The 43,678-nt window shown below is 70.3% G+C and carries 43 protein-coding genes (1 of these 43 cut by a window edge); 12 read left to right on the forward strand and 31 right to left on the reverse strand.

The genetic code is table 11. The features are described from left to right. Window positions 1–1,380, reverse strand: partial view of a cytochrome b gene (locus AC1Q7O_RS21225; RefSeq protein WP_492660422.1) — the 5' portion only. It extends 27 nt beyond the left edge of the window; the window shows 1,380 of its 1,407 coding nt (coding positions 1–1,380); its start codon is at window positions 1,378–1,380; its stop codon lies beyond the left edge, outside the window. Window positions 1,381–1,401: 21 nt separating this feature from the next. After that, window positions 1,402–1,998: a ubiquinol-cytochrome c reductase iron-sulfur subunit gene (petA, locus tag AC1Q7O_RS21230; protein ID WP_492660423.1), complete on the reverse strand. Its 597-nt coding sequence runs from the start codon at window positions 1,996–1,998 to the stop codon at window positions 1,402–1,404. A 177-nt stretch (window positions 1,999–2,175) separates the two neighbouring features. Here petA and mscL point away from each other — a divergent pair, with 177 nt between their 5' ends. Both mscL and AC1Q7O_RS21240 read left to right on the forward strand, forming a co-directional pair. Continuing rightward, window positions 2,176–2,595 (forward strand): large conductance mechanosensitive channel protein MscL, encoded by a 420-nt coding sequence (mscL, locus tag AC1Q7O_RS21235; protein WP_492660424.1) that lies wholly within the window; start codon window positions 2,176–2,178, stop codon window positions 2,593–2,595. 132 nt (window positions 2,596–2,727) lie between these two features. Next, window positions 2,728–5,136 carry a DUF1631 family protein gene (locus AC1Q7O_RS21240; protein ID WP_492660425.1) on the forward strand — a complete coding sequence of 803 codons (2,409 nt, stop codon included), beginning with the start codon at window positions 2,728–2,730 and terminating at the stop codon, window positions 5,134–5,136. A 164-nt stretch (window positions 5,137–5,300) separates the two neighbouring features. On the opposite strand, the gene pdxA is transcribed toward AC1Q7O_RS21240, so the two are convergent. Next, a complete protein-coding gene (gene pdxA, locus AC1Q7O_RS21245) occupies window positions 5,301–6,302 on the reverse strand; it encodes a 4-hydroxythreonine-4-phosphate dehydrogenase PdxA (RefSeq protein WP_492660426.1) in 1,002 nt (333 codons plus the stop codon). 74 nt (window positions 6,303–6,376) lie between these two features. Between pdxA and AC1Q7O_RS21250 the strand changes: the two genes are divergently transcribed. After that, entirely contained in the window at window positions 6,377–8,125 is a 1,749-nt protein-coding gene (locus tag AC1Q7O_RS21250) for a DUF885 domain-containing protein (protein WP_492660427.1), read from the forward strand. Next, window positions 8,122–9,030: a M14 family metallopeptidase gene (locus tag AC1Q7O_RS21255; protein WP_492660428.1), complete on the forward strand. Its 909-nt coding sequence runs from the start codon at window positions 8,122–8,124 to the stop codon at window positions 9,028–9,030. The genes AC1Q7O_RS21250 and AC1Q7O_RS21255 overlap by 4 nt, the downstream gene beginning before the upstream one ends. Here AC1Q7O_RS21255 and AC1Q7O_RS21260 read toward each other — a convergent pair. Continuing rightward, window positions 9,027–9,773 carry a Nif3-like dinuclear metal center hexameric protein gene (locus tag AC1Q7O_RS21260; RefSeq protein WP_492660429.1) on the reverse strand — a complete coding sequence of 249 codons (747 nt, stop codon included), beginning with the start codon at window positions 9,771–9,773 and terminating at the stop codon, window positions 9,027–9,029. The genes AC1Q7O_RS21255 and AC1Q7O_RS21260 overlap by 4 nt on opposite strands. Before the next feature lie 11 nt (window positions 9,774–9,784). Between AC1Q7O_RS21260 and AC1Q7O_RS21265 the strand changes: the two genes are divergently transcribed. Further along, window positions 9,785–10,966, forward strand: a complete 1,182-nt coding sequence (locus AC1Q7O_RS21265) for a S1C family serine protease (protein WP_492660430.1) — start codon at window positions 9,785–9,787, stop codon at window positions 10,964–10,966. On the opposite strand, the gene tatC is transcribed toward AC1Q7O_RS21265, so the two are convergent. The 13 genes from tatC to AC1Q7O_RS21330 all read right to left on the reverse strand — a co-directional run bounded on the left by tatC (window position 10,942) and on the right by AC1Q7O_RS21330 (window position 18,224). Next, on the reverse strand, window positions 10,942–11,748 hold the full coding sequence (tatC, locus tag AC1Q7O_RS21270) for a twin-arginine translocase subunit TatC (RefSeq protein ID WP_492660431.1): 807 nt from the start codon (window positions 11,746–11,748) through the stop codon (window positions 10,942–10,944). The two genes, AC1Q7O_RS21265 and tatC, sit on opposite strands and share 25 nt — an antisense overlap. Then, entirely contained in the window at window positions 11,748–12,224 is a 477-nt protein-coding gene (gene tatB, locus AC1Q7O_RS21275) for a Sec-independent protein translocase protein TatB (RefSeq protein WP_492660432.1), read from the reverse strand. The genes tatC and tatB overlap by 1 nt, the downstream gene beginning before the upstream one ends. A 9-nt stretch (window positions 12,225–12,233) precedes the next feature. Continuing rightward, window positions 12,234–12,470, reverse strand: a complete 237-nt coding sequence (gene tatA / locus AC1Q7O_RS21280) for a Sec-independent protein translocase subunit TatA (RefSeq protein ID WP_492660433.1) — start codon at window positions 12,468–12,470, stop codon at window positions 12,234–12,236. A 49-nt stretch (window positions 12,471–12,519) separates the two neighbouring features. Then, window positions 12,520–12,867, reverse strand: coding sequence for a histidine triad nucleotide-binding protein (locus AC1Q7O_RS21285; protein ID WP_492660434.1), 348 nt, complete (start codon window positions 12,865–12,867; stop codon window positions 12,520–12,522). Then, window positions 12,867–13,190, reverse strand: a complete 324-nt coding sequence (locus AC1Q7O_RS21290; protein WP_492660435.1) for a phosphoribosyl-ATP diphosphatase — start codon at window positions 13,188–13,190, stop codon at window positions 12,867–12,869. The genes AC1Q7O_RS21285 and AC1Q7O_RS21290 overlap by 1 nt, the downstream gene beginning before the upstream one ends. Continuing rightward, the gene (hisI, locus tag AC1Q7O_RS21295) at window positions 13,183–13,572 is read right to left on the reverse strand and encodes a phosphoribosyl-AMP cyclohydrolase (RefSeq protein WP_492660436.1); all 390 of its coding nucleotides are present in this window, start codon (window positions 13,570–13,572) and stop codon (window positions 13,183–13,185) included. The genes AC1Q7O_RS21290 and hisI overlap by 8 nt, the downstream gene beginning before the upstream one ends. Window positions 13,573–13,576: 4 nt before the next feature. Continuing rightward, window positions 13,577–14,023 carry an NUDIX domain-containing protein gene (locus AC1Q7O_RS21300; protein ID WP_492660437.1) on the reverse strand — a complete coding sequence of 149 codons (447 nt, stop codon included), beginning with the start codon at window positions 14,021–14,023 and terminating at the stop codon, window positions 13,577–13,579. Next, window positions 14,016–14,951 carry an ATP-binding protein gene (locus AC1Q7O_RS21305; RefSeq protein ID WP_492660438.1) on the reverse strand — a complete coding sequence of 312 codons (936 nt, stop codon included), beginning with the start codon at window positions 14,949–14,951 and terminating at the stop codon, window positions 14,016–14,018. Before AC1Q7O_RS21305 ends, AC1Q7O_RS21300 begins: the two co-directional genes overlap by 8 nt. 24 nt (window positions 14,952–14,975) lie before the next feature. After that, window positions 14,976–15,602, reverse strand: coding sequence for a nucleoid occlusion factor SlmA (gene slmA / locus AC1Q7O_RS21310; protein ID WP_492660439.1), 627 nt, complete (start codon window positions 15,600–15,602; stop codon window positions 14,976–14,978). Between the two features lie 10 nt (window positions 15,603–15,612). After that, window positions 15,613–16,299, reverse strand: a complete 687-nt coding sequence (locus tag AC1Q7O_RS21315) for a response regulator (protein WP_492660440.1) — start codon at window positions 16,297–16,299, stop codon at window positions 15,613–15,615. A 76-nt stretch (window positions 16,300–16,375) separates the two neighbouring features. Beyond that, window positions 16,376–17,050 carry a pyrimidine 5'-nucleotidase gene (locus AC1Q7O_RS21320; protein ID WP_492660441.1) on the reverse strand — a complete coding sequence of 225 codons (675 nt, stop codon included), beginning with the start codon at window positions 17,048–17,050 and terminating at the stop codon, window positions 16,376–16,378. After that, the gene (gene argB / locus AC1Q7O_RS21325) at window positions 17,050–17,955 is read right to left on the reverse strand and encodes an acetylglutamate kinase (protein ID WP_492660442.1); all 906 of its coding nucleotides are present in this window, start codon (window positions 17,953–17,955) and stop codon (window positions 17,050–17,052) included. Before argB ends, AC1Q7O_RS21320 begins: the two co-directional genes overlap by 1 nt. Window positions 17,956–17,999: 44 nt before the next feature. Beyond that, entirely contained in the window at window positions 18,000–18,224 is a 225-nt protein-coding gene (locus AC1Q7O_RS21330; protein WP_492660443.1) for a hypothetical protein, read from the reverse strand. Window positions 18,225–18,290: 66 nt separating this feature from the next. On the opposite strand from AC1Q7O_RS21330, the gene dtd reads away from it, so the two are divergent. Both dtd and AC1Q7O_RS21340 read left to right on the forward strand, forming a co-directional pair. Then, window positions 18,291–18,731: a D-aminoacyl-tRNA deacylase gene (gene dtd, locus AC1Q7O_RS21335; RefSeq protein WP_492660444.1), complete on the forward strand. Its 441-nt coding sequence runs from the start codon at window positions 18,291–18,293 to the stop codon at window positions 18,729–18,731. Window positions 18,732–18,737: 6 nt separating this feature from the next. Then, window positions 18,738–20,606, forward strand: coding sequence for a sensor histidine kinase (locus tag AC1Q7O_RS21340; protein ID WP_492660445.1), 1,869 nt, complete (start codon window positions 18,738–18,740; stop codon window positions 20,604–20,606). Here AC1Q7O_RS21340 and AC1Q7O_RS21345 read toward each other — a convergent pair whose 3' ends face one another. Further along, entirely contained in the window at window positions 20,607–21,260 is a 654-nt protein-coding gene (locus tag AC1Q7O_RS21345; protein WP_492660446.1) for a response regulator, read from the reverse strand. A gap of 126 nt (window positions 21,261–21,386) precedes the next feature. Here AC1Q7O_RS21345 and AC1Q7O_RS21350 point away from each other — a divergent pair, with 126 nt between their 5' ends. After that, complete coding sequence (locus AC1Q7O_RS21350) at window positions 21,387–22,484, forward strand: hypothetical protein (RefSeq protein ID WP_492660447.1); 1,098 nt, start codon at window positions 21,387–21,389, stop codon at window positions 22,482–22,484. Here AC1Q7O_RS21350 and AC1Q7O_RS21355 read toward each other — a convergent pair. The 10 genes from AC1Q7O_RS21355 to AC1Q7O_RS21400 all read right to left on the reverse strand — a co-directional run bounded on the left by AC1Q7O_RS21355 (window position 22,432) and on the right by AC1Q7O_RS21400 (window position 39,253). Next, window positions 22,432–25,707 carry a hypothetical protein gene (locus tag AC1Q7O_RS21355; protein ID WP_492660448.1) on the reverse strand — a complete coding sequence of 1,092 codons (3,276 nt, stop codon included), beginning with the start codon at window positions 25,705–25,707 and terminating at the stop codon, window positions 22,432–22,434. The two genes, AC1Q7O_RS21350 and AC1Q7O_RS21355, sit on opposite strands and share 53 nt — an antisense overlap. Beyond that, window positions 25,704–26,447: a carboxylesterase family protein gene (locus AC1Q7O_RS21360; protein WP_492660449.1), complete on the reverse strand. Its 744-nt coding sequence runs from the start codon at window positions 26,445–26,447 to the stop codon at window positions 25,704–25,706. The genes AC1Q7O_RS21355 and AC1Q7O_RS21360 overlap by 4 nt, the downstream gene beginning before the upstream one ends. After that, window positions 26,444–29,407, reverse strand: a complete 2,964-nt coding sequence (locus tag AC1Q7O_RS21365) for a glucosidase family protein (protein ID WP_492660450.1) — start codon at window positions 29,405–29,407, stop codon at window positions 26,444–26,446. Before AC1Q7O_RS21365 ends, AC1Q7O_RS21360 begins: the two co-directional genes overlap by 4 nt. 67 nt (window positions 29,408–29,474) lie before the next feature. Then, window positions 29,475–30,281 carry a carbohydrate ABC transporter permease gene (locus AC1Q7O_RS21370; protein ID WP_492660451.1) on the reverse strand — a complete coding sequence of 269 codons (807 nt, stop codon included), beginning with the start codon at window positions 30,279–30,281 and terminating at the stop codon, window positions 29,475–29,477. Beyond that, window positions 30,278–31,174: a carbohydrate ABC transporter permease gene (locus AC1Q7O_RS21375; RefSeq protein WP_492660452.1), complete on the reverse strand. Its 897-nt coding sequence runs from the start codon at window positions 31,172–31,174 to the stop codon at window positions 30,278–30,280. Before AC1Q7O_RS21375 ends, AC1Q7O_RS21370 begins: the two co-directional genes overlap by 4 nt. After that, window positions 31,171–32,442, reverse strand: a complete 1,272-nt coding sequence (locus AC1Q7O_RS21380) for a sugar ABC transporter substrate-binding protein (protein ID WP_492660453.1) — start codon at window positions 32,440–32,442, stop codon at window positions 31,171–31,173. Before AC1Q7O_RS21380 ends, AC1Q7O_RS21375 begins: the two co-directional genes overlap by 4 nt. Next, the gene (locus AC1Q7O_RS21385; RefSeq protein WP_492660454.1) at window positions 32,442–33,857 is read right to left on the reverse strand and encodes a glucoamylase family protein; all 1,416 of its coding nucleotides are present in this window, start codon (window positions 33,855–33,857) and stop codon (window positions 32,442–32,444) included. Before AC1Q7O_RS21385 ends, AC1Q7O_RS21380 begins: the two co-directional genes overlap by 1 nt. 56 nt (window positions 33,858–33,913) lie before the next feature. After that, a complete protein-coding gene (locus tag AC1Q7O_RS21390) occupies window positions 33,914–36,850 on the reverse strand; it encodes a TonB-dependent receptor domain-containing protein (protein ID WP_492660455.1) in 2,937 nt (978 codons plus the stop codon). Between the two features lie 41 nt (window positions 36,851–36,891). Continuing rightward, window positions 36,892–37,902 carry a LacI family DNA-binding transcriptional regulator gene (locus AC1Q7O_RS21395; protein ID WP_492660456.1) on the reverse strand — a complete coding sequence of 337 codons (1,011 nt, stop codon included), beginning with the start codon at window positions 37,900–37,902 and terminating at the stop codon, window positions 36,892–36,894. Window positions 37,903–37,909: 7 nt separating this feature from the next. Further along, the gene (locus tag AC1Q7O_RS21400) at window positions 37,910–39,253 is read right to left on the reverse strand and encodes a GH1 family beta-glucosidase (protein ID WP_492660457.1); all 1,344 of its coding nucleotides are present in this window, start codon (window positions 39,251–39,253) and stop codon (window positions 37,910–37,912) included. 250 nt (window positions 39,254–39,503) lie between these two features. Here AC1Q7O_RS21400 and AC1Q7O_RS21405 point away from each other — a divergent pair, with 250 nt between their 5' ends. Further along, a complete protein-coding gene (locus AC1Q7O_RS21405) occupies window positions 39,504–39,992 on the forward strand; it encodes a VOC family protein (protein WP_492660458.1) in 489 nt (162 codons plus the stop codon). 292 nt (window positions 39,993–40,284) lie between these two features. Here the strand turns inward: AC1Q7O_RS21405 and AC1Q7O_RS21410 are convergent, their stop codons facing one another. Further along, window positions 40,285–40,554, reverse strand: a complete 270-nt coding sequence (locus tag AC1Q7O_RS21410; protein WP_492660459.1) for a hypothetical protein — start codon at window positions 40,552–40,554, stop codon at window positions 40,285–40,287. Between the two features lie 192 nt (window positions 40,555–40,746). Between AC1Q7O_RS21410 and AC1Q7O_RS21415 the strand changes: the two genes are divergently transcribed. After that, entirely contained in the window at window positions 40,747–40,992 is a 246-nt protein-coding gene (locus AC1Q7O_RS21415) for a hypothetical protein (RefSeq protein WP_492660460.1), read from the forward strand. A 28-nt stretch (window positions 40,993–41,020) separates the two neighbouring features. Further along, window positions 41,021–41,422: a hypothetical protein gene (locus tag AC1Q7O_RS21420; protein WP_492660461.1), complete on the forward strand. Its 402-nt coding sequence runs from the start codon at window positions 41,021–41,023 to the stop codon at window positions 41,420–41,422. Here AC1Q7O_RS21420 and AC1Q7O_RS21425 read toward each other — a convergent pair. Both AC1Q7O_RS21425 and AC1Q7O_RS21430 read right to left on the reverse strand, forming a co-directional pair. Next, window positions 41,407–41,748 carry a PDDEXK family nuclease gene (locus AC1Q7O_RS21425; protein WP_492660462.1) on the reverse strand — a complete coding sequence of 114 codons (342 nt, stop codon included), beginning with the start codon at window positions 41,746–41,748 and terminating at the stop codon, window positions 41,407–41,409. The genes AC1Q7O_RS21420 and AC1Q7O_RS21425 overlap by 16 nt on opposite strands. Window positions 41,749–42,478: 730 nt before the next feature. Continuing rightward, a complete protein-coding gene (locus tag AC1Q7O_RS21430; protein ID WP_492660463.1) occupies window positions 42,479–42,691 on the reverse strand; it encodes a hypothetical protein in 213 nt (70 codons plus the stop codon). Between the two features lie 309 nt (window positions 42,692–43,000). Between AC1Q7O_RS21430 and AC1Q7O_RS21435 the strand changes: the two genes are divergently transcribed. Further along, the gene (locus tag AC1Q7O_RS21435) at window positions 43,001–43,642 is read left to right on the forward strand and encodes a S1/P1 nuclease (protein ID WP_492660464.1); all 642 of its coding nucleotides are present in this window, start codon (window positions 43,001–43,003) and stop codon (window positions 43,640–43,642) included. Window positions 43,643–43,678: the final 36 nt, after the last annotated feature.

Raw genomic sequence — 43,678 nt, forward strand, 5'->3', positions numbered from 1 at the left:
GGGCACGGGCTTGGGCGTACCCAGGCGGCTCCACCACGGCATCAGCAGGAAGAAGCCGAAGTAGAACAACGTACCGGCCTGAGCCACCAGAGTACCCGCGTCGCTGGGCGGCTGGATGCCCAGGTAGCCCAGGATCAAGAACAGCACGACGAAGACGGCGTAGACGTACTTGTGCCAGTCGGGGCGGTAGCGGATGGACTTGACCGGGCTGTGGTCCAGCCAGGGCAGGAAGAACAGGATGATGACCGCGCCACCCATGACGACCACGCCCCAGAACTTGGCGTCGAAGATCTTGAGCAGGAAGATCAGCACCGCTGCCGCCACCAGCAGCGCCACCTTGGCACCGCCGCCGAACTTGCCCTTCAGGAAGCTCACCACGGCCGCCAGGCCGATGACGCCGCACAGCACGTTGACCATCACGTCGGTCGTCGCGCGCAGCATCGAGTAGAACGGCGTGAAGTACCAGACCGGGGCGATGTGCGCCGGCGTCTTCAGCGGGTCGGCCGGGATGAAGTTGTTGTACTCCAGGAAGTAGCCGCCCAGTTCCGGCGCGAAGAACACGATGGACGTGAACACCATCAGGAACAGGCAGACGCCGTAGATGTCGTGCACCGTGTAGAACGGGTGGAAGGGCACGCCGTCCAGCGGCTTGCCGTTGGCGTCCTTGGGGCCCTTCTTGATCTCGACGCCGTCGGGGTTGTTGGAGCCGACATCGTGCAGCGCCAGCAGGTGGGCCACCACCAGGCCCAGCAGCACCAGCGGCACGGCGATGACGTGGAAGCTGAAGAAGCGGTTCAGCGTGGCGTCACCGACGACGTAGTCGCCGCGGATCATCAGCGCCAGATCGCCACCAACGAACGGCACGGCGGCGAACAGGTTCACGATGACCTGGGCGCCCCAGTACGACATCTGGCCCCAGGGCAGCAGATAGCCCATGAAGGCCTCCGCCATCAGGCACAGGAAGATCGCACAGCCGAAGATCCAGACCAGTTCGCGCGGCTTGCGGTAGCTGCCGTAGATCAGGCCGCGGAACATGTGCAGGTAGACGACCACGAAGAAGGCCGATGCACCGGTGGAGTGCATGTAGCGGATCAGCCAGCCCCAGGGCACGTCGCGCATGATGTACTCGACCGACGCGAAGGCCAGGCCCGCGTCGGGCTTGTAGTGCATCACCAGGAAGATGCCGGTGACGATCTGGATCACCAGCACCAGCAGCGCCAGCGAGCCGAAGATGTACCACCAGTTGAAGTTCTTCGGCGCGTAGTACTCCGACATGTGGACCTTGTAGGCGTCGAACGCGGTCGGGAACCGGTTCTCCAGCCAGGTCATGGTCTTCACGCCGACCGAGGCGCCAGCGGGCGCTTCCTTGAATTCAGCCATGTGTCGTCCCGGATGTTCTAGTTAGGCCTTCTTGTCCTCGCCGATCAGCAGCTTGGCGTCGGAGAGGTACATGTGGGGGGGCACTTCGAGGTTGTCGGGCGCCGGCTTGTTCTTGAAGACGCGGCCGGCCATGTCGAAGGTCGAGCCGTGGCAGGGGCACAGGAAGCCGCCCGTCCAGTCGTCCGGCAGCGAGGGCTGCGGGCCGGCGGCGAACTTGTCGCTGGGCGAGCAGCCCAGGTGGGAGCAGATGCCCACGGCGACAAAGAACTCGGGCTTGATCGAGCGGTAGCCGTTCTTGGCGTACTCGGGCGTCGGGTAGGCCTTGCGATCAGAGTTGGGGTCGGCCAGCTGGCCATCGATCTTCTTCAGGGCTTCCAGCTGCTCCGGCGTGCGGCGGACGATCCAGACCGGCTTGCCGCGCCATTCCACCGTGAGCTTCTCGCCGGGCTTGATGCCGGAGATGTCCACCTCGACCGGGGCACCGGCAGCCTTGGCGCGTTCGCTGGGCGCGAAGGTGCTGACGAATGGCACGGCCGTCGCGACGCCACCCACGGCACCCGCACAACCGGTTGCGATCAACCAGGTCCGCTTGCCTTGGTCCACTTGCTGGTCACTCATGAGGGTCCTCTAAAGAGACTTCTGATCAGGGGCAGCCGGGGATTCTAGCGGACGAGAATTCGCGCTCCGGGCCTGCGACACTGGGGAAAGAACGCAGGTTTACCCGCCTTCTGACCCCGTCGGGTTGGCGCCAAGATGCTGCCAAGACCCTTCTTTGATCCCTATCAGGAGTTCTGCATGAGTTTCTTCTCCGAATTCAAGGAGTTCGCCGTCAAAGGCAATGTCATCGACCTGGCAGTCGGTGTGATCATCGGCGGCGCCTTCGGCAAGATCGTCGACTCCCTGGTCGGCGACGTCATCATGCCGGTCGTCAGCAAGATCTTCGGCGGGCTGGACTTCAGCAACTATTTCATCCCGCTGGCCGGCCAGACGGCCGCGACGCTGGCCGAGGCCAAGAAGGAAGGCGCGGTGCTGGCCTACGGCAGCTTCCTGACCGTGTCGCTGAACTTCATCATCCTGGCCTTCGTCATCTTCCTGATGATCAAGCAGATCAACCGCCTCAAGCGCAGCGAGCCGGCGCCCGCCCCGGCCGAGCCGCCGCCCACGCCGGAAGACATCCAGCTGCTGCGCGAAATCCGCGACTCGCTGAAGCGCTGAACCCGCTTCCGGCACCCTCACCCGGTAAGCAATGGTTACCGGGCTTTCTTTTGCAACGGATTTGGCGGCCTGCTGAAAACCCGACCCTGTCGCAGGCGCGATACTTTCGGCGCAGCTTGTGCCATTTTGTAGATGAACGCGCCCGAGATACGCCTGAATCCGCACCTCGAAGCTTCGCTGACCCGCATCCGTCTGGCGGGTGAGCAGGCGGCGGAGCGCTGCGCGGAAGGTCTGGGGCTGTCGGCGCTGTCGGCAGGCCAGGTCAAGCGGCGCGATGCGCTGCTGGCGGCCCAGTTCGTCTTCCGCCAGCAACAGGGCACGTTCTCGCAGCGATTCCTGCAGAGCCTGCGCCGCCAGGTGTCGGCCGAGCAGTCCGACACCAGGCCCGCCGCCGCCCCCACGGCCAAGAAGGACTGGGGCGAGCTGTCGCTGATGGACGACGACCAGGTCAACAACCTCGTCGCCGCCGACCGCATCGGGCTGGCCATCGGCCACCACAGCGAGTGGGAGCTGCGCGAGGTGGAGTCCTACATCTCGGGCATCCAGGTCGGCGAGCGCAATCCGCTGCGGCCCGAGCTGATCGGCCAGGCTCTGCTGGATGCCGTGCAGGCCATCACCGACGACCCGCTGACGCGCCAGACGCTGACCGACGAGCTGACCCGCTCGCTGGCGCAGGAAATGCGCGGCTGCTATGCCGACATCGCCGAGTTGCTGCGCTCTCGCGGGCTGCGGCCGCAGAACCTGCGCGTGCGCGCAACGCCCGATGCCGTCTCGCGCCACGGTTCGCTGAGCGGCACCAGCCAGATGGGTGACCTGGACAGCAGCCACGGCGGCATGTCCACGCGCGGCGGCGGCTATGGCGGCTCGGGCCACGGCGGGCTGGGCCAGGCGGGCGGCCGCAGTGGCTTCGGCGGCGGTGGCGGCTTTGGCGGCGGCAACGGGTTCGGCGGCCGGGGCGGCGCGGGCGGTGGCGGCATCGGCCGCGTCGACCCGCAGATGATGGACCTGCTGCGCCGCCTGGCCCAGGCGCCGGCCCCCTACGACAGCTACGACAGCGGCCATTCCAGCCGCATGGGGCTGGACACGCTGTCCGGCGAGCCCAGCGCCTGGGGGCAGATGCCGCTGCCGACCAACCTGATCCACCTGCACCGGGACGAGCTGCGCCAGGCCGCCACCGGGCGGCTGGACCACATGGTCATCGACGTCGTCAGCAGCCTGTTCGACCAGATCCTGTCCGACCCCAAGGTACCGCCGCAGATGGCGCGCCTGCTCGCCCGGCTGCAGCTGCCGGTGCTGCGCGTGGCGCTGGGCGACGAAACCTTCTTCTCGTCGCGCCGCCACCCGGTGCGCCAATTCGTCAACCGCATGGCGTCTCTGGCCTGTGCGTTCGACGACTTCGGTGAGGACCCCGGCCGCTCCTTCCTGGCCCATGTGCGCGACATCGTGCAGGAAGTGGCCCAGGGCGACTTCGACCGCATGGACGTCTACACGTCCAAGCTGGACGACCTGGAATCCTTCATCACCGAGCAGGCCCGCGTCACGCTGAAGGCCTCGGGCGATGCAGCCGCCGTCGTCGAGCGCCGCGAGACCGACCTGCGCCTGCAGCAGCGCTATGCGCTGCAGCTGCAGCAGCAGCTGGCCAAGGTGCCGATGCAGGAGTTCCTGCGCAGCTTCCTGGCCGGCGTGTGGAGCCAGGCCATCGTGCTGGCCTCGCGCGAAGGCGCGCCGGAGCGGGCTCTGCGCCTGCGCCAGCTGGGCCGCAGCCTCGTCATGAGCGTGCAGCCCAAGGGCGGCACGGCGGCACGCGCCGACTTCCTGCGCGAGCTGCCCAACCTGATGCGCACCCTCAACGAGGGGCTGGACCTGATCCGCTGGCCCGATGGGCCGCGCAAAGACTTCTTCGGCGCGCTGCTGCCGGCGCATGCCGAGTCGCTGAAGGGCCAGGCCCCCAGCGCGCTGGACACCAACCTGCTCATCAAGCAGCTGGACCAGATCTTCGGCGTGCCGCCGCCGGCCGAGGGCGACCTGGCCAAGCCCATGGCCGGCGAGACGCTGCCCGGCGAGCTGGACGCCAGCCAGCGACTGACGCCCGCCGAGGCCAAGAGCCTGGGGCTGGTGGAAGACGCCGTCGTCGACTGGAACGGCGAGCTGGACCTGGACCTGTCCGGCAACGACGCCACGGCCGCGGCCGAACCGCTGCAAGCGGTGGACATTTCCATCGACGGCCTGCCCGCGGCCGAGGCAGCCTCGGAACCCGGCACGGGCGCCCTGCTGGTGGACCACATGCAGCTGGGCTTCGCCTACCAGATGCACACCGGCACCGAGTGGCAGAAGATGCGGCTGGCCCACATCAGCGCGGGCCGCAGCTTCTTCATCTTCACGCATGGCAGCCGCCAGCAGCAGACGGTGACGATGACGGCCCGCATGCTGAAGAAGCTCTGCGAGGCCGGCCGCATGCGCACCTACGAGACCGCGCACCTGCTGGAGCGCGCCACCGCCCGCACGCGGGCCCAGCTGGCCGCCCTCACGCCGGCGCGCTGAAGTGATGCCCCTCGTCCAGCCTCGCCGCGCTGAACGCGCGCGAGTCTGACCGGTCCCCCGAGGGGACGGCGATGCATGCGGTATCGAGCCGCATGCACATCGCCATTGCGGGCCGGCTCGGGAGCGGCCCAGCGCTCGGCCCGGAATACTCCAGCGCCAGGCTCTCAGGCACTCAGACGTCGCGCCATCGCCAGCGCCGCCGCGAGGCTGGCCGGGTCGGCGATGCCGCGGCCCGCGATGTCGAAGGCGGTGCCGTGGTCGGGGCTGGTGCGCACGAAGGGCAGGCCCAGCGTCACGTTGACGCCCTGCTCCACGCCCAGGTACTTCACCGGGATCAGTCCGTGGTCGTGCGTCATCGCGACGACGACGTCGAACTCGCCGCGGCGCGCGCGCATGAAGACCGTGTCGGGCGCGTAGGGGCCCGTCGCGTCCAGGCCCGCGGCGCGCGCGTCGGCGATGGCCGGCGCGATGTGGTGGATCTCCTCGTCGCCGAACAGCCCGCCCTCGCCCGCGTGCGGGTTCAGGCCGGCCACGGCGATGCGCGGCGCGGCGATGCCCATCAGCTGCATCGCCGCGCCAGTGATGCGCAGCGTCTCCAGCACCGCCTCGCGCGTGACGCGGGCGATGGCGTCGCGCAGCGAACAGTGGATGGTGACCAGCACCGTGCGCAGCTCCTCGTTGGCCAGCATCATGCGCACCGGCACGCCGCCGGCCAGCGCCTGCAGCATCTCGGTGTGGCCGGGGAACGGCGACCCGGCGGCGTGCAGCGCCTCCTTGTGGATGGGCGCGGTGACCAGCGCCTGCGCGCGGCCGGCCTGGATCAGCGCCACCGCCGCCTCGATGCAGCGCGCCGCCGCAGCGCCGGCGCGAGCGTCCACACGGCCCAGCGGCGCCTCGGCCAGGCCGGCTGGCAGCCCTGGCGGCTGCCACACGGGCAGGCAGCGCGGCGGCACGCGCGGCGCGTCTTCCGGGGCCTGCAGTTCCGCGACCGCCAGGCCGCCGCCGGTGGCCGCCACGGCGCGCCGCAGCACGTCCACGTCGCCGACAACGATGGCGTCGCGCGGCGCGTCGCGGCGCCACAGGCTGGCAATGATCTCGGGGCCGATGCCGCAGGCGTCGCCCATGCTGATGACGACGGGGCGGGGCTCAGGGGTGACGAGGCTCATGCAGCATTCTTTCATCACGCCCCGGGGCATGCTGGCAGACTGCGCGACCACCCAGCCCCGTCGAGGAGATTGCCTTGCGCCGCCTGATCGCCGCCGTTCTCGCCCTCGCGCTGCCCTGTGCCGCGCTGGCCACCGATGCCCGAGCGCCGCTGCGGGCGCTGTTCGACGAGGCCTGGGAGGCGGAGCTGCGCGCCGCGCCCGAGATGGCCAGCCTGCGCGGCGACCTGCGCTTCAACGACCGGCTCACCGATCGCTCCGCCGCTGCCCTCGCCTCACGCGACGCGTTCGCCCGCGACATGCTGGCCCGCGCGCGGGCCGTCGATGCCGCGCCGCTGGGCGACGCCGACCGGCTGTCGCTGGCGCTGTTCGTGCACCGCTACCAGCAGGACGTAGCGCTGCAGGCCCACCCCGGCTGGCGCACGCTGACGCTGGGCACGCTGGGCGGCGCGCAGTCGGCGCTGGCCGGCCTGGCGCGCAACGTGCCGGTGGGCAACGAGGCGCAGGTGAAGCAGTGGCTGGCGCGGCTGGCGGCCTATCCGGCGCGGGTGGAGCAGGAGATCGCCATCCTGCGGCAAGGCCTGGCCCTGGGCTGGGTGACGGCGAAGCCGGTGCTGGCGCGCGCCATCGCGCAGATCGAGGGCCAGCTGCCCGACGACGTCACCAAGAGCCCCATCTACGAGCCCTTCACGCGCATGACCGTGGACGCCGGCGCCCGCGCCGCGCTGCAGGCCCAGGGCCAGGCGGCGTTGCGCGAGCAGGTCTACCCGGCTCAGCGCCGGCTGCTGGCCGTGCTGAAGGACGAGCTGGCGCCCAAGGCGCCCGAGAGCGGCTCGATGGCCAGCTACCCGGGCGGCGACAAGGCCTACGAGGCGCTGATCCTGCGCCACGTGACGCTGCCGCTGACGGCCGCCGAGATCCATGCCACCGGCCTGCGCGAGGTGGCCCGCCTGCGTGCCGACATGGACAAGGTGCGCGCCGAGGCCGGCTTCGACGGCGACCTCGCGGCGTTCAAGAAGTTCCTCTACAGCGAGCCGCGCTTCTTCAACCAGAGCGCCGACGAGCTGCTGGACGGCTACCGCGCCATCGCCAAGCGCATCGACCCCGAGCTGCCCCGGCTGTTCACGCAGCTGCCGCGCTCGCCGTACGGCATCCGCGCGATGCCGGCCTACACCGGCGAGGGCGCGGCCGACAACTACAACGGCCCGGCGCTGGACGGCACGACGCCCGGCTGGTTCAACGCCAACGCCATCGCGTTCAAGCGCCGGCCCAAGTGGGCGATGGAGACGCTGGTGGCGCACGAGACCGTGCCGGGCCATCACTTGCAGATCTCACGCCAGGTGGAGCTGGCCGACCTGCCCGCGTTCCGCCGCCAGTCGCAGTACTCGGTGTTCAGCGAGGGCTGGGCGCTGTATGCCGAGACGCTGGGGCCGCAGCTGGGTCTGTACCGCGACCCCTACACGCGTTTCGGCCACCTGCAGGCGCAGATGTTCCGTGCCGCGCGGCTGGTGGTGGACACCGGCCTGCATGCGCTGGGCTGGCCGCGCGACAAGGCGATCGCCTACATGATCGAGCAGACCGGCCACGACGCGACCTTCATGACGGCCGAGGTGGACCGCTACCTCGCCCAGCCCGGCCAGGCCCTCAGCTACATGATGGGCAAGCTCAAGATCCAGGAACTGCGCGCCCGCGCCGAGGCGCAGCTCGGCCCCAAGTTCGACCAGCGCCGCTTCCACATGGCCGTCCTCGACCAGGGCGCCATGCCGCTGCCGCTGCTGGAGCAACGCATCACCACGTGGATTACCACGGAGAAAGCCCGTTCATGACCTATCCCATCGGTACCCCCGGCCAGCCCTGGGGCGACACGGAGATCGCCGTCTGGCGCGCACATGTCGTCAAACAGCGCCGCTACGCCGACGACGTGCTGGCGGCCGTCGAGCCGCTGCGCGCCGACTTCGACGTCAGCGAGTACGGCGCGCTGGACTATGACGGCGAGCACTTCCCGCTGATGGCCGTGCGCAGCCGCGGCTGGCGCGAGAGCCTGCCGACGCTGGTCGTCACCGGCGGCGTGCATGGCTACGAGACCAGCGGCGTGCTGGGCGCGCTGCAGTTCCTGCGCGAGCACGGGCCGGAGACGGCCGGCCGCGCCAACCTGCTCGTGGTGCCCTGCGTCAGCCCGTGGGCCTGGGAGCGCATCCAGCGCTGGAACCGCGACGCGCTGGACCCCAACCGCAACTTCCGCGCGGGCAGCCCCGCGGGCGAGTCGGCAGCGCTGGTGTCGCTGCTGGCCCCGCTGCGCGGCCGCGTGCTGATGCACATCGACCTGCACGAGACGACGGACAGCGACGAGGCCGAGTTCCGCCCGGCGCTGGCGGCGCGCGACGGCGTGCCGTTCGAGCCCGACGTCGTGCCGGATGGCTTCTACCTGGTCGACGACGCCGACCAGCCGCAGCCCGAGTTCCAGCGCGCCGTCATCGACGCGGTCGCGCAGGTCACCCACATCGCGCCGCCCGACGCGCACGGCCACATCATCGGCTGCCCACTGCAGTCGCCCGGCGTCATCAGCTTCGCCGTCTCGAAGAAGGGCCTGTGCGCGGCCATCACGGGAGCGCGCTTCAGCACGACGACGGAGGTCTACCCCGACAGCCCGCGCACGACGCCCGAGCAGTGCGTGCAGGCGCAGGTCACGGCCGTGCGCGCAGCCATCGGCTACGCGCTCGCGAACGCCTAGGCGGGATTCGGGACGTCGATGAAGCGCACGTCCAGCCCCAGCTCGGCGGCGACGCGCTCGCCGACGCCCTGCACGCCGTAGCGCTCCGTGGCGTGGTGGCCGGCGGCGATGAAGGCCACGCCGGTTTCGCGGGCGTAGTGGGCCTGCGGCTCGGAGATCTCGCCGGTGATGAACACGTCGGCACCGGCGGCGATGGCCGCCTCGAAGTAGCCCTGCGCGCCGCCCGTGCACCAGGCCACGCGGCGCAGCGGCCGGCCGTCGCCGGGCACCGCGGTCACGTCTCGGCCGGTCAGCGTGCGCAGTTGCGCGGCCACCGCGTCCAGCGTCGTTGTCTCGACGGCGGCCGTGAAGCCCAGGTCCTGGTCGCCGAAGCGGCCGTCCGCCGCCCAGCCCAGGCGCTTGCCGAGCTGCGCGTTGTTGCCCAGCTCGGGGTGCGCGTCCAGCGGCAGGTGGTAGGCAAACAGGTTGATGTCGTGCTGGATCAGGCGCGCCAGGCGCTGCTTCATCCAGCCCGTCACGCGGCCATCCTGGCCGCGCCAGAACAGGCCGTGGTGCACGAGGATGGCATCGGCCCGTGCCTCGATGGCGGCGTCGATCAGCGCCAGGCTGGCGGTGACCCCGCAGACCAGCCGGGCGACCTCGGCGCGGCCCTCGACCTGCAGACCGTTCGGCCCATAATCCTTGAACCGTGTGGGCTCCAGCCATTGGTTGAGCTGGCGTTCCAGCGCGGCGCGATCGGTCATGGGGTGATGAAGTGTTGAAGCGGCTCTGGCTGATTTTCGCGCAGGCGGTCACGGTGGTGCTGGCCGCCCTGTTCGTCGTGGCCACGTTGAAGCCGCAGTGGCTGCAGCAGGAGCGCCCGCTGCCGAAGGCGGTCACGGCGCAGACGGCCCAGCAGATCGCGCTGCCCGCGTCGCCGCCGGCGTCGGTGGTGCGCGCCGGGTTCGCGCAGGCGGCCCGGGCGGCGTCGCCGGCCGTCGTCAGCATCACGGCGCGCAAGGCAGCGGCACCGGTGGACGGCAAGGCGCGCGACTCGCTGTTCGGCTTCCCGTTTGGCCCGCGCATGCCGCCGGGCCATCCCCAGCGGGGCCTGGGGTCGGGCGTCATCATCTCGGCCGACGGCGTGCTGCTGACCAACAACCATGTGGTCGAGGGCGCGTCGGACATCGAGGTCCAGCTCACCGACGGCCGCCAGGCCCGCGCGACGCTGATCGGCACCGACCCCGAGACCGACATCGCGGTGCTCAAGATCGACCTGCCCGACCTGCCCGCCGTTGGCCTGGGCGACGCCGCCAGCCTGCAGGTGGGCGACGTGGTGCTGGCCATCGGCAACCCGTTCAACGTGGGCCAGACGGTGACGTCGGGCATCGTGTCCGCGCTGGGGCGCAACCAGCTGGGCATCAACCCGTTCGAGAACTTCATCCAGACCGACGCGGCCATCAACCCGGGCAATTCGGGCGGTGCGCTGGTGGACGCCGATGGCCGGCTGGTGGGCATCAACACGGCCATCTTCTCGCGCGGCGGCGGTTCGCTGGGCATCGGCTTCGCCATTCCCGTGGACATGGCGCGCCAGGTGGCGGCCACCATCCTGAAGGACGGCGAGGTCGTGCGGGGCTACATCGGCGTGCAGACGCGGGAGCTGACGGCCGAGCTGGCCGAGGCCTTGAAGCTGGGCGACGGCAAGGGCGTGCTGGTGGGCGGCGTCGTCAACGACGCGCCGGCGGGCAAGGCGGGCATCAAGCCGGGCGACGTGCTGACCCGCATCGGTGCGCATCAGGTCGCGTCACCGGCCGAGCTGCTGGCCAGCGTCGCGGCGCTGAAGCCAGGCAGTCAGGTCGAGGTGGGCGTGCAGCGCGGCGGCAAGGCGATGAGCTTTGCCGTCACGGTGGCGCAGCGGGAGCGGCTCAGGCCTCAGCGCGCATCCGAGGACGACTGATCGGCGTCTTCGTCATCCGGCGCCTTCGTGGCCCGGATGAAGTGCGTGGCCGCGAACAGGCCCAGCTCGTAGAGCAGGCACATCGGGATGGCCAGCGCCAGCTGCGACACGATGTCCGGCGGCGTGATGACGGCCGCGATGATGAAGGCCACGACGATGAAGTAGCCGCGCCATTCGCGCAGCTTCTCGACCGACACGATGCCCATGCGCGCCAGCACCACCACCACCACCGGCACCTCGAACGCGGCGCCGAAGGCGATGAACATGTTCATGACGAAGCCGAGGTAGGCCTCGATGTCCGGCGCCGCGGTGATGCTCTTGGGCGCGAAGCTCTGGATGAACTTGAAGACCTGGCCGAAGACGAAGAAGTAGCAGAACGCGACGCCGGAGAAGAACAGCAGCGTGCTGGACACCACCAGCGGCATCACCAGCCGCTTCTCGTGCGAGTACAGCCCCGGCGCGATGAAGGCCCAGGCCTGGTACAGCACCACCGGCAGCGCCAGCAGGAAGCCGGCCAGCATCGTGATCTTGATGGGCACGAAGAACGGCGCGATGACGTTGGTCGCGATCATCTTCGTGCCTTCGGGCAGGTTGGCCACCAGCGGCGCGGCCAGCAGGTCGTACAGGTGGCCGGGGCCCGGGTACAGGCACAGTGCGCCGAAGCAGACGGCGATGGCGATGACGGCACGCAGCAGCCGGTCGCGCAACTCCATCAGATGAGAAACGAAAGGCTGCTCGGTGCCGGCCAGTTCGTCGTGGTCGGGCTTCTGGAAGGAGCTCATCAACGGATACCGGGGGGACGGAAGCGCGCCACGCGGGCAGCCCCCGACTGGGTGTGACGCTTCACGCCGGCCTTCTGCTTGAACCACAGCGGCGTGGCGCCGCGCTTGAGCCGCCAGTTCTTCTTGGGATGGCGGTACTCGGGCGGCGGCGGGGCGATGCTGTGATAGTCACTGCCGCCGGCGTCGCCGGTGACGTCGCTCCAGGTCTGGTTCAGCGCCTGCGTCGCGGAGTTGACCTCCTGGCGCACGCTCTGCTCGACGTCGCTCACCGCCGTCTGGAACTGGGTCTTCATCTTCTGAAGCTCTTCCAGCTCGATGGAGCGATTGACCTCGGCCTTGACGTCCGCGACATAGCGCTGCGCCTTGCCCAGCAGGGTGCCCACCGTGCGCGCGACGCGCGGCAGCTTCTCGGGGCCGATGACGATCAACGCCACCGCGCCGATCAGCGCGATCTTGTCAAAGCCGAAGTCCAGCACTCGTCAGGCTCAGGACTTGTGCTTGGCGTCGACGTCGACGGTGTTCGGGTCGTTGGCCTTGCTGGCCGTGACCTGTTGCTGGGGCTTGGCAGCGTCCTCGGACGTCGAGCCGTCCTTCACGCCGTCCTTGAAACCCTTGACCGCCGCGCCGAGGTCGGAGCCGACGTTGCGCAGCTTCTTGGTGCCGAAGATGGCGATGACGACGACGAGAACGATCAGCCAGTGCCAAATACTGAATGAACCCATGATGCTTACTCCTTGTGGACTGGCTCAAATTCTAGGTGAGGGGCAACCCTCAGCCCTTCAACCACGGGCGCGGGCCGCCCATGACGTGCAGATGCAGGTGAAACACCTCCTGCCCGCCATCATGACCCGTGTTGATGACATGTCGGAACCCGTTGGTCACGCCCAGTTCCTTCATCAGGCGCGTTCCGAGCGTCGTCATCTTGCCCAGCAGCGGGGCCTCGGCCTCGGTCACGTCGGCCATGGAGGCGATGTGGCGCTTGGGGATGATGAGGATGTGGACCGGCGCCCAGGGGTTGATGTCGTGGAAGGCCAGGACGTCCTCGTCCTCGTAGGCCTTCTTGCTCGGGATCTGGCCGGCGACGATCTTGCAGAAGATGCAGTTCGGATCTGCGCTCATCAGGTGTTTCCTCGTTGGGCGAATTCGGTCAGGCCCGACAGGCCTTCACGCCGGGCCAGCTCGGCCAGCACGTCCTCGGGTTTCAGGCCGAAGTGGGCCAGCGCGATCATGCTGTGGAACCACAGGTCGGCCACCTCGTAGACGACCTTTTTCGGGTCGCCGTCCTTGGCGGCCATGACGGTCTCGGTGGCTTCCTCGCCGACCTTCTTCAGGATGCTGTCCAGCCCCTTGTCGAAGAGCTTGGCGACGTAGCTGGTGGAGGGGTCGGCGCCCTTGCGGCTGTCGATAACCGCGCCGACGCGGCGGAGGATGTCGTCATTCATAGATCTTGTGCGGGTCCTTCAGCACCGGCTCGGTGGTGCTCCAGACGCCGTTTTCCAGCTTCTGGAAGAAGCAGCTGTGCCGGCCGGTGTGGCAGGCGATGCCGGGCTCGTGCCCCAGCTGCGTGATGGTCAGCAGCACGACGTCGTTGTCGCAGTCCATGCGGATGCTGTGCACCTGCTGGAAATGGCCGCTCTCCTCGCCCTTGTGCCACAGCTTGTTGCGCGAGCGGCTGAAGTACACCGCCTGGCCGCGCTCGGCCGTCAGCGCCAACGCCTCGCGGTTCATCCACGCGAACATCAGCACGTCGCCGGTGCCCTGCTCCTGGGCGATCACAGGCACCAGGCCCTTGTCGTCCCACTTCACTTCATCCAACCAATTCATCGCTTCAGTCTAGGTGAGTCGCGCCGGCATGGCCGCGCTCGGCGGCAAACCACTGCAGCACGGGGATGGTGCCCGGCAGCACGGGCTGGACCTGCACCGGCAGCTGGCCCCAAGCCATCTGCTGGCCCTCGAGCATCTGGAAGTCGCCGATCCAGTCGTAGACCTTGCAGAAGTTCAGCCGCACGCGGGCGTGGGGGTAGTCCATGACCAGCACCTGCCACGGGTGGGCGGCACCGATCTGGATGCCGATCTCCTCGCGCAGCTCGCGGGCCAGCGCCTGCTCGACGCTCTCGCCCGCCTCGACCTTGCCGCCCGGGAATTCCCAGTAGCCGGCGTAGACCTTGCCCTCGGGGCGGGAGGTCAGCAGGAAGCGGCCTTCCCGGCCGGCCGCGTCGCGCTCGACGAGCACGCCCACGGCCACTTCCACCGGCACGCGTTCGGCGTCAGACATGGTCCAGCCCTTCCGGTGCCTGGCCGTAGTCGCGGATGCGTTGCGCGGGCTCGGCATGGCCAACGGCCCCGCGGCCGGCGCGGTCACGCGCGAACTGGAAGGCCACGCGGCCCGAGCGCGAGCCGCGCTCCAGCGCCCAGATCAGCGCCTCCTGGCGCGCCGCGTCGATGGCTGCGTCGTCCAGGCCGAAGTGGCGCAGCCACTGCGCGACGATGGTCAGGTACTCCGCCTGGCTGAACGGGTAGAAGCTGATCCACAGCCCGAAGCGCTCGGACAGCGAGATCTTCTCCTCCACGGCCTCGCCGGGATGGATCTCGCCATGCTCGCCGCGCGTGCCGCCGAGGTTGTCGGCCATCTTCTCGGGCAGCAGGTGGCGGCGGTTGCTGGTGGCGTAGATCAGCACGTTGTCGCCGGCCGCGGCCACCGAGCCGTCGAGCACGCTCTTCAGCGCCTTGTAGCTGGGCTCGCCTTCGTCGAAGCTCAAGTCGTCGCAGAAAACGACGAAGCGCTCCGGGCGGCCGGCGACCTGGTCGACCAGGTCCGGCAGGTCGACGAGGTCGGCCTTGTCCACCTCGATGAGGCGCAGGCCCTGGCCCGAGAACTCGTTCAGCACGGCCTTGATCAGCGAGCTTTTTCCCGTGCCCTTGGCGCCCGTCAGCAGCACGTTGTTGGCCGGGCGGCCGGCGACGAACTGGGCCGTGTTGCGCAGCAGGCGCTCCTTCTGCGGCTCCACCTCCTTCAGGTCGGACAGCGCGATGCGGCTGATCGCGCGCACCGGCTCCAGGCACAGCGCGCCGTGACGGCGACGGGCGCGGAAGGCGGGGGACGCGGCCCAGTCGGGCGGCGTAGCGGCGTGGGGCAGCACGGCTTCGAGCCGGGCCAGCAGGCCCTCGGCGCGGGCCAGCAGGGATTCAAGAGCGGCAGACATGCCGCCAGTGTAGGAGGCGAGCCGTCAGCCGATGGCCTTCAGGGCCGCGTCCAGCTGCTCGGTCGGCAGCCGCTTGAAGCCCGAGCGGGCGTAGCGGTGCAGCCGCCCGATGATGAAGCTCACCCACACCGACGCCTGCGCATTGGCCTGCACGGTGGGCGTCAGCGACCCCTGCGCCTCGGCCGCCGCGCGCAGCACCTGGCGCAGCGACGACTCGATGCGGTCGAAGAACTGGTTGATGCGCGTCGTCAGCCGCTCGTTCTCGTAGACCAGCGCGTCGCCCACCATGACGCGGGCCATGCCGGGGTTCTTCTCGCCGAACTGCAGGATCAGCGCCGCGATGCGCGCCGCCTGGCCCGGCATGGGCTGGGGTACGTCGACGACCTGGTGGACCAGCCCGAACACGCTGCTCTCGATGAAGTCGATGAGCGCCTCGAACATCTGCGCCTTGCTGGCGAAGTGGCGGTACAGCGCGGCTTCACTGACGTCCAGCCTGGCGGCCAGCGCGGCGGTCGTGATGCGGTCGGCGCCGGGCTGCTCCAGCATGCCGGCCAGCACCTGCAGGATCTGCGTGCGCCGCTCGCCGGGCTTGGGTCGCTTCTTGGTGGCGGGGGAAGCGGGAGATGAAGCTGCGGGCTGGTCGGCGTCCATGGCCGGGATGCTAGTCCCTGAGCCAGCCCAGCCGGCGCGCTTCGTAGATCGCCTCGACCTTGGAGCGCACGTGCAGCTTGCGGTAGACGCGCTTCACGTAGGTCATGACGGTGTGCGGCGAGACCTGCATGAACTGCGCGATCTCGTCGAACGTGAAGCCCTTGGCCGCCAGGTGCAGCACGCGCGACTCCTGCTCGGACAGCGCGACGACCTCCTCGTCAGCCATCGCCGCGGCCATGGCCTCGGGCGACGGGCCGGTGGACGCCTGCGCCCCGGGCGCCAGGCGCACCAGCAGCCGGCGCGCGATGACGGGGCTGATGGGGCTGCCACCCGCGCGCAGGGAGCGCAGCTGGCCGGGCAGGTCCAGCGCCAGGCTGTCCTTGAGCAGGTAGCCGGTGGCGCCGGCCTCGATGCTGGCCACCACGTGCTGCTCGTCGCCGAACACCGAGATCACCATGACCTCGCACTGCGGCCGCGTCTGCGCGGCGTGGCGGATCAGCTCGATGCCGCTGCCGCCGGGCAGGTCCAGGTCCACCAGCAGCACGTCGGGCTGGAGCTGGTCGAACATGCGCCGGCCCTGCGGCAGGTCGGGCGCGATGCCCAGCAGCTCGATGTCGGGCACGCTGCCCAGCGCGTGGGTGAAGGCCTCCCGGAAGCGGGCCTGGTCTTCGACGATAAGGACCGAGAACGGGGTCATTGACTCTTCAGATATTCAAAGGCGCGAAAGACGTATTGTCGCGGCCAGGATAACCCCAGGTCACGCAAGCCTTCCTTCAGAAGTGGGGGGAACGCGCCAGCGCGGCCAGCGAGCGCACGCGCCGGCTGACATAGACCGGGCGGTGCTGCAGGCGCCGGCCGTCGGCGGCCAGCCGCGCCCAGCGCTGCATCCAGACCGTCTTCATCCCCAGGCCACGGGCGGTTTTCTGGTGGATCAGCGTGTCCTCGACGAGGACGCACTGCTCGGGCCGCAGCTTCAGCCGCGCCATCACGACGCGGAACATGCGCGCATCGGGCTTGGGGCGGGAATGGCCGAACAGCTGCATGTCTTCCACGCAGATCAGCTGCTCGAAGACGCCCGTCAGCCCGATGGCGGCCAGCACGCGCTCGGCATAGGCGCGCGGCGCATTGGTCATCAGCAGCTTGCGCCCGGGCAGGCGCCGCAGCGCGGCCAGGTCGTGGGCGTGGCCGTGCAGGTGCGCCTCCAGCCCGGGGAGCTTGTGCGTCTCGTGCAGGAAGTGCGCCGGCTTCACGCCGTGGTGGCGCTGCAGGCCCGTCAGCGTGGCGCCATAGCGCTGCCAGTAGCGGTTGCGCAGCGTGGCCGCGTCCTCCTCGGTCAGGCCCAGGTAGGTGACCATGTAGGCGGACATCGACGCGTTCAGCTCCCGGAACGCGCGGTGCGACGCGTTGTGCAGCGTGTCGTCGAGGTCGAACAGCCAGACTCGGGACATCACCGCGAGCTGATCATGGTGCCGTAGGCCTGGTCCGTCAGCACTTCCAGCAGCATCGCGTGCGGCACGCGGCCGTCGATGATGTGCACGGCATTGACGCCGCTCTTGGCCGCGTCGATGGCGCCGGCGATCTTGGGGATCATGCCGCCGCTGATCGTGCCGTCGGCCACCAGTTCGTCGATGCGCCGGGGCGTCAGCTCGGTCAGCAGCTCGCCCTGCTTGTCCAGCACGCCGCGGATGTTGGTCAGCATCAGCAGCTTCTCGGCCTGCAACACGGTGGCCAGCTTGGCGGCGACGACGTCGGCGTTGATGTTGTAGCTCTCGTTCTTCTCGCCGAAGCCGATGGGGCTGACGACGGGGATGAACTGGTCGTCCTGCAGCGCCTTCACGACGGAGGGGTCGATGGAGACGATGTCGCCGACCTGGCCGATGTCGTGCTCCTTGGCCGGGTCGTCCTTGTCCAGCATCTTCAGCTGCCTGGCGCGGATCATGCCGCCGTCGCGGCCCGTCAGGCCCACGGCCTTGCCGCCAGCGGCGTTGATGAGGCCCACGATGTCCTGCTGCACCTCGCCGGCGAGCACCCATTCGACGACGCTCATCGTCTCGGCGTCCGTCACGCGCATGCCCTGGATGAAGTGGCCCTTCTTGCCCAGCTTGTTCAGCGCGTCCTCGATCTGCGGGCCGCCGCCGTGCACGACCACCGGGTTCAGGCCGACGAGCTTGAGCAGCACGACGTCCTCGGCGAAGTCCTGCTGCAGCTCGGGGTCGGTCATCGCGTTGCCGCCGTACTTGATGACGATGGTCTTGCCGTGGAACTTGCGGATGTAGGGCAGCGCCTGGGACAGGATCTCAGCCTTCTCGCGCGGCGCGATGTGGGCGACGCTGGTGGTGTGGGGGGTACTCATGCGGGGCTCCGGGAGGAATTCAGGCCATTCTAGGAACGCGCGGCTCAGGCCGGGTCCTTGAACACCAGCTTGCACTGGCGCTTCCAGGCCCAGTGCGCCGACACCGACGCCGTCAGCAGCGCCGCCAGCGCCGCCCAGCCCAGCACGGAGCCCCAGCCGAAACCGGCCGTGCCCCGCTGCAGCCATTCCACGAGGCCCAGCGCGGCGCCCGCGAGCACGAAGACCTGCGCGAAGCGCAGCAGCCAGAACTTGACGAGGATCTTGAGCACGCGGGCTCCCAGCCGGGCGGGGTGACGCGCGCATGCTAGCGACAATGCCGGCGCGGAGGGACCGACGTGATCGCAGTGTTGCAACGGGTGCGCGAGGCGCGCGTGGAAGTGGGGGGCGTAGTGATCGGCGCCATCGGCCAGGGCTTCCTGATGCTGGTCTGCGCCGAGCCGACGGACAGCGAGGCCACGGCCGAGAAGCTGGTTTCCAAGGTGCTGAAGCTGCGCGTCTTCAGTGACGAAGCCGGCAAGATGAACCGCAGCCTGCAGGACGTGGGCGGCGGGCTGCTTATCGTCAGCCAGTTCACGCTGGCCGCCGACACCTCGGGCGGCAACCGCCCCAGCTTCACCGGCGCGGCGCCGGCCGAGCTGGGCCGGCGGCTGTACGAGCACACGCTGGCGGTCGCGCGCCGCCAGCACCCGGTCGTCGCCAGCGGCGAGTTCGGCGCCGACATGCAGGTGCACCTCGTCAACGACGGCCCCGTCACCATCCCGATGCGGATGACCTAGCCGCCGATGCGCGCCGCCCGCCTCTGGTTGACGCTGCTGGCCGCGGTGCTGCTGCCGCTGCTGGCCGTGTTCGCCGTGCAGGCCGTGCAGCCGCCCGACCCGGCCCGCCTGGGCGTGCGCGTGCTGCGCGAGGCGCGGGTGCTGGTGTCCGACGCCGCCACGCCACCGGCCGGGCTGGCCAGCGCGCCGCTGCGCCGGCTGCCGCTGAGCCGCGCCGCCACCGAGGCCTCGGCGCTGTGGCTGGCCCTGCCGCTGCCCACCGCGAGTGACCGGCCCGAGAGCCTGGCGCTGACCTATCGCCCGGGCTTGACGGCCTACCTGGACGGCGTGCCGCTGGCCGCCGGCCCGGGCGACGCGGCGGGCACCGGCGAGCGCTTCGTGCTGGGCCACCAGCGCTGGGTGCTGGAGCTGCTGCCGGGCCTGCACCGCCAGCCGGCCGCCCAGGTGCTGCAGCTGCGCCTGGCCGCGCCGGGGCCCAGCGGCGCCGGGCTCGAAGCGCCGCTGCTGGGCCCGCCCGATGCGGTGCAGGCGCTGGACAGCGGCCGCCGCCACTGGCAGCTGCTGCGGGCCGCGACGGCGCTGGGCGGCGTGCTGGTGGCGGCCTTCCTGGCGCTGGTGGCGCGCACGCGGCGCGACGAGCCCCTCTACGCGCTCAGCGCGCTGCACGTGGCGCTGCTGGCGCTGCTGCTCAGCCCCTACGTGCTGCCCGACCAGCCGCTGCCGTCGCCGTGGTGGCGCATGCTGCTGGACGCCGCCGACCTGGGCGCCAAGCTGCTGCTGGTGGCCATCTGCGCTCGCCTGGCGCAGGCCTGGACGCCCGGGGTGCGCCGGCTGCTGTGGGCCGTGGCCCTGGTGGGCCTGCCGCTGGACCTGCTCGCCGCGGGGCTGGGCTGGCCGTGGAGCCGCTTCGACCAGCCCTGGCCCTGGTGGGCGCTGGGCTCGCGCGCGCTGCTGTTCGGCCTGGCCTGGCACCTGGCATTGCGGGCGCTGCGCGAGCGCGCCACGCCGGCCACCTGGGGCACGGCGCTGCTGGTGGGCTTCTCGGCCGGCACTTGGGCCTGGGTGAGCCTGTGCGCGCTGGTGCTGGACCGCCCGGTGGTGGACGCCAACGCGCTGGCCCACGCCGGCTGGGTGGCCTGGGTGGCGCTGCTGCTGCAACGCCATTTCAACGACGGCGCGCGGCGCGAGCGCCAGCTGCGCGAGCGCCTCAGCCTGGAGCTGGACCAGCGCCGCCGCGAGCTGGCCGCGGCCTTCGCGGCGCAAGCCCAGGCCGAGATGGCGCGCGCCGCCAGCGAGCAGCGCCGCCGGCTGCTGCAGGACCTGCACGACGGCCTGGGCGCGCGGCTGCTGAGCGTGCGCCTGCGCGCGCCGGAGCTGGACGCCGCCGCGCTGGGCGAGGCGCTGGACGAATGCCTGCTGGAGATGCGCCTGTCGGTCGACACGCTGGCCCAGGGCGACGGCGACCTGGGGGTCTTGCTGGGCAGCTGGCGCCAGCGCATCGAGCCGGTGCTGCGCAGCGCCGGCTGCGAGATGGACTGGCGCGTGGCGCATGCGCCGCACCTGCCCTGCCTGGCGGGCGGCGGCGCGCTGGAGCTGGTGCGCGGGTTGCAGGAGCTCACCGCCAACGCGCTGCGCCACGGCGGCGCGCACCGCCTCATCGTCGCCACCGAGGCGGACGCCGGGGCGGTGACGGTCTGGCTGGTGGACGACGGCGCCGGCATGGGCGACGGCGCGCCGTCGGGCCAGGGCCGACGCAGCGTCATGCAGCGCGCCGAACGGCTGGGCGGCGCCGTGAGCTGGCATTCGCCGGCGCCGCCGCGCTGGGCCGTCGACGGCCCGGGCACGGCCGTGGCGTGGCGGCTGCCGTCGGGCTGATCAGCCGATCAGGCCCAGCCGGCGGGCCTGCGCCAGCGCCTGCGTCTTGGAATGCGCCTGCAGCTTGCGGTAGCAGCGCTTGACGTGCGTGGACACGGTGTTGAGGCTGATGCCCAGCTGGCCGGCGATCTCGTCGTACCGGTAGCCGCGCGCGACGGCGTCAAGGATCTGCGCCTCGCGCTCCGACAGGCTCACGTCATGGGCCGCCGGCGTCGCGACCTGCGGCGGCGTCAGGCGGCGCATCAGCTGCCGCGCCAGCACCGGGCTCAGCGGCGCGCCGCCTTCGCGCAGGCTCTGCAGCTGCTCGACGAGGCGATGCGGCTGGCCCTGCTTGAGCAGGTAGCCCACGGCGCCGGCCGTCAGCGCGGCCAGCACGCTGTCCTCGTCGCCCAGCGTCGTCACGACGACGACCTCCGTGCCGGGCAGCTCGGCCGCGGCGGCCTCGATGAGGCGCAGCCCGCTGCCTGACGGCAGCTGCAGGTCCACCAGCAGCAACTCGGGCCGCGCGCGGCGCAGCAGCTGCAGGCCGTCGGGCAGGTCGGCCGCGGTGCCCACCAGCTCGAAGCCGTCGGCCTGCATGACGGCCGAGGCCAGCGCGCCGCGGAAGGCGGCTTCGTCCTCGACCAGGGCGGTGCGCAGCGGGGGCGTCGACATGGCTGCATTGTGGAGGCCCGTCCCGCGTCCCCGGGACGGGCTTCACCCGTACGGGTGACGCCGGGCCCCCGGCGCCGCGGCCGCGCGCCGAGCATGGCGGGCACCGCTCGTCGACAGGAGACTCCCATGCGCACACACCCGCTCACGCCCTGGCTCGCCGCCACGCTGCTGGCGGCCACCGCGGCCACGGCACAGCCCGCCGCCGGCGCGCTCGACACGGTGGCCCGCAGCCAGTGGCCGGGGGACGCCGCCACCGACCTGCCCGGCTGCGCCGCCACACCGGCCACGACGCCGCTGGGCCGGACCCTGGCGCAGTTGTGCGCCGTGCCGGCGGGCGGCAGCGCCACGCTGTCCAGCACGGCCTACTTCGAGCGCCCCAGCCAGTTCAACCCGCAGGACCCGGGCAGCTACGCACTGGCCAGGCTCGGCGCGGCCAGCATCGCGCAGGTGGAGGTGATGTCCCGCGCCGGCGGCACGCCGCACGACTGGCGCGACCCCGTGCCGACGCTGCAGGGCCAGGGCTTTGCGCGCTACACCGATTACCTGGTGCTCGGCAGCGTGATGCCGGCGCAGCTGACGCTGAGCTTCCACCTGTCCGGCGAACTGCGGCTGGGCAGCGCGTTCGAGGCGGGCCATGTCTGGCAGGCCGACACGAGCTATGCGGTCGCGGTGGCGCCGGGGCGCTTCACCTCGGACGGCGTGTTCGGCAGCTTCGCGCCCTTTGCCCGTGGCGCCGTCACGGTGTCGCGGCAGCTGCGCTCGGGCCTGTCGGCGCCCGAGGTCAACACCCTCGTCACCGCCATGCCCGAAGCCAGCCTGGGCTTTGCCGAACTGACGCAGGCCGGCGGCGGCACCGAGGTGCGGCTGACGCTGGGGCGCGACTTCTTCGACAACCCCGCCAACCCGGTGCTGATGCTGGACCTGCAGCTGCTGGCGCACGTGTACGCGCCGGCCTGGACGTTCGCCAACCTGTCGTTCGGCACCGTGCTGACCGGCAACGAGGTGGCGGCCGACTACGCCAGCACTTTCGTGATGACCGGCCTGCAGGCGCTGGACGCCGACGGCCGCGACATCACGGCCAGCGCCGTGGTGGGCTTCCAGAGCCTGCTGGCCGTGCCGGAGCCCGGCAGCGCGGCGCTGTGGCTGGCTGGCGGCCTGGCGCTGCTGGGGCTCAGCCGAGCTCGACGGTCCAGCGCAGCGGCTGGCCGGCCGGCGGGCGGCTGAGCGCCAGCGCCCCCAGCCGGTAGGGGTGGGCCCGGCGCAGGCCGGGCAGCTCGTGGCCGTGCTCGTCCAGCACGCGCTGCACGCCGTGTCCGCGCGGCCCCACCCGGTAGTGCAGCGACAGCGCCACACCTGCCAGCGTGATCTGCACGCGCAGCCCGTCCAGCTGCGCCGGCATGACGGGGTCGACGACCAGCGCATCGCTCTCCAGCCGCAGCCCCAGCAGCGAGCCGATGACCAGGCCCAGCGCGATGCCCGGGCCGCTGGAGTAGATGCGCCAGCCGCCGTCCAGCGCCACCTCGCCGGCCAGCGCGCGCCCGTAGTGGGCCTGGGCCTCGTAGCGGTCGGGGAAGGCGGCGTCGGAGCTGGAGTAGTAGCAGTTGGCCTGCCGCGCGCTGGCGCTGGGCACGCGCTCGGCCAGCGCGATGGGATGGGCCAGCATCAACGCCTGCAGGAAGGCGTCGGCCTGCCCCAGGTGCGCCAGCATCTGCGCGTAGCGCAGGTGGGCGTGCATGTACATGATGCCGATTTCGCGGCCGAAGAAGGTGCTGGTCTCGGCGCGCTGGAAGAAGCGCGACGGACCGCCGCGGTACGGCAGCGGCGCGTCGAACAGCCGGGCGCCGTCGGGGCCCTTCAGGTGCTGCTCGATCAACGCGGCCTGGCGCTGTGCCTGGGCCGGCGTGAGCAGGCCGTCCAGCACCGCGTGCATCATCGGCAGCAGGCTGTAGCGCAGCCCCGTGCGGGTGTCGCGCGGGTGGATCCACAGCTCGCGCTCGCCATCCTCCGGGAACAGCGCGTAGCCGGTCACGACGTCGTCCTGCACCAGCAGGCGCTGGAACTCGGCGCGCACGCCGGCGGCCTCGGCGACGAGCTGCGCCGCTTCGTCGGCGCGCCCGAGGCGGCCGAAGGCGGTGGCCAGCGTGTGCAGCGTCTGGTGATGCAGCGTGACGGTCCAGGCGCTGCACAGGCGGTCGCGCAGCGCCGGGTCGGCGGGCTGCAGCGAGTCGTTCCAGTCGCCATGCCAGTAGGCCGCCAGGCCCGTGCCGGGCACCACACGCCGGCGGATCAGCGCCAGCGCCTGCGCGACGTGGGCGGCCAGCGTGGCGGGTTCGCCGCCGTGCGAATCGTGGAAAGGCAGCACCTCGGCCAGCACGCCGGCATCGCCCGACGCGATGAGGTACTGCGCCAGCGCCAGCAGCGGCCAGAAGACGATGTCGCCGTGCGAGTCGCCGGCGCGGATGCCGGCCTCGCGCTCGAAGAACATGAACCACTGCGGCCAGTCGCCATCGGGGTTCTGCGCGGCAAAGGTGCGCAGCAGCAGGTCGCGCACCGGCGCCGTGTGGCCCAGGGCGAGCAGCATCTCCAGCGGCCCCTGGCAGACGTCGCGCGTGCCCCAGCCACCGCCCGAGTACTGCTCCAGCCCGCGCGGCGACAGGTAGTGCACCAGCGCGTTGTGGGCGTACCAGGGCAGGATGTCGCGCAGCTGGGCCAGTGCCGGGTGCTGCCATTGCGGCAGCGCCAGCGGCTGGGGCGCGGGCGGCGTGGCCTGCAGCAGCTCGCCGCGCAGCGTCATCGCGACGGCGGTAGCGGGCGCGAAGTCCAGCACCAGCAGCGGCTCGCCACGGCTGACGCCGTCGCCATACAGCCGGCCGTCGTCGCCGACGATGGCCAGGCCCGGTGCGTCGATGACGAGCGCGCCGCCCGGGAAGCGCTCGGCCAGACCGCCGGCCGGCGGCGTGATGCGCAGCGAGTCGCCGCTGTGCAACCAGCCGGGCTTCGGCGGCGCGGCGCCATCGTCGCCGCCCAGCGCCAGGTTGAGGCTGGCGCGCACCCGCAGCGGGCCGCCCTGCAACACGTTCAGCGCGAAGCCCACCGTGTCGGGCGCGGCCCCGGCCTCGGCGACGACCTCGATGAGGCCGTCGGCGTGGGCATAGAGCCAGCGGCAGCGCTGCGGCTGCATCTCGAATGCGGACGGCAGGCCCAGCAGCTGCCAGTCATCGCCCGCCGGCGACGCGACGAACACGCGCAGGCCGGCCGTGCGGAACAGCCCCAGCAGGCTGCGCTGCGTGGACAGCAGGCGGTTGATGCTGACGTGGCCCTGCGTCAGCATGGAATGGAACACGCCGCCCATCCAGCAAGTGGACGTCAGCGCGCCCTCGTCGGGCACGAGGTGGTGGCCGCTGCGCAGGATGTGGCCGTGCGGGCGCTGCACGCGCAGCTCCTTGGCGCGCAGCACGACGTGGCCGGACTCGCCGGCAAAGAAGCTCAGCAGCTGGCCGTCGCGCCATTCCTCGTGGCGGCGCTCGCCGAAGGGGGCGAGGTCCACCTCGCGCGTGGCGAGTGCCGGCGCGGTGACGAACAGGCTGGCCGCGGGCGGCTGGCCCGGCGCGTCCACCGGCGCGCCGATGCGGGCCTGCGGCAGCGCGCGCAGCGCAGGCAGACGGGCCAGGTCGGCATCACTGCTGGCGTCGGGATGGTGGGCCTGCAGCGCCAGGAAGAAGCCGGCCGCCAGCTGGCCGCCCGGCGCGAGCAGGACGGCCTCATCCTGCAACGCGATGACCGCATGCTCCTGCTGCAGCCGGCAGCCGGGCAGCCCGGCGGCGATGGCGGGCGGCGCGAGGCCCTCGCGCGCGGCGTGGCCCCAGAGCTGGGCCGCGTCGGTCGCGAAGCTCTCGGCCCGGCGCAGCGAGCCGGCCAGCAGCCAGGGGTGGCGGCCCTGCTGCGCCTGGTTCTGGCGCGCCGCCAGCAGCACGCCGTGCGTGGCGTCGTACAGCGGCTGCAGGTCGATGTAGTGGCTGACGTAGAACTCGTTGGTGCGCACCGCGCCGTAGTCGGCCAGGCCCACGTCCTGCACCAGCACGGCGGCCAGCTCGCAGGCCGCGGCGCCGTGGTGGTCGGCCTGCAGGTGCCAGAACAGCGTCGGCTCGTCGGCCGCCAGCCGCAGCTGCAGCCGCAGCGCCAGCCCCTGCCAGTGGCCGCGCAGCTCGAACGCGCCGGTCTCGGCGTGCACGCTCAGCGGCGACTGCGGCCCCAGCAGCGGCACCGCCTGCCAGTCCCCGCCGGCCTCGCGGCGGCGCAGCCAGATGTTGGCGGGCCCGCCTTCCAGCTCGTTGCCGGGGAAGAGGTTGAGCATCAACGCCGGCACGAACAGCAGCCGGCGCAGCGCGCCATGGGACAGCAGCTCGGCTTCGAGGCCGGCGGCGTTGCGGAGGAGGTGGACGGTCATGTCTGTTTCTGCGCCAACAGCCAGGGCAGCAGCTCGGGGTCGTTGTAGGCGGGTGTCCACGAGTCGTGGCCCACACCGGGATAGATCGTCAGCGAGGCCCGGCCGCCGGCCGCGCGCAGCGCGTCGACGCAGGCCACGTGCGGCGCCAGCTTCACCACGGCGTCCTGGTCGCCGTGGTAGGCCCGCACCGGCACGCCACGCATCGCGGCCACCTTGGCGGGGTCGCCGAAACCGCAGACGGGCGCGATGGCCGCCAGGTCGCGCGGATAGGCCGTGGCCCAGTGCCACATGCCGAAGCCGCCCAGCGACAGCCCGGTGCCGGTGCAGCGCCGCGGGTCGATGTGCAGCCGCGCCTGCAGCGCGACGAGCAGGCGGTGCAGGCGCTCGGGGTCCCAGCGCAGGCCGTCCTCCAGCTGCGGGCTGACGAGGATGGCGGGCCAGGCCTGGCCTTGCGCGACGAGCTTGGGCGGGCCGTGGACCTTGACCTTCTGCAGGTCGGCGCCGCGCTCGCCGGAGCCGTGCAGGAAGATCACCAGCGGCCAGCGCGCCGACGTCCGTGTGTAGTCGCGCGGCAGCCAGATCCAGAAGCGCTGCCCTTCCAGTTCCCAGGCGCGCTGTTCGCCGGCGGCGAGGCCGTCGGGCACGGTGGGCGGCATGGCGGCGCAGGCGCCCAGCAGCGGCACGGCGAGTGCCGGGAGGGCGGGTGTTGCACTCATCAGCTCGCGGCGGTTCAGCGTCATGGCAGGGTCTCCAGTGCGATGGTGGTGGCCTCGGCTGGCAGCGGCAGTTCGCGCCCCTGCCAAGCCAGGCTGCTGCCTGCGACGTTAGCGCGCGGCAACGGCCCCGCGCCGGGCCAGGCCAGGCGCAGTTCACCGGGCAGGCGGTCGGGGCGGCGGTCGATGTGCAGCGTCCAGCCGCCGGCGCGGCGTTCGAGGCGGTAGTCCAGCCGGCCCCAGGCGGTGGACAGGCCGGTCACGCCGATGTCGCCGGCCTCGCGCCAGGCGGCGGGCAGGCCCGCGCCGAGCACGACGCTGCCGGTGGCCTCGCGCTCGTAGGCCAGCAGGTCCAGCGCGGCGCGCAGGTAGTCGGACGAGATCCACGCATGCGGCATGTCGCCGAGGAAGCGGGCCTCGCGCGCGTCGGGCAGCACGACCTCGGCCCACTGCCGCCAGCCGGCCGGGCGCTGGTGCGTGAAGAACCACGCCAGCAGCCGGTGCGCATCGTCCACGCGGCCCAGCCGCACCAGCGCGCTGACGTTGCGCAGCTCGTAGGGCGTGTAGTCCTTCCAGGCCTTGGCGCCGGTGATGCGCGCGTCGGCCTCGGCCACGTAGCGGTCGAAGGTGCCGCGCAGCAGCGCGGGGGGCAGCCGGCCTTCCGCTTGCGCGGGGTTCAGCGCCATCGTCGTGGACGTGGCGTCGAAGTCGCCCCGGTCGGCGGCGCCGGCGATGTGGTCAAGCTTGAAATGCTGCGCGGTGGCGGCGACGGAGGCGACGAGGTCGGCCTCGAACTCGTCACGCGACGCGGCCCAGCGGGTGGCGTTGGCCGAGTCGCCCAGCGCCTGCACGATCTGCACGGCGTCCTTGTAGCCGCGCAGCGCCCAGAAGTCGTCCCAGTACGAGTAGGCCGGCTTGTCGCTGTAGCCCTCGTGGCTGATGGAGGGTGGCATCAGGCCCCAGAACCTGGAAACGGCGCCCGGCTGGCGTTCGCTTTGGCGCAGGGCCTCCATCCAGGCCACCACCTTTTGCACCTGCGGCCAGTGGCGCTGCAGCAGCGCGCGGTCCTGCGTGTGCCGCCACAGTTCGGCGACGGCAAACAGGTACTGGCCGTGGCTGTCGTTCTCGACGACGGGGTCGGCGCCGCGCTGGTCCACGCAGCACGGCACCTTGCCGCTGTCGAAGATGTGTCCGGCGAACCAGTCGACGAACTCCCGCGCCGCCTGCACCTCGCCCATGCGCACCAGGCCTGCCACCATCATGGCGCCATCGCGCACCCACGAGCGAGCGTAGGCGCGGGTGCCCGGTCGCAGCGCCGGGCCCTCGCGGGACATCAGCATCTGCGCGAGCGCGGCGCGCATGGTGTCGGCCACCGGCTGGGCCGGGGGCGGCAGGTCCAGCTGCAGCGCGCCCAGCCGGTCGCGCCACTGCGCGGCGGCCATCGCCAGGCGGGCATCCAGCGCGGCCGCGTCGCCGTTGCCCGTGACCCAGCCCAGCCGGCGTGACTCGCCCGGCGCCAGCGTCACGTCAAAGCGCATCAGCGCGGAGGGCAAGGTGTCGGTGTCGGCGAGCTGCGTCAGCGGCGGTGCCTGCAGCAGCACGGCCAGCCCGGCGCCGGCGCTCCACGGCGCGGCGCGGACTTCAGTGGGCAACTCGCGCGGCGTGACGCGCAGGCCCGGCGCGGTGAGGCTGCCGTTGGCCCAACCGACCGACGGCAGCGGGCTGATGCCGCCCGGCGTCGACAGGAACTGCTGCGGCGGATTGACCTGCCAGGGCCGCAGCGCGAGCAGCAACGCGTACTGCTGCGGTCGGGCCGTCGGGTTGCGCAGCGTGTAGCGGGCCAGCAGTTGGGGGTCCTTCGCGGGGCCGTCGGCGCCGGCCTCGACGCGCAGCTCCACGTCCGCATGCCGCCATTGCACGACGGGCAGCGCATGCTCGACGAGGTGGTGCTCGCTGCGCACCTGGGCCCAGGTGACGAGGCGGCCGTCGGCGAGGCGAACGGCGGGCTCGATGCTGGGGCCGCCCCGCGTCAGCTCGATGGCGCCGTCTTCGCTGACGAGGCCCGAGCGCTCGGCGCCGCCGTCGACGCCGACGACGGTCCAGTAGTTCTGCTCGCCGAGGAAGGCACGCGGCAGGTCGCCGCGCGGCAGGGCCTTGGCCAGTTCGGCGACGGCGGCATTGCGGTCGGGCCACTGGGCGGCGTCGCGCAGCTGGACCTCGGGCGGCGTCTTGCCGTCGTGGCGGATGCGCAGCCAGCGCCACTCCTGTTCGCCGAGGAACAGCGCCCGGGCCGGGCGCGCGGACAGCAGCTTCCAGCGCCGGTTGTCGTCCGACACCTCGACGCGCGTGGGCGAGCCGCTGGCAAACCACAGGCCGTTGAACTCGCGCAGCGTGTGGAAGTCCAGCGTGACCTCGCCGGCGCCGCGCGTGCGCTTGGGTGCGGGCCAGCTGGCGGGTGCCGGCTCACGCGGCTCCAGGCCCAGCGCGCCGACGCACAGCGTGCCGGCGCCGCCGCGGCTTTTCTGGCCGGCGACAACGACGAACTCGATGAACTGGCTGCGCTTGAGCGTGCGGTCCGGCGTCGGGCCCCAGGCGAACGTGACGTGGCGGCGCTTGAAGCGCTGCTCGGTGAGGGTGTCGGGCAGGTCGAAAGCGGGGCGGTTGATCCACCAGACGTTGTCGCCACTGGCGTCGACGAGCTTGATCTGCACGTCGTTGCCGGCACCGCGGCCCTTGAGCGGGGTCGTCAGCGCGAAGTCGGCGGGCCAGTCCAGCGGCAGTTCGCGGCGCAGCACGGCGTAGCCGGAGACGCCGGCGAAGTCGTAGTCGAGGCAGAGGCTGTCGTCCTTGGCATCACGGCGGACGGACGCTTTTACCTGGTCGGAGGCGGTGGCCTTCCACGGTGTGGCGTCCTTCATGTCGTCGAGGACGGCGGCATGCGTCAGCTGAGTGACCGCGAGCAGCAGCGTGAGGAAGAGATGATTCACGTTGCGGCGGCCTTCTGCGACGAGTGGTGCCGGGAGTTCGCCCCGAAGCAGCGCGAAGCACACACGTTCACTTCACACTCCCCATCAACAACCCCTGCATGTAATAGCGCTGCAACGCCACGAACAACGCGAGCACCGGCAGCACCGTGATGACCGCGCCGGCCATCATCAGCTCGCTGTCCTGCACATGCTCCCGCGACAACGCCGCCAGCGCCACCGGCAACGTGTGCATGTCGCCGTCGGTCAGCACGATCAACGGCCACATGAAGTCGTTCCAGCTGCCGAGGAAGGCGAACACCGCCAGCGTGACCAGCACCGGCTTCAGCGTCGGCAGCACGATGTTCCAGAAGATGCGCCACTCGCCGGCACCGTCCAGCCGTGCGGCTTCCAGCAGCTCATCCGGCACGCCGCGCGCGTACTGCCGCACCAGGAAGATGCCGAAGATGCCCGCCATGCCGGGGATCAGCACGCCCATCCACGTGTTCACCAGCCCCATGCTCTTCAGCATCAGGAACAGCGGCAGCATGGCCACCTGACCCGGGATGACCAGCGCTGCGATCAGCAGCCCGAACACGCGCTCGCGGTGCTTGAAACGCAGCTTGGCGAACGCGTAACCCGCCAGCGTGTTGAAGCTCACCGACATCAGCGTGCTGACTACCGCCAGCCCCAGGCTGTTGACGAAGGCGCGCTTCAGCCCGCCGTCGCCCAGCAGCGCGCGGTAGTGCACCAGCGTGGGCTCGTGCGGCAGCAACGGCGGCGGCAGCGTGGAGGCGCTGCCCGCCGGCATCAGCGACACGCAGACCATCCACACCAGCGGAAAGATCGCCAGCGCCGCAAACGCCCACAGCAGCGCATTGACGAGCACGCGCTTCATGCGCCCTCCCCCATCCACCGCCGCTGCAGCGCGATCAACCCCTTGCTGACGGCGACGATGATGACGAACAGCACGAAGGCCACGGCCGAGGCCAGGCCCAGGTTCCACCACTTGAAGCCCTCGTCGTACATCAGGTACAGCACGCTGACCGTGCTCTGCAGCGGGCCGCCCTGCGTCATCACGTAGGGCTCGGCGAACAGCTGGAAGTAGCCGGCCGTCGTCAGGATGGTGACCATCAGCAGCGTCGGCGCGATGCCGGGCAGCGTGATGTGGCGGAACTGCGCCCACGACTTCGCGCCGTCCAGCCGCGCGGCTTCGTACAGGTCGTGCGGCACGGCCTGCAGCGCGGCGATGAAGATGATCATGTTGCCGCCGAAGTTCTTCCACGCGGCGAAGCCGATGATGGTGGGCATGGACCAGTGCGGGTCGCCCAGCCAATCGATGGGGTCAACGCCGAAGGACTGCAGCGCGTAGTTCACGAGGCCGTACTTCACGTGGAAGAGGTAACGCCAGATGACGGCCACCGCCACCAGCGTCGTGACGACGGGCGCGAACAGCGCCGTGCGCAGCAGCGGCTTGAAGCGCACGAACTTCGACTGCAGCAGCACGGCCGCGGCCAGCGACAGCGCGATGGACAGCGGCACGCCCAGCACGACGAAGTAGGCGGTGTTGCCCAGTGCCTGCCAGAACAGCGGCAGGCTCAGCACGTGGACGTAGTTGTCCCAGCCCTGCCAGCGCAGGTTGCTCAAGGAGGACAGCGCGTAGATGTCGAAGTCGGTCAGGCTCAGCGCCAGGCCGGCAAACACGGGAACGCCGAAGAACAGCGCGATGACGATGAGGGCCGGGGCGGCGAAGGCCCAGGCGGCGAGGGATTCGCGACGACCGTGTCTCATGACGACGCCCGATCCAGCATCCAGCGGCGCTTTTCCAGGATGCCGTCCACGCGCGCATCCAGGCCGCGCACGGCGACGTCGATGCTGTCGCGGCCGCCCACGACGCGCGCCGCGGCCAGCTGCATCTCGTTGGCGATGCGCTCCCACTCGGGCACGGCCGGCGTGGGCCGCACGCGCTCCAGCTGGCGGCGGAAGGCCGCGGCGTGACGGTCCTCGGCCAGCGTGGCGCCACCGTCCAGCGGCATGGCCCAGGTGCTGCGGCGCGGCGGCAGGTCGCCGGTGAGGCGGTAGAACTGCTGCTGCACGTCGGGCCGGCTCAGGTAGCTGATGAGCGCCCAGGCCTCGGGCTTGTGGCGCGAGCGCTTGAACATCGCCAGGCTGGCACCGCCGGCGATGGACGCGCCCAGCCCGTCGGGCCCGGGCAGCTCGGCGGTGCTCCACGCATCGCCCAGCTCGGGCGGCAGGCGGCGCTTGAACTCGCCGATGTTCCAGGGGCCGGAGATGTAGAACGCGAACGTACCGCGGCCGAACTCCTGCCAGACGTTGGCGACCTGGTTGTTGGTGAGGCCCGGCGCGTCACCGCGCGCGAAGCGCTCGGCGTAGAAGCCCAAAGCGCGGCGGAAGTCTTCCGACGAGAAGTTGCCGAAGCGCCCGCCCTCGCGCAGCACCTCGGCGGGCTGCTGCAGCGCCAGCGCCAGCAGCGGCTCGAACTCGTTGGTGGGCAGCAGCAGCGGCGTGGTCATGCCGTGCTCGCGAAGGCGTGCCAGCGCGGCGCGCCATTCGCTCCAGTTCTGCGGCACGCGCGGAATGCCCGCCCGGGCCAGCAGGTCGTGGCGCACGAACAGCAGCCGCGTGTCGACATACCAGGGCAGGCCCACGCGCTGGCCGGCCGGCGCGTTGGTGGCCCAGATGCCGTCGAAGTAGTCGCTCGCCTGCAGCGCCGGCGTGCGCGCGATCCAGGGGGCCAGCGGCTCCAGCGCGCCCAGCGCCTGCATCTCGGGCAGCCAGGTGTTGCCGACCTGGGCGAGGTCGGGCGTCGCATCACCGGCGAACGCGGTCAGCAGCTTCTCGTGCGCGGCCGTCCACGGCAGCTGCTCCACCTTCACGCGCACGCCGGGACGCTCGCGCTCGAAGCCGGCGATCAGCTCGGCCGCGACCTCGGCCTCCCGCCCCATGGCCCAGAAGCGCAGCGTGGTGGTGCCGCTGTCGCGGGCGCAGCCGGCCAGCGGCGCAGCGATCGCAGCGGTGAGCAGCCGGCGACGCTGCATCAGCCCAGCCAGCCGCCCGAGAAACTCGCGCGCTTCAGGCCGCGCACCAGGTGAGCGTTCTTGCGCATCGCGCGCCAGATCAGCTCGCCGCGGTGATTGCCCATCATGGCCAACAGGGGCCCCTGGTCGATGCCCAGCATGTCGGTATCCACCCAGCCCTTGCCGGGCTCGATGCGACCGTGTTGCAGCTTCACGTCTGGGAAGTTGAAGCTGGGGTTGAAGGCGTCCCAGAAGCCGTAGCGGCCCCAGGTGTGCGGGTAGCGCTGCTTGATGGCCATCAGCGCGGGCACGACGATCTCGGGCGCGAACGCGATGGAGCTGCCGGCGCCATACGGCGCCAGCGTGCCGTCGTCCACCTCGCCCATGCCGCGGCCGGCATAGCTGATGAAGCGGCGCTCCTCGAGCTTGCCGGCGGTGGTCTTGTAAGGCAGCGTGATGTCGGCCGGGCCGTCGCTGGCGGTGACGCCCCAGACCTCGGCGCTGTAACCCTGCCAGCCGTGCGGGTTGGCAGCGGCGTAGGCCCGCTGCGCGTAAGTGGCGCGGCGCGAGTTCTCGAAGTAGTCCAGGCCCTTGGCCGCCATGTAGCGGTCGCGGATGCCGCGGAAGTCCACCCAGCAGTGCGTGAACTGGTGGCCGAACAGCGGCGGGAAGCGCAGGAAGGTCTGGCCGTGGCTCTCGCCCCAGCTGTGCGCGTCGTAGGTGCTGAGCCAGGCGTCGTAGGCCTCGGGCTTGACCGGCCGCGTGGGCGAGCCCAGCGCCAGCAGGTAGACCATCAGGGCTTCGTTGTAGCCCTTCCAGTCGTTGGGGATGTGGCCCTGCTCGGGCGTCCAGCCGTGGCCGATGGAAGGCGGGCGCACCTGCGCCCAGGCCCAGTCGACACGGCCATACAACTCGTCGACAAGGCCGCGGATGCTGGCCTCCTCGGGCGCATCGCCGTCGAAGAAGCTCTGCGCATGCAGCGCGCCCATCAGCAGCAGCGCGGTGTCCACCGTGGACAGCTCGCAGCGGTCAAAGCGCAGGCCTTCCTTCATGTCGAGGAAGTGATAGAAGAAGCCCTTGTGCCCGGCCACGCCGGTCTTGCCGGGGCCCTGCGGCAGGTTGGCGAAGAAGCGCAGCGTGGTCAGCGTGCGGTCGCGCGCCTGCTGGCGCGTGATGTAGCCGCGCGCCACGCCGATGGGGTACGCGCTGAGCGCGAAGCCGACCGCCGCGATGCTGGCGAACGACGGCGTGGGCCAGCGGTCGGGCGCCAGGCCCGTCTTCGCATCGGTCGTCTCCCAGAAGAAGTCGAAGGTGCGGCGTTCGAGGTCGGCGAGGAAGGCCGCGGCGTCAGCCGGGGCAGCCCAGGCGGGCAGCGCGCCCGCGAGGGCCAGGCCCGTGCCGTGCGTGAGCAGGGCGCGTCGGTTCAGGAAGTCCATGGTGAAAGCGGTGGTGGGAGGCGGCGGGCGCCGCGCTCCCACGGTTCAGGTCAGGGTCAGAACGCGTAGCTGGCGGTGAGTTTCACCGCACGGGCGTTGTCCTTCACGCTGTTGGGCGTGCCGACGTTGAGGTTGTCGCCGCCGTACTTGTTCGCCTGGCCACCCTGCGGCACCGGGCCGCCACCCCAGTCGTCCAGGCCGTCGTAGCTGGTGTTGTTGAACAGGTTGATGACGTCCATGCGCAGGCTCACGCGGTGGATACCCCACTGCATGGCCTTGGCCAGCCCCAGGTCGACCTGGCGGAACACGGCGCCGCTGCCCTCGACGTTGATGCACTTGTCCCAGCCGGCGGCGCAGCTGGTCACGCGGCGCGGCGAGCCGCTGGACCAGGTGCCCTTGCCGGACAGCTGCAGGTCCCACGGCAGCAGCCGGTCGGCCACACCGGCGACGACCAGGCGGTGCTTGGGCGCATCGGTGGAACGGTTCCAGCCATGCGTGCCCCGGCCATAGGTCCAGTCGTAGGGGTCGTTCTTCCACTCCTTGTGCGTGGTCTTGGCGTCGCTGTAGGTGTAGGCGATGTTGGCCGCCCAGCCGGACGCCGCCGAGTACGGCTTGGCCGCGCTGATGAGCACCGAGCGCGTCTTGGTCTCGCCGACCGAGTCACCGAGGATGAGGTTGCCGTAGGTGGTGGGGCCGTTCCACAGCGGGTCGATGGGGCTCTGGTTGGCCGTGCCGCCGTTGGCGTCGCGGTTGCCGCTGTACTGGATGAACTGGTTCTTGGCGTGGATCTGGCTCAGCGCGATCTCGGCGTTCCACTCACCCAGCGCCTGACGCAGGCCGACGCTGAACTGGTCGGCGAACGGCACCTTGACCTTGTTGCTGATGAGGCGGATCTCGCCCGAGCCCGGCGTCGCGTTGCTCTGCAGCACGTCGATGGCGTAGTTGGCCATCGTGCGGTCGTAGCTGCGGCCCCAGCCGCCGAACAGCACGCTCATGCGGTCGCCGAGCAGGTCGTACGACGCGCCGACGCGCGGCGCGAACGCGCCCTTGTAAGGCTTGCGGTTGCCGCTGCTGATGAAGTCCTCGATGTTGACGCCGCCCTTGGCCAGCGACTGCGCATACGTCTGCCCGGCCGGCGGCGTGATGCCCCAGCGCGGCACGTCCAGGCCGCGCAGTGCGGCGGCACGGTCGGCGGGCGTCACGTAATCGTTGTTCAGCATGTTGGACTCGTAGTCCCAGCGGATGCCGAGGTTGAGTTCCAGCTGCTTGGTGACGGCCCAGTCGTCCTGGATGTAGATGCCGAACTGGTTGTTGCTGTAGTTGACGGCACCGCGCGGCACGGCGCGGTCGATCTTGCACTGGTCGCTGTTGAGGCCGCCGTTGGTGACGTTGGTGCCCGTGCAGGCCGTGCCGTTGAAATACGGATTGCCGGTCACGCGGTCGATCAGCGTCTCGATGACGTCGACATCGCGGTAGGTGCCGCTGAGGCGGTACTTCATCGCCTTGAACTTGGCGCCCATCTTGAGGGTGTGGCCCGCGATGCCCGTGTAGGTCAGGTCGTTGGCCAGCGAGAAGCCCTTCTGCGCGCGGTGCTGCGCGTCGGGCGAACCGCCACCGAAGATGACGTCGCCCGCCGAGGTCAGCAGCTGCGCCGCAGGATCGTTGGCGACCTTGTACTTGATGAAGGGCGTGGTGGCGGCGCTCTGCGGCGCCCAGGTGTAGTCCTCGTAGCCGGCGCGGGCCTCGTTCAGCCACGGGCCGCGCGCCCACTCGTGCTTGATGTCGAAGCGCGTCTCGTCGTTCTTGCGGGCTTTGTCGTTGCCCGGCAGGCTGAGGTCGCGGTTTTCGGGGACGCGGTCTTCCTCGCGGCGCACGCGGAAGGAGACGCTCAGGCGCTGCTCGTCGTCGAGGTTCACGTCGACCTTGCCGAACAGCAGGTGCTCCTTGAAGGTGTCGACCTGGTTGCCCTGCGCGGCGACCAGCGACGGCACGATGCCGGCGTTGGGCAGCTTGTCGCGGTTGCGCAGCACGATCTGGCGCGAGTCGTCGATGTTCTTGCCGTCGTAGGCGAAGAAGAAGTGCGCCTGGTCGCGCTTGATCGGCCCCCCGATGCTGAAGCCGTACTCGTTCTTGCTCGACGGCGGGCGCGGCACGCCGGCCGCCTCACGCTGGCGCTCGGCCATGTTCAGCGCGCGCCAGTTGGTGCCGGTGCGGTCGCCGTAGACCTCGCCGTGCAGCTCGTTGGTACCCGACTTGGTGATGGCCGTGATGGCCGCGCTGCTGACCTGGTCGAACTCGGCCTTGTAGTTCTGCGTGATGACCTTGTATTCGGCGATGGCCGACTGCGGGAACGGGTTGCCGCGCGACGTGGCCTGGCCGCTGACGCCCCCCGGCTGGATGTTGTTCTTCTGGCCCACGCCGTCGATGAAGACGTTTACATGGTCAAAGCTTTGCGAACCGGCCTGGATGGACGTGTAACCCGCGCCGTCCGTCTGGAAGGCGACGCCGGGCGCGAGGTCGATGGCGCTGAGGAAGTTGCGCGAGGTCTGCGGCAGGCCTTCGAGCATCTTGCTGGACACGTTGGTGCCCATCTGCGAGTCGCGCACGCCCTGGCGCTGCGCCGAGCCGACAACGGTGACGCGGCCCAGCTGGTCGGCGGCGCCCACGCGCAGGTCCACGGCCGCCGTCTCGCCGACGGCCAGCGTGATGCGCTCGGTCCTGGCGTCGCCCACGCGGATCTCGTAGCTGCCCGGCGCCAGGCCCAGCAGCGTGTAGCTGCCGTCGGCCTGCGTCTGCGCGCGGTAGGTGGCGCCGTTGGCGGTGTTGACGGCCAGCACGGTCAGCCCGGCGCGTTGCGCGCTGCCCGCGGCCTGCACCTGGCCCTTGATGGTGGCGGTGCTGAGCTGGGCCGACGCGGCGCCGGCCAGCGCGAAGAAGACGGCCGAGGCGAGTGCGTGGCGGCGCCAGGGGGTGCGGTGATGAAGCGTGCTCATGATGTCCTTGTCTCCTGTTGTGTTGTGCGAATGGACGGGTTTCAGGGCTGCGAGCCGCAGGAGCGGCGCACGACGAGCTGCACGGGCATGACGGTGGTGCCGGCGGGGCCGGGCGCTGCCGAGCCTTCGAGCGTGGCGGCCAGTGCGTCGAGCGCCTGGCTGCCGAGTGCCGCGATGGGCACGTGCATGGTGGTCAGCGCGGGGCTGATGTAGCGGGCCACGGGGATGTCGTCGAACCCCGCGATGGCGATGTCTTGCGGCACGCGCACGCCGGCGGCCTGCAGCGTGCCGAGCAGGCCGATGGCCATGATGTCGTTGGCGGCGAACACGGCGTCGGGCCGCTCGGTGGGGTGCAGGCCCAGCAGGTGGGCGCCGGCGCGCTCGCCGCCGGCCTCGGAGAAGTCGCCGGCGACCAGCCACGGCCGCGCGCCGGCGGGCAGCCCCGCGCGGTAGCCGCGCTCGCGCTCGCGCGCCTCGAAGTTGGCGGCCGGGCCGCCCAGGAAGGCGATGCGGCGGCGGCCGGCCCGCACGAGGTGCTCCGTCATCTCGCGCGCGCCGCCGAAGTTGTCGACGGCGAAGACGCGCTGCGTCGGCTGGCTGACGCCGGAGTTCAGCAGCACGGCGGGCAACGACAGCGGCAGGTTCTGCGACAGGAAGTCGTCGTCGGCATGCGGCGACATGACGACCAGGCCGTCCACGCGCCCGTTCATCGCACGCAGCGCGGCGGCGGCCTCGCTCGCGTCGTCGTGCGAGCTGGACAGCAGCAGGTGCAGGCCGCGCGCACGGGCCGCCTGGTCGATGCCGCGGATGAGCTCCGAGAAGAACTCGCCGTGCAGGTCGGGCAGCAGCGCGCCGATGGTGTCGGTGCGCCGCGTGATGAGGCTGCGCGCGGCGCCGGACGGCGAATAGCGCAGTTCACGGGCGACGTCGAGGATGCGCTGGCGCGTGTGGGGCAGCACGTTCTCGGCGCCGTTGAGCGCGCGCGAGACCGTGGCCACCGACACGCCGGCGACGCGGGCGACATCCTTGATCGTGGCGGGAGAGGCCTGCATCTTGAGTTCAGAGATTGGTGCCGTGGGCGGCGATGACTTCAGCATAGAAGCGCGCGCTGGCCTTGGGCGTGCGCTGCAGCGTCTGGAAGTCCACGTGCACGAGGCCGAAGCGCTTGGCGTAGCCCAGCGCCCATTCGAGGTTGTCGAACAGCGACCAGGCGCAGTAACCGCGCACGTCGGCGCCGCGCGCGATGGCGTCCTGCACGGCGGCGATGTGCGTGCGCAGGTAGTGCACGCGCAGCGGGTCGTTGACCTCGCCGGCGATGGCGGTGGGCGGGTCGTAGAAGGCCGCGCCGTTCTCGGTCACATACAGCGGCAGGCCGCCGTAGCGCTCGTGCATCCAGACCAGCGTGTCGGCCAGGCTCTGCGGGTGCAGCTCCCAGCCGGTCTCGGTGTAGATGCCACCTGGCTGGCGCTGCGGCGCGGCGGGCACCGGCCAGGCCTTGGCGTCGTGGCGGACGACGGCGCGGGTGTAGTAGTTCAGGCCGAGGAAGTCGACGGGTGTTTTCAGCGCCTCGACCTCGGCGGCTGGCCAGTCGGGCCAGGCCTCGCCGAAGACCTCGCGCAGCTCGTCCGGGTAGGTTCCCAGCAGCGCGGGGTCGAGGTACTGGCGGTTCATGTACGCGTCGGCCAGGCGGGCCGCGTGGCGGTCGGCATCGGTGGCGTCGGCAGCCACGTGCTTGGGCTCGATGTTGACGACGAGGCCGATGCGGTGGCGGCCCGCCGCGCGGTAGGCCTGCACGGCCGCGGCATGCGCCTGCATCAGCCGGTGCGCGACGATGGCGGCCTCGAAGGTGCTTCGATGGCCTGGCGCCAGCGCACCGTGCACAAAGCCCTGGTCGGCGATGACCCAGGGCTCGTTGAGCGTGGCCCACAGCGGCACGCGGTCATCCAGCGCGTTGAAGCAGACCTGCGCGTAGTCGGCGAACCAGCCGGGCATGTCGGGGTTGAGCCAGCCGCCGCGGTCGTCCAGCGCGGCGGGCAGGTCCCAGTGGTGCAGCGTCGCCATCGGCGTGATGCCGGCGGCCAGCAGCTCGTCCACCAGCCGCTCGTAGAAGCCCAGGCCGGCGGCGTTCACGCGGCCGCGCCCGTCGGGCATGACGCGGTTCCACGCGATGCTGAAGCGGTAGGCCGTCAGGCCCAGCGTGCGCATCAGCGCGACGTCGTCCTTCATGCGGCGGTAGTGGTCGCAGGCGACGTCGCCCGTGTCGCCGCCCAGCACGCGGCCCGGCGTGCGCACGAAGCGATGCCAGTTGCTCACGCCGGCGCCATCGGCCAGCGGCGAGCCTTCGATCTGGTAGGCAGAGGTGGCGCAGCCCCACAGGAAGCCGGGCGGGAACGGTTGTCTCATCCGCAGGGTCGGCTGGGCTTGCACCTGCCGACGTCATGTAAACGTTTACACGGCATTTTGTCGACGCAGCCGGATCGAGTCAACAGCGTGTTTACCCGGCGGGGGCTGCCGTGGGCCGCCGGCAACAGGCGGTGCACGGCCTGCTGCCAGCGTTGTGGCAACACCTGGCACCAGCGGTGCGTCGGCTGCTGCCCGGCTGCGGCGGGCGTGGCTAGCATCAGCGCCTTCGCCAACCCACCTCACGCAAGCGATGCTGGATCAACCCGTTGGAACCGTCTTTGAAACGGCAGCCGCGCTGCCGCCCAGCCAGCGGCTGCATCTCGTGCTGCTGGGGGTGGACAACGTGGCGCGCTCGGCGGCGTTCTACGAGGCGCTGGGCTGGCGGCGGTCACCCACCGGCAACGACGGCTTCGTCAAGTTCGACCTGGGCGGCTACGCGCTGTGCCTGATCTCGCGCGCTGACTTCGCGAAGGATGCGCAGTTCGATTCACCGCACGGCACGGGCTTCGCAGGCGTGGGGCTGATCCACATCGCGAAGACCCCCGACGAGGTACCGGCCATCCTCGCCCGCGCGGTCGCCGCCGGCGGCCGGCTCGTGAAGCCCGCCACCCGCACGCACTGGGGCGTGGCCGGCTACTTCACCGACCCGGACGGCCATCTCTTCGAGGTGGACTACGAGGATGTTGGGAACGTCAGCGAAAGTTGGAAAGTGACATCACCGAAAGTTGGAAACTACTGAGCCCCATTTCGATGAAAGTATGTGCTTGCAAACTTTTCGAACGGATCGCTGCTGTTGGCACAAGGTCGAAGTTTGTAGTCTTCGTTATCCGAGGGTAAATACGAAGGTGCGAGGAGTGAGCGAGTCCCGGTCAGGGGAGGCCCCCTAGGGGGAACTCAGAGAAGATTCGATACCCGTCTGACCGAAGGTCCGATACCGGATCGCCTGGGGCATGGGGAAAGATAGAGGGGCAGGAGTTGGTGCCGGAGAGCGAGATGGATGCTCTTGGGGTGCTCCAAGTCAGCTGGACGGGTCAACGGTACTTCTTGGACAGCTTGCCGGAAGCGGTGAGGATGCCAGCGCGGCGCGCAGCACGACGAGCAACCTCTAGATCGTTGGTCCACGCGATCTTGAGCAATGGGCCGGCATCCACCTTCGCGAACCGAGAGTCGCCGTTCTGAAAAGCGGCGTCTTCTGGCTTCGAGGCGACGTGGTCGGAGGCCAGCGTCGCCTCGGGCCCATTTTGGGTGGGATGGGGCGCGCGCTTCTTCAGCAGCGACGCGGATGCTTTGGCCTGCGGCATGGCTTCAGTATCGCGCGCACGCGCCACCGAGCTGAGGGCTCGACCCTGCTGGTCCGGGGCGGAGCGGTGCTCTCGGCACAGGATCTTTGGTGGCTCACCCCTTGACCCAGTATGGCTTGTGCCTCTTGGGCGCGCGCCCAAACTCGCCGCTAGCATCGTGCACGGACATCAAGAAGAGAGTTGGAGGGCAGGATGGGGGAATGGCTTCTTTTGCTGGCGGTGAACATCGCCAGCGGCACACCTGGCGATCTGCGCGACGTGTCGCTCACTACCGTCGGCGGGTTCACCTCGAAAGCTGCATGTGAAACGGCTGCACAGACCATCGCCACGCGCGCAGTGTCCGTCGTTGGCCAAGCTCGCATGCAGGCCGGTCTGCAGGGTAATGGGAATCGTTCGACGCCAGTGCTGAACTACGAGTGCGTGTTCATCAAGAAGTGAGCCGCAGGGCAACGCAGCCGTCTTCATCATGAAGAAGAACCGAGACGAATTTTCTCCGAAGACCAAACGCAACCTTGCACTTCGCGTCGGGCACGTATGTTCAAACCCGGACTGCGAGGAACACACCAGCGGCCCGACTGTGGCGGAAGACGACTACTCCAACACGGGTGTTGCTGCGCATATCTGTGCTGCGGCGCCTGGAGGGCCCCGCTACGACCCCTTGATGAGTGCTGAACAGCGCGCAGGTGCCAGCAACGGTATCTGGCTGTGCGCCGGGTGCTCCATCAAGATCGACGACGACCCGGCGCGCTACCCGCCTGATGAACTGCGGAAGTGGAAGGTAGCCGCCTCCGGACACGGGTTCCTGCAGATTCGGTCTTCAGCAACCTTGCGCCCACCTCGTGACAGAGTTGCCTACGCAGACTCGTGAACCCGCTGCAGCCCGCTCTTGAAGCCCGAGCCCCATCGGTCGATGAAGGCCCTCGTTCGGGCCTGCCGTTCGATCAGCGCAACAAGCCGGTCTCGAACACCGGGCTCCAAGATCTTTCCGCCTTCCGGGTCGAGCCATCGGCGCGCTTGATCTTCAAACGCCGGCGCGATGTCGGCGCTGATGGCAAGGCAGCGTTCCAGGTCGTCACGCACCAAGATTTGGTTTGTACGGCTGGTGCTTAGGTTCAGCGTCTCGGCTGCCTTCTTCAGGGTGCTGCCTGTAGCGATGAGGCGTACGAGTTCGGCTCCACGGGGATCGATTGGCAAGTTGACCTCTGGTGTGATGGATGGGGTCCCAGGACAGCGGATCTTGGCGCGGAAACAGACGGCGCCAGGGTGATCCTTTGTAGGTGCCGCCTTGGCACCCCAGCACGTCGATGGACGACGTCGGCAAATTGCTCTGGAAGATGGTCAGGCTGCGGTTCCCAGAGTATCCGAAGGCTCGCTCCATGCAGGGCACGCCAGTCCATTTGTCTGGGTTGTCGACATGCCTGGAAATGAGGAGGATGTTCTCGCTAACACAACGATGACCATGAGCACGACTCTAATGAATCGGCTGCCGCACGACACGAGCCTCAGCAGTGCGAGGCGGTGCCACTTTTCCGAGCAACGCGGACAAAGTCGGTTCGTGACAACGGCTTGACGGTCGCGGAACGTGGTTATCAACAGCCTTACCCACGGCCAAGGCGGACAAGTTCGGTGCTGCAGGGGCAGGGGAGCGAGCCGGGTTCGTCGCCCTCCTTCGTAGGCGTTCAGCTTGAACCACCAACTGGCGAGCTGGCACGCAAGCTGCATTGGCCATCCCAGTCAGTTGTCTCCTCCATCCCCCTGGATGGATTCACGCCCCGAGCTGGATCAGTTCGGGGCATTTTTTCTGGAGTGGCGCACCAGCGGACCGCGCAGATCAACCGTCGACGCCCCTAGGCTCGGCAGCGTCAAGTGAACTTGATGGCCGCCGGGCGCGCGCTGATGACGGTGTACGTCGTGGCGGTCGCCCCTAGTCGACGGCAGCCGCGGCGAGCACTCGCGGCAGGTGGACGGTCACCGTGCATTCCACCTCTTGCCCCTCGCGCAACGTAGCGAGATCGATTCCTCTGGTCTTGCGCGTGATTGAGTACTGCCGGCCTTCGCCGTCGAGCACCATCGCCTGGTTATACTCTGGCACGAGCGCAACCACGACGGCCCTAACCGTGTGCGTCTCACTGGACATGGGCGGATTGTGCTCGTTCTAGGACACCGCGCCCCCACGCAACAAGCTACTGCGCAAGGGCCCAGCCCGACTCGGTCCTCCGCGCCGCCATCGGGTGCTTCTTGGTGAGCCGCAGCTACGTTGGCGGCGTGGAGCGCAACCTCAGCGTCGATAACATGACCGGCATCGCATTGGCCTGCGGGCGCAGCTCAAGGCTGGTTGCTCCGGGTCGCTCTCGCGACCCGTGCAACGAAGCCTGACCCGCCGGTGCTTCCGCCTCCTCGGCGCCACCCGAACTTGAGATCACGAACGATGAGACGCGCTTGGGGCTTGCTGGTTATCGCCGCCGGCCTGATCTGCGGCGGTGCCGCTTGGGGTTGGGGCGCTGAAGGGCATCGTGTCGTCGGCTACGTGGCCGATGCCGAGCTGACGCCCAAGGCGCGCATCGCTGTGCGTCGCATCCTGAAGTCGGATTCCCTGGCTTCTGCTGCCAACTGGATGGACGCGGTCCGCGATACCCCTGAAGGGAAAAGCATGCAGCGGTGGCACTTCGTCACCATGAAAGCCTGCGGGGCCGCCGTACCCTCGTGCAAGAACGGAAACTGCGCACCAGGGCGCATCGAGTGGGCGCGAGACGTGTTGCGGACGGCCTCACCCGATGACGCGCTGAAGGCCCTACGCGTCCTGGTCCACCTGGTGGGTGACGTTCATCAGCCGCTGCATGCGGCTGATAACTCGGACTACGGCGGCAACGGCTCGGTCGTCACCAATCGGATGTGCGTGGAGTTCGGAGCCACCCAGCCCACTGCGTGCAAGCTGCACACGTACTGGGACTCGAGCCTCGTGAAGGTGGCGCTTCGTGGCCAGTCTGAACAGGACGCTGCAGCGGCATGGTCAGCAGCGGCACTCAAGCTGCCGGCGTCGGACTCGACTGTTGACGCTCGCCGAAAACTGACCCGCCAACCGGGGTGATGCTCGCGCAAAACTGACCCACGCAAACACACTGCC

It is taken from the genome of Roseateles sp. GW823-FHT07B05 (assembly GCF_058794515.1).

What these genes read in the sequence shown, in the direction of transcription:
- AC1Q7O_RS21350 (WP_492660447.1), top strand. Translation starts at nt 21,387, where the DNA reads ATGCGCACACACCCGCTCACGCCCTGGCTCGCCGCCACGCTGCTGGCG.
- AC1Q7O_RS21420 (WP_492660461.1), top strand. Translation starts at nt 41,021, where the DNA reads ATGAAGAAGAACCGAGACGAATTTTCTCCGAAGACCAAACGCAACCTT.
- AC1Q7O_RS21285 (WP_492660434.1), bottom strand. Translation starts at nt 12,867, where the DNA reads ATGAGCGCAGATCCGAACTGCATCTTCTGCAAGATCGTCGCCGGCCAG.
- AC1Q7O_RS21375 (WP_492660452.1), bottom strand. Translation starts at nt 31,174, where the DNA reads ATGAGACACGGTCGTCGCGAATCCCTCGCCGCCTGGGCCTTCGCCGCC.
- AC1Q7O_RS21380 (WP_492660453.1), bottom strand. Translation starts at nt 32,442, where the DNA reads ATGCAGCGTCGCCGGCTGCTCACCGCTGCGATCGCTGCGCCGCTGGCC.
- tatA (WP_492660433.1), bottom strand. Translation starts at nt 12,470, where the DNA reads ATGGGTTCATTCAGTATTTGGCACTGGCTGATCGTTCTCGTCGTCGTC.
- AC1Q7O_RS21260 (WP_492660429.1), bottom strand. Translation starts at nt 9,773, where the DNA reads ATGACCGATCGCGCCGCGCTGGAACGCCAGCTCAACCAATGGCTGGAG.
- AC1Q7O_RS21305 (WP_492660438.1), bottom strand. Translation starts at nt 14,951, where the DNA reads ATGTCTGCCGCTCTTGAATCCCTGCTGGCCCGCGCCGAGGGCCTGCTG.
- hisI (WP_492660436.1), bottom strand. Translation starts at nt 13,572, where the DNA reads ATGAATTGGTTGGATGAAGTGAAGTGGGACGACAAGGGCCTGGTGCCT.
- AC1Q7O_RS21410 (WP_492660459.1), bottom strand. Translation starts at nt 40,554, where the DNA reads ATGCCGCAGGCCAAAGCATCCGCGTCGCTGCTGAAGAAGCGCGCGCCC.
- AC1Q7O_RS21370 (WP_492660451.1), bottom strand. Translation starts at nt 30,281, where the DNA reads ATGAAGCGCGTGCTCGTCAATGCGCTGCTGTGGGCGTTTGCGGCGCTG.
- AC1Q7O_RS21315 (WP_492660440.1), bottom strand. Translation starts at nt 16,299, where the DNA reads ATGACCCCGTTCTCGGTCCTTATCGTCGAAGACCAGGCCCGCTTCCGG.
- tatC (WP_492660431.1), bottom strand. Translation starts at nt 11,748, where the DNA reads ATGAGCTCCTTCCAGAAGCCCGACCACGACGAACTGGCCGGCACCGAG.
- AC1Q7O_RS21345 (WP_492660446.1), bottom strand. Translation starts at nt 21,260, where the DNA reads ATGTCGACGCCCCCGCTGCGCACCGCCCTGGTCGAGGACGAAGCCGCC.
- AC1Q7O_RS21300 (WP_492660437.1), bottom strand. Translation starts at nt 14,023, where the DNA reads ATGTCTGACGCCGAACGCGTGCCGGTGGAAGTGGCCGTGGGCGTGCTC.
- slmA (WP_492660439.1), bottom strand. Translation starts at nt 15,602, where the DNA reads ATGGACGCCGACCAGCCCGCAGCTTCATCTCCCGCTTCCCCCGCCACC.
- AC1Q7O_RS21255 (WP_492660428.1), top strand. Translation starts at nt 8,122, where the DNA reads ATGACCTATCCCATCGGTACCCCCGGCCAGCCCTGGGGCGACACGGAG.
- AC1Q7O_RS21405 (WP_492660458.1), top strand. Translation starts at nt 39,504, where the DNA reads ATGCTGGATCAACCCGTTGGAACCGTCTTTGAAACGGCAGCCGCGCTG.
- AC1Q7O_RS21430 (WP_492660463.1), bottom strand. Translation starts at nt 42,691, where the DNA reads ATGTCCAGTGAGACGCACACGGTTAGGGCCGTCGTGGTTGCGCTCGTG.
- AC1Q7O_RS21360 (WP_492660449.1), bottom strand. Translation starts at nt 26,447, where the DNA reads ATGACGCTGAACCGCCGCGAGCTGATGAGTGCAACACCCGCCCTCCCG.
- AC1Q7O_RS21385 (WP_492660454.1), bottom strand. Translation starts at nt 33,857, where the DNA reads ATGGACTTCCTGAACCGACGCGCCCTGCTCACGCACGGCACGGGCCTG.
- AC1Q7O_RS21290 (WP_492660435.1), bottom strand. Translation starts at nt 13,190, where the DNA reads ATGAATGACGACATCCTCCGCCGCGTCGGCGCGGTTATCGACAGCCGC.
- AC1Q7O_RS21390 (WP_492660455.1), bottom strand. Translation starts at nt 36,850, where the DNA reads ATGAGCACGCTTCATCACCGCACCCCCTGGCGCCGCCACGCACTCGCC.
- AC1Q7O_RS21340 (WP_492660445.1), top strand. Translation starts at nt 18,738, where the DNA reads ATGCGCGCCGCCCGCCTCTGGTTGACGCTGCTGGCCGCGGTGCTGCTG.
- mscL (WP_492660424.1), top strand. Translation starts at nt 2,176, where the DNA reads ATGAGTTTCTTCTCCGAATTCAAGGAGTTCGCCGTCAAAGGCAATGTC.
- AC1Q7O_RS21320 (WP_492660441.1), bottom strand. Translation starts at nt 17,050, where the DNA reads ATGTCCCGAGTCTGGCTGTTCGACCTCGACGACACGCTGCACAACGCG.
- AC1Q7O_RS21355 (WP_492660448.1), bottom strand. Translation starts at nt 25,707, where the DNA reads ATGACCGTCCACCTCCTCCGCAACGCCGCCGGCCTCGAAGCCGAGCTG.
- AC1Q7O_RS21415 (WP_492660460.1), top strand. Translation starts at nt 40,747, where the DNA reads ATGGGGGAATGGCTTCTTTTGCTGGCGGTGAACATCGCCAGCGGCACA.
- AC1Q7O_RS21400 (WP_492660457.1), bottom strand. Translation starts at nt 39,253, where the DNA reads ATGAGACAACCGTTCCCGCCCGGCTTCCTGTGGGGCTGCGCCACCTCT.
- AC1Q7O_RS21240 (WP_492660425.1), top strand. Translation starts at nt 2,728, where the DNA reads ATGAACGCGCCCGAGATACGCCTGAATCCGCACCTCGAAGCTTCGCTG.
- petA (WP_492660423.1), bottom strand. Translation starts at nt 1,998, where the DNA reads ATGAGTGACCAGCAAGTGGACCAAGGCAAGCGGACCTGGTTGATCGCA.
- pdxA (WP_492660426.1), bottom strand. Translation starts at nt 6,302, where the DNA reads ATGAGCCTCGTCACCCCTGAGCCCCGCCCCGTCGTCATCAGCATGGGC.
- AC1Q7O_RS21395 (WP_492660456.1), bottom strand. Translation starts at nt 37,902, where the DNA reads ATGCAGGCCTCTCCCGCCACGATCAAGGATGTCGCCCGCGTCGCCGGC.
- argB (WP_492660442.1), bottom strand. Translation starts at nt 17,955, where the DNA reads ATGAGTACCCCCCACACCACCAGCGTCGCCCACATCGCGCCGCGCGAG.